Origin of the sequence: Alcaligenes sp. MMA (genome assembly GCF_020907215.1) — a bacterium.
Taxonomy (GTDB): Bacteria; Pseudomonadota; Gammaproteobacteria; order Burkholderiales; family Burkholderiaceae_B; genus Alcaligenes; species Alcaligenes aquatilis.
This window is the reverse complement of sequence record NZ_JAJJPP010000001.1, coordinates 402,599-459,173: the sequence shown is the minus strand read 5'-3', so window position 1 is coordinate 459,173 and position 56,575 is coordinate 402,599. Positions and strand designations below refer to the sequence as shown.

General features: G+C 55.9%; 55 protein-coding genes, 1 tRNA gene and 1 riboswitch (2 of these 57 cut by a window edge). Of the genes, 31 read left to right on the top strand and 25 right to left on the bottom strand.

The window, feature by feature from the left end; translation table 11 throughout:
* Positions 1-1,210: the 3' portion of a methyl-accepting chemotaxis protein gene (locus LNA76_RS02040; RefSeq protein ID WP_230017764.1), read on the top strand. Its footprint begins 485 nt before the window's first position; the window shows 1,210 of its 1,695 coding nt (coding positions 486-1,695); its start codon lies off the left edge, out of view; the stop codon is at positions 1,208-1,210.
* Positions 1,211-1,215: 5 nt separating this feature from the next.
* Here the strand turns inward: LNA76_RS02040 and LNA76_RS02035 are convergent, their stop codons facing one another.
* Entirely contained in the window at positions 1,216-1,791 is a 576-nt protein-coding gene (locus LNA76_RS02035) for a TMEM165/GDT1 family protein (protein WP_121739168.1), read from the bottom strand.
* Positions 1,792-1,969, bottom strand: a riboswitch (yybP-ykoY riboswitch).
* A gap of 90 nt (positions 1,970-2,059) precedes the next feature.
* Between LNA76_RS02035 and LNA76_RS02030 the strand changes: the two genes are divergently transcribed.
* Entirely contained in the window at positions 2,060-3,631 is a 1,572-nt protein-coding gene (locus tag LNA76_RS02030; protein WP_125276584.1) for a glycosyltransferase family 39 protein, read from the top strand.
* Here LNA76_RS02030 and LNA76_RS02025 read toward each other — a convergent pair.
* Positions 3,628-4,536 carry a LysR family transcriptional regulator gene (locus LNA76_RS02025; RefSeq protein ID WP_108727701.1) on the bottom strand — a complete coding sequence of 303 codons (909 nt, stop codon included), beginning with the start codon at positions 4,534-4,536 and terminating at the stop codon, positions 3,628-3,630. The genes LNA76_RS02030 and LNA76_RS02025 overlap by 4 nt on opposite strands.
* Positions 4,537-4,661: 125 nt before the next feature.
* Here LNA76_RS02025 and LNA76_RS02020 point away from each other — a divergent pair, with 125 nt between their 5' ends.
* Positions 4,662-5,288 (top strand): FMN-dependent NADH-azoreductase, encoded by a 627-nt coding sequence (locus LNA76_RS02020; protein WP_094197207.1) that lies wholly within the window; start codon positions 4,662-4,664, stop codon positions 5,286-5,288.
* Between the two features lie 442 nt (positions 5,289-5,730).
* Here LNA76_RS02020 and ribA read toward each other — a convergent pair whose 3' ends face one another.
* The gene (ribA, locus tag LNA76_RS02015; RefSeq protein WP_094197208.1) at positions 5,731-6,402 is read right to left on the bottom strand and encodes a GTP cyclohydrolase II; all 672 of its coding nucleotides are present in this window, start codon (positions 6,400-6,402) and stop codon (positions 5,731-5,733) included.
* A gap of 310 nt (positions 6,403-6,712) precedes the next feature.
* Here ribA and LNA76_RS02010 point away from each other — a divergent pair, with 310 nt between their 5' ends.
* Complete coding sequence (locus LNA76_RS02010) at positions 6,713-7,225, top strand: hypothetical protein (protein WP_094197209.1); 513 nt, start codon at positions 6,713-6,715, stop codon at positions 7,223-7,225.
* A 78-nt stretch (positions 7,226-7,303) separates the two neighbouring features.
* Positions 7,304-8,002 (top strand): cytochrome b/b6 domain-containing protein, encoded by a 699-nt coding sequence (locus tag LNA76_RS02005; protein WP_108727702.1) that lies wholly within the window; start codon positions 7,304-7,306, stop codon positions 8,000-8,002.
* 152 nt (positions 8,003-8,154) lie between these two features.
* Here LNA76_RS02005 and LNA76_RS02000 read toward each other — a convergent pair whose 3' ends face one another.
* Positions 8,155-9,801, bottom strand: a complete 1,647-nt coding sequence (locus tag LNA76_RS02000) for an ABC1 kinase family protein (protein WP_094197211.1) — start codon at positions 9,799-9,801, stop codon at positions 8,155-8,157.
* A gap of 264 nt (positions 9,802-10,065) precedes the next feature.
* On the opposite strand from LNA76_RS02000, the gene ypfJ reads away from it, so the two are divergent.
* From ypfJ to LNA76_RS01980, 5 genes are all read left to right on the top strand, one after another.
* Positions 10,066-10,917 (top strand): KPN_02809 family neutral zinc metallopeptidase, encoded by an 852-nt coding sequence (gene ypfJ / locus LNA76_RS01995; RefSeq protein WP_094197212.1) that lies wholly within the window; start codon positions 10,066-10,068, stop codon positions 10,915-10,917.
* A 75-nt stretch (positions 10,918-10,992) separates the two neighbouring features.
* A tRNA-Lys gene (locus tag LNA76_RS01990) sits at positions 10,993-11,068 on the top strand.
* A gap of 199 nt (positions 11,069-11,267) precedes the next feature.
* Positions 11,268-11,390, top strand: a complete 123-nt coding sequence (locus LNA76_RS17940; RefSeq protein ID WP_257502692.1) for a hypothetical protein — start codon at positions 11,268-11,270, stop codon at positions 11,388-11,390.
* Positions 11,391-11,956: 566 nt separating this feature from the next.
* On the top strand, positions 11,957-12,295 hold the full coding sequence (gene glnK / locus LNA76_RS01985) for a P-II family nitrogen regulator (RefSeq protein WP_009456229.1): 339 nt from the start codon (positions 11,957-11,959) through the stop codon (positions 12,293-12,295).
* A gap of 14 nt (positions 12,296-12,309) precedes the next feature.
* Complete coding sequence (locus tag LNA76_RS01980) at positions 12,310-13,551, top strand: ammonium transporter (RefSeq protein WP_094197213.1); 1,242 nt, start codon at positions 12,310-12,312, stop codon at positions 13,549-13,551.
* 119 nt (positions 13,552-13,670) lie between these two features.
* Here LNA76_RS01980 and LNA76_RS01975 read toward each other — a convergent pair whose 3' ends face one another.
* Both LNA76_RS01975 and purB read right to left on the bottom strand, forming a co-directional pair.
* Entirely contained in the window at positions 13,671-14,123 is a 453-nt protein-coding gene (locus LNA76_RS01975) for a c-type cytochrome (protein ID WP_125276580.1), read from the bottom strand.
* A gap of 98 nt (positions 14,124-14,221) precedes the next feature.
* Positions 14,222-15,598, bottom strand: coding sequence for an adenylosuccinate lyase (purB, locus tag LNA76_RS01970; RefSeq protein ID WP_230017763.1), 1,377 nt, complete (start codon positions 15,596-15,598; stop codon positions 14,222-14,224).
* A 235-nt stretch (positions 15,599-15,833) separates the two neighbouring features.
* Here purB and LNA76_RS01965 point away from each other — a divergent pair, with 235 nt between their 5' ends.
* The gene (locus tag LNA76_RS01965) at positions 15,834-16,445 is read left to right on the top strand and encodes a glutathione S-transferase family protein (RefSeq protein ID WP_094197216.1); all 612 of its coding nucleotides are present in this window, start codon (positions 15,834-15,836) and stop codon (positions 16,443-16,445) included.
* A gap of 59 nt (positions 16,446-16,504) precedes the next feature.
* On the opposite strand, the gene LNA76_RS01960 is transcribed toward LNA76_RS01965, so the two are convergent.
* Complete coding sequence (locus tag LNA76_RS01960) at positions 16,505-17,350, bottom strand: helix-turn-helix domain-containing protein (protein ID WP_230017762.1); 846 nt, start codon at positions 17,348-17,350, stop codon at positions 16,505-16,507.
* Between the two features lie 83 nt (positions 17,351-17,433).
* On the opposite strand from LNA76_RS01960, the gene LNA76_RS01955 reads away from it, so the two are divergent.
* A complete protein-coding gene (locus LNA76_RS01955; protein WP_230017761.1) occupies positions 17,434-18,528 on the top strand; it encodes an alpha/beta hydrolase in 1,095 nt (364 codons plus the stop codon).
* Here LNA76_RS01955 and LNA76_RS01950 read toward each other — a convergent pair.
* The 6 genes from LNA76_RS01950 to LNA76_RS01925 form a co-directional block, all read right to left on the bottom strand.
* Positions 18,515-19,327 (bottom strand): sulfite exporter TauE/SafE family protein, encoded by an 813-nt coding sequence (locus LNA76_RS01950; protein ID WP_230017759.1) that lies wholly within the window; start codon positions 19,325-19,327, stop codon positions 18,515-18,517. The genes LNA76_RS01955 and LNA76_RS01950 overlap by 14 nt on opposite strands.
* Before the next feature lie 9 nt (positions 19,328-19,336).
* Positions 19,337-20,452, bottom strand: a complete 1,116-nt coding sequence (gene mnmA, locus LNA76_RS01945; protein WP_230017757.1) for a tRNA 2-thiouridine(34) synthase MnmA — start codon at positions 20,450-20,452, stop codon at positions 19,337-19,339.
* A 211-nt stretch (positions 20,453-20,663) separates the two neighbouring features.
* Entirely contained in the window at positions 20,664-22,085 is a 1,422-nt protein-coding gene (locus tag LNA76_RS01940) for an FAD-binding oxidoreductase (RefSeq protein ID WP_230017755.1), read from the bottom strand.
* A 26-nt stretch (positions 22,086-22,111) separates the two neighbouring features.
* Positions 22,112-23,206, bottom strand: a complete 1,095-nt coding sequence (gene aroG, locus LNA76_RS01935) for a 3-deoxy-7-phosphoheptulonate synthase AroG (RefSeq protein ID WP_269467009.1) — start codon at positions 23,204-23,206, stop codon at positions 22,112-22,114.
* 485 nt (positions 23,207-23,691) lie between these two features.
* The gene (locus LNA76_RS01930) at positions 23,692-23,922 is read right to left on the bottom strand and encodes a YbdD/YjiX family protein (RefSeq protein ID WP_009456207.1); all 231 of its coding nucleotides are present in this window, start codon (positions 23,920-23,922) and stop codon (positions 23,692-23,694) included.
* Position 23,923: 1 nt separating this feature from the next.
* Positions 23,924-26,011, bottom strand: a complete 2,088-nt coding sequence (locus LNA76_RS01925; protein ID WP_094197224.1) for a carbon starvation CstA family protein — start codon at positions 26,009-26,011, stop codon at positions 23,924-23,926.
* A 518-nt stretch (positions 26,012-26,529) separates the two neighbouring features.
* Here LNA76_RS01925 and ehuB point away from each other — a divergent pair.
* From ehuB to ehuA, 4 genes are all read left to right on the top strand, one after another.
* Complete coding sequence (gene ehuB, locus LNA76_RS01920; protein WP_108727711.1) at positions 26,530-27,396, top strand: ectoine/hydroxyectoine ABC transporter substrate-binding protein EhuB; 867 nt, start codon at positions 26,530-26,532, stop codon at positions 27,394-27,396.
* Between the two features lie 102 nt (positions 27,397-27,498).
* The gene (gene ehuC, locus LNA76_RS01915; RefSeq protein ID WP_094197226.1) at positions 27,499-28,170 is read left to right on the top strand and encodes an ectoine/hydroxyectoine ABC transporter permease subunit EhuC; all 672 of its coding nucleotides are present in this window, start codon (positions 27,499-27,501) and stop codon (positions 28,168-28,170) included.
* Positions 28,171-28,172: 2 nt separating this feature from the next.
* A complete protein-coding gene (ehuD, locus tag LNA76_RS01910) occupies positions 28,173-28,865 on the top strand; it encodes an ectoine/hydroxyectoine ABC transporter permease subunit EhuD (RefSeq protein ID WP_230017753.1) in 693 nt (230 codons plus the stop codon).
* Positions 28,862-29,647: an ectoine/hydroxyectoine ABC transporter ATP-binding protein EhuA gene (gene ehuA, locus LNA76_RS01905; protein WP_094197227.1), complete on the top strand. Its 786-nt coding sequence runs from the start codon at positions 28,862-28,864 to the stop codon at positions 29,645-29,647. Before ehuD ends, ehuA begins: the two co-directional genes overlap by 4 nt.
* A 373-nt stretch (positions 29,648-30,020) precedes the next feature.
* Here the strand turns inward: ehuA and LNA76_RS01900 are convergent, their stop codons facing one another.
* The 6 genes from LNA76_RS01900 to LNA76_RS01875 all read right to left on the bottom strand — a co-directional run bounded on the left by LNA76_RS01900 (position 30,021) and on the right by LNA76_RS01875 (position 34,824).
* The gene (locus LNA76_RS01900) at positions 30,021-30,632 is read right to left on the bottom strand and encodes a DUF2239 family protein (RefSeq protein WP_108727713.1); all 612 of its coding nucleotides are present in this window, start codon (positions 30,630-30,632) and stop codon (positions 30,021-30,023) included.
* A gap of 371 nt (positions 30,633-31,003) precedes the next feature.
* Positions 31,004-31,927, bottom strand: coding sequence for an ectoine hydroxylase (thpD, locus tag LNA76_RS01895; protein WP_094197230.1), 924 nt, complete (start codon positions 31,925-31,927; stop codon positions 31,004-31,006).
* An 18-nt stretch (positions 31,928-31,945) separates the two neighbouring features.
* Positions 31,946-32,338 carry an ectoine synthase gene (locus tag LNA76_RS01890; RefSeq protein WP_094197231.1) on the bottom strand — a complete coding sequence of 131 codons (393 nt, stop codon included), beginning with the start codon at positions 32,336-32,338 and terminating at the stop codon, positions 31,946-31,948.
* Positions 32,338-33,645: a diaminobutyrate--2-oxoglutarate transaminase gene (ectB, locus tag LNA76_RS01885; protein ID WP_094197232.1), complete on the bottom strand. Its 1,308-nt coding sequence runs from the start codon at positions 33,643-33,645 to the stop codon at positions 32,338-32,340. Before ectB ends, LNA76_RS01890 begins: the two co-directional genes overlap by 1 nt.
* A gap of 97 nt (positions 33,646-33,742) precedes the next feature.
* The gene (gene ectA / locus LNA76_RS01880) at positions 33,743-34,300 is read right to left on the bottom strand and encodes a diaminobutyrate acetyltransferase (protein WP_376913960.1); all 558 of its coding nucleotides are present in this window, start codon (positions 34,298-34,300) and stop codon (positions 33,743-33,745) included.
* A complete protein-coding gene (locus LNA76_RS01875) occupies positions 34,297-34,824 on the bottom strand; it encodes a MarR family winged helix-turn-helix transcriptional regulator (RefSeq protein WP_042481944.1) in 528 nt (175 codons plus the stop codon). Before LNA76_RS01875 ends, ectA begins: the two co-directional genes overlap by 4 nt.
* Before the next feature lie 426 nt (positions 34,825-35,250).
* Between LNA76_RS01875 and yddG the strand changes: the two genes are divergently transcribed.
* Positions 35,251-36,162 (top strand): aromatic amino acid DMT transporter YddG, encoded by a 912-nt coding sequence (gene yddG / locus LNA76_RS01870; RefSeq protein ID WP_230017751.1) that lies wholly within the window; start codon positions 35,251-35,253, stop codon positions 36,160-36,162.
* A gap of 163 nt (positions 36,163-36,325) precedes the next feature.
* On the opposite strand, the gene tldD is transcribed toward yddG, so the two are convergent.
* Positions 36,326-37,786: a metalloprotease TldD gene (gene tldD / locus LNA76_RS01865; protein ID WP_094197236.1), complete on the bottom strand. Its 1,461-nt coding sequence runs from the start codon at positions 37,784-37,786 to the stop codon at positions 36,326-36,328.
* A 527-nt stretch (positions 37,787-38,313) separates the two neighbouring features.
* On the opposite strand from tldD, the gene LNA76_RS01860 reads away from it, so the two are divergent.
* Positions 38,314-38,661 carry an H-NS histone family protein gene (locus tag LNA76_RS01860; RefSeq protein ID WP_094197237.1) on the top strand — a complete coding sequence of 116 codons (348 nt, stop codon included), beginning with the start codon at positions 38,314-38,316 and terminating at the stop codon, positions 38,659-38,661.
* 93 nt (positions 38,662-38,754) lie between these two features.
* On the opposite strand, the gene LNA76_RS01855 is transcribed toward LNA76_RS01860, so the two are convergent.
* A complete protein-coding gene (locus LNA76_RS01855) occupies positions 38,755-39,402 on the bottom strand; it encodes a DUF4136 domain-containing protein (RefSeq protein ID WP_094197238.1) in 648 nt (215 codons plus the stop codon).
* A 163-nt stretch (positions 39,403-39,565) separates the two neighbouring features.
* On the opposite strand from LNA76_RS01855, the gene pepN reads away from it, so the two are divergent.
* Together pepN and LNA76_RS01845 are read left to right on the top strand one after the other, a co-directional pair.
* Entirely contained in the window at positions 39,566-42,244 is a 2,679-nt protein-coding gene (gene pepN, locus LNA76_RS01850; protein ID WP_230017749.1) for an aminopeptidase N, read from the top strand.
* On the top strand, positions 42,241-43,266 hold the full coding sequence (locus tag LNA76_RS01845) for a class 1 fructose-bisphosphatase (RefSeq protein ID WP_230017747.1): 1,026 nt from the start codon (positions 42,241-42,243) through the stop codon (positions 43,264-43,266). Before pepN ends, LNA76_RS01845 begins: the two co-directional genes overlap by 4 nt.
* Positions 43,267-43,524: 258 nt before the next feature.
* Here the strand turns inward: LNA76_RS01845 and LNA76_RS01840 are convergent, their stop codons facing one another.
* The gene (locus LNA76_RS01840; protein WP_162496897.1) at positions 43,525-44,511 is read right to left on the bottom strand and encodes a quinone oxidoreductase family protein; all 987 of its coding nucleotides are present in this window, start codon (positions 44,509-44,511) and stop codon (positions 43,525-43,527) included.
* Positions 44,512-44,660: 149 nt separating this feature from the next.
* On the opposite strand from LNA76_RS01840, the gene LNA76_RS01835 reads away from it, so the two are divergent.
* The gene (locus LNA76_RS01835) at positions 44,661-45,521 is read left to right on the top strand and encodes a DMT family transporter (protein WP_230017745.1); all 861 of its coding nucleotides are present in this window, start codon (positions 44,661-44,663) and stop codon (positions 45,519-45,521) included.
* Between the two features lie 4 nt (positions 45,522-45,525).
* On the opposite strand, the gene LNA76_RS01830 is transcribed toward LNA76_RS01835, so the two are convergent.
* From LNA76_RS01830 to LNA76_RS01820, 3 genes are all read right to left on the bottom strand, one after another.
* Positions 45,526-46,596: a tartrate dehydrogenase gene (locus LNA76_RS01830; RefSeq protein WP_230017743.1), complete on the bottom strand. Its 1,071-nt coding sequence runs from the start codon at positions 46,594-46,596 to the stop codon at positions 45,526-45,528.
* 129 nt (positions 46,597-46,725) lie between these two features.
* Entirely contained in the window at positions 46,726-47,664 is a 939-nt protein-coding gene (locus LNA76_RS01825) for a 2-hydroxyacid dehydrogenase (RefSeq protein ID WP_125276571.1), read from the bottom strand.
* Positions 47,664-49,166, bottom strand: coding sequence for a helicase HerA-like domain-containing protein (locus LNA76_RS01820; protein ID WP_108727719.1), 1,503 nt, complete (start codon positions 49,164-49,166; stop codon positions 47,664-47,666). The genes LNA76_RS01825 and LNA76_RS01820 overlap by 1 nt, the downstream gene beginning before the upstream one ends.
* Before the next feature lie 139 nt (positions 49,167-49,305).
* Here LNA76_RS01820 and LNA76_RS01815 point away from each other — a divergent pair, with 139 nt between their 5' ends.
* The 10 genes from LNA76_RS01815 to LNA76_RS01770 all read left to right on the top strand — a co-directional run.
* Positions 49,306-50,037 carry a YebC/PmpR family DNA-binding transcriptional regulator gene (locus LNA76_RS01815; RefSeq protein ID WP_026483044.1) on the top strand — a complete coding sequence of 244 codons (732 nt, stop codon included), beginning with the start codon at positions 49,306-49,308 and terminating at the stop codon, positions 50,035-50,037.
* A gap of 48 nt (positions 50,038-50,085) precedes the next feature.
* On the top strand, positions 50,086-51,375 hold the full coding sequence (gene purD / locus LNA76_RS01810; RefSeq protein WP_094197245.1) for a phosphoribosylamine--glycine ligase: 1,290 nt from the start codon (positions 50,086-50,088) through the stop codon (positions 51,373-51,375).
* 21 nt (positions 51,376-51,396) lie between these two features.
* Positions 51,397-52,302, top strand: a complete 906-nt coding sequence (gene hemF / locus LNA76_RS01805) for an oxygen-dependent coproporphyrinogen oxidase (RefSeq protein WP_230017740.1) — start codon at positions 51,397-51,399, stop codon at positions 52,300-52,302.
* Positions 52,293-52,910, top strand: a complete 618-nt coding sequence (gene nadD / locus LNA76_RS01800) for a nicotinate (nicotinamide) nucleotide adenylyltransferase (protein ID WP_230017738.1) — start codon at positions 52,293-52,295, stop codon at positions 52,908-52,910. Before hemF ends, nadD begins: the two co-directional genes overlap by 10 nt.
* Positions 52,911-52,918: 8 nt before the next feature.
* Entirely contained in the window at positions 52,919-53,323 is a 405-nt protein-coding gene (gene rsfS, locus LNA76_RS01795; RefSeq protein ID WP_094197247.1) for a ribosome silencing factor, read from the top strand.
* A 246-nt stretch (positions 53,324-53,569) separates the two neighbouring features.
* Positions 53,570-54,040, top strand: coding sequence for a 23S rRNA (pseudouridine(1915)-N(3))-methyltransferase RlmH (gene rlmH / locus LNA76_RS01790; protein WP_094197248.1), 471 nt, complete (start codon positions 53,570-53,572; stop codon positions 54,038-54,040).
* A gap of 23 nt (positions 54,041-54,063) precedes the next feature.
* On the top strand, positions 54,064-54,681 hold the full coding sequence (locus LNA76_RS01785; RefSeq protein ID WP_094197249.1) for a Maf family protein: 618 nt from the start codon (positions 54,064-54,066) through the stop codon (positions 54,679-54,681).
* A gap of 139 nt (positions 54,682-54,820) precedes the next feature.
* On the top strand, positions 54,821-55,594 hold the full coding sequence (gene dsbG / locus LNA76_RS01780) for a thiol:disulfide interchange protein DsbG (protein WP_108727724.1): 774 nt from the start codon (positions 54,821-54,823) through the stop codon (positions 55,592-55,594).
* Positions 55,595-55,615: 21 nt separating this feature from the next.
* Positions 55,616-55,918 carry a DsrE family protein gene (locus LNA76_RS01775; RefSeq protein WP_094197251.1) on the top strand — a complete coding sequence of 101 codons (303 nt, stop codon included), beginning with the start codon at positions 55,616-55,618 and terminating at the stop codon, positions 55,916-55,918.
* Between the two features lie 133 nt (positions 55,919-56,051).
* A protein-coding gene (locus LNA76_RS01770; RefSeq protein WP_094197252.1) for a MipA/OmpV family protein crosses the window boundary here: on the top strand, positions 56,052-56,575 show its 5' portion. It continues 250 nt past the right edge of the window; only the first 524 of its 774 coding nucleotides appear in the window; its start codon is at positions 56,052-56,054; the stop codon falls past the right edge of the window.

Here is a 56,575-nt window from a genome sequence, read left to right as displayed (position 1 = left end):
TTTATTTGGCCCCAGTTTACTGGCGGCTTTTCTGCGCAAAGGCATATTGAATCTGGGTATTACCGGCGGGATTATTGCCATGATTCTGAATACGGAAATGCCACAGCAAAGCATGACTCTGCTGGCCAGCTCCCTGGGCGTAGGCACGCTGATAATTTTGGGCTATCAAGCGATCTTGATGCGGCGTGTTTTGGGATCGTTTAAAACAGCCACGCACATCGCTCAACAAATTGCGGCGGGCAACCTGACAGTCAATACGCGTGGGCCTGCTGTCAAAAACCTGGAGACACTGGGTCAAAACCTGGACCTGATGCGCAAAAGCCTGATGAGCATCAGCACGGACGTGGACCAGAGCTGCAGAAACAATCAGCGGGTATCACGTAAGCTCTCTGACAATAGTGCCTTGCTGGAAGCTCGCACTCAAGAACAAGCATCCTCCATGCAAGAGACTACCGCCAGCATGAGCTCATTTGGACAAACCGTCTTGCAAACGGCAAACAATGCCAAGGCCAGCCATGAACTGGCCAGCCGCAGTGCTGATATTGCCAGTCGTGGCAATGAGGCGGTTCAGAAGGTCAGTTCGTCCATGCAACAGATTCTGGAAAGCTCGCAGCATATTGGCAATATCGTCTCGATGATCAACAACATCGCCTTTCAAACCAATATCCTGTCAATCAACGCGTCGATTGAATCAGCACGGGCTGGAGAAGCCGGTAAAGGTTTTGCGGTGGTCGCGTCTGCCGTGCGTTCGTTGGCCCAGCAAGCAGCCCAAGCGGCCGATGAAATCAAGCAACTGGTCACTCAAACCCAAACACTCAGTGCCGAAGGGGCGAATCATGCAGCGCATGCGGGCCAAACCATGCAGGAAATTCTGACGTCGGTCTCTGAAGTAGCGGGTTTGATGGGTGAAATTTCTACCGCTACCAGTGAACAAAGCATTGGTTTGAGCCAACTGACCCAAGCCCTGAAACAAGTGGATCAAATTACCACCGACAATGCCGCTCTGGTTCATGATTTGAGCGAAACCGCTCAAGAGTTGAATCAGAACGGTGCCCAGTTGCAAGAGGCGATCAGTGTCCTGAATCATGGAAAAAGCGCGCCTACCCACTCGCCTGTGCCTTTGACTCTGGCACCCATTGTGAATATGGATACCGCTCGTCGCAGGTCAACCCATCCGGGCCGACTACGGCAAGTGGTATCCAACCCCTAGCTATGCTAGAACCCCAGGCTTTGGGTGCCGCCCAACAGGGCCAGCACACCCAGCACAGCAAAGATACCGGCTGCAATCCGGTGGACCAACTGAATAGGCAAACGGCGGGCGATGCGCTCACCGAACAAAACGGCCGGAGCGTTGGCCAGCATCATGCCCAAAGTCGTACCTAGCACCACAAAACCGAATTCTTGATATTGAGCGGCTAAAGCGACCGTGGCGATTTGGGTTTTATCGCCCATTTCAGCCAGGAAAAAGGTGACCAGGGTGGTCCCGAACACACCAAAGCGAGTACGTGTGGTCTCGGCATCGTCGATCTTGTCGGGAATCAGAATCCAGATGGCCATGGCCAGAAAGGAAATACCCAGCACCCAACGCAGCACTTCAGGATCCAGCAATGCCGGAACCCAGGCACCAATGGCACCAGCCAGACCGTGATTGACTAAGGTTGCTATGAAAATAGCGAGAATAATGGGCCAAGGGCGTTTGTAGCGGGCTGCGAGAATAAAGGCGAGCAACTGGGTTTTGTCCCCAATTTCTGCTAGAGCAACCACACCCGTGGAGATAAACAACGCTTCCATAACAACTCCTGGCCGGATACGAGACGAATGACCACAAACCCTCCCGGCCAAACGCGAAGGTCTATGGTCAAAAGTCTTGCCAGGCTAAGTTGCTACCAGCGCCATGACCCTGTATAGGTCAAGTATGTTGACGCTGATCTTCGCTCATTCGAAGCGGCTACTCCCTAATGACGAAGCGCATCGTAGCCCAGATTAGTGCGCCTGTCCAATCGGTGATTTTCAACGCACTGGAAGTACACTTAATTATTTTTACGCTTTCGTCCTACGCATGATTGCCCAAACCCCAGCGTCTCCCCCATCCGACACCTACCAGCGCTATGTGCTGCTGTATCTGTTATTCATGGTTTTGTTGTGGTCCGTTTTGATGGCTATTAGCCACAAAGCGCCTGACCTGGACGGCATGGAAGAGCTGGTCTGGTCGGCCAGTTTTGAGCTGGGCTATCTGAAACATCCCCCCTTCCCCTCGTGGGTGATGGCCGCCTTGACCAGTATGCTCGGACGCCCGGCCTGGCTGACCTTTGCAGCAGGCATGACAGCCTCGGTGCTGGGACTATGGTTTATCTGGAAACTGGCCTGCGAGTTCCTGAATCCTGAGCGCGCCTTGATGGTCTTGCTGATCAGCTCTGTCTGTATTTACTTTTCCTTGCGCGGCACTATTTTTAATCACAACACGGCCCAGCTGTGGTCCGTAACCGCCGCGACCTGGTTTTTCTATCGTGCCAGCCGGGACCAGAAACCGGCAGACTGGTTGTGGCTGGGCGCAGTCGCGGCGCTGTCTACCGTCACCAAATACAGCGCCGTTATTCTGTTCACCGCCTTCTTTTTGTATTTCCTGCGCAGCGGCATGTGGCGTCAACGACAAACCTGGGTAGGCGTGGGTCTGGCCCTGCTTGCCTATGTACTGGTTTTGTCCCCCCACCTGTACTGGCTGGTAAAGCATGACTTCGCCCCCTTCCGATATATGGATGGCTCGCTGGAAACGCATACTCGTTGGCAGGCCTACAAAGAGCTACTAGCTTTTAGCCTGGACCAACTAGGGCGACTGAGCCCCATGATAGTGGCCATGATCGCGCTGGGTATCTGGAACCATCGGGACAAGAAAAAGCGGGCTCAGTCGGATACCGCCCTGCAAGACAAGCAGCGCTATGCCGATGCGATTTCCCGCAGCGATAAGCAGTTTGTGCTATGGGTGGGCCTGACCCCCATGATCAGCACAGTCTTGATTTCAGCCATTATGGGCACCCGTCTGGTGGCCTCTTGGGCCACGACGTTCTTTGTGCTGTATGGCTTTTTTGCCTTGTGGATCCTGCATGGCCAGGACAAGATTCAGTTGCGCCGTATCGCCATTATTGTGATCGTGCTGCAAATTCTGCTGGCATCGGGCTATGCCTTGGCCCGTGGTCCACTGGCCTGGTATACAGGCCGGGATTCTCGCTCCACCTTCCCCGGCCCCGAGGTGTCTGCCCAGATGCAGGCCATCTGGAAAGAGCACATGCCCGGCATCCCCCTAAAGGTCGTGGTAGCGGATACCTGGCTGGGTGGAAATATCGCTGTTCATGCAGGCCAGGACGTCATGGTCTTTATCGATGCCGATCCTGCCGCTTCGCCCTGGCTGAAACTGCCGCAGGATTTGCAATGCGGGGCCCTGATTGTTTACAGCATCCAGACCCGAGGCAAGCCGCCAAACTCCTTGCTTGAACTGTATGAACAAGCCCCCATCAAGGGGCTGGCCGAACAGCGCTGGTCCTCTGAACGCAGCCCCATGATTGATCTGAACTGGGCGATTTTGCCCGCGCAACGCAGTTGTCCCTTTACAGCCACTGCAGGCCACGACGGTTAAATCTGCGGGTGATGCACTGGCAGTTGCTCACCCAGGTAATCCAGAAAATGCCGCACCGCCGGGGCCATGCCTCGGCGGGAGGCAAATACGGCGTGAATGATCCCCGGCAAGGGGGCCCACTGCGGCAGGACCTGCACCAAACGTCCAGCTTTCAAGGCATCGCAGCACATATAGTCGGGCAAGATACCCACGCCTATGCCCTGCTCTACCCCCTCACGCAAGGTCAATAAATCCGAGGCCATATAGCGTGGCCTGTGCGTTACCGTCACGCTGGCTCCCTCGGGACCGTACAACTCCCATTCGTTTTGACCTTGCCGAGCCGACATGGCCACCGTGGGCAATTTAACCAAATCTGCCGGGCCTCGCACCGGATCAAACCGCGCCAGCAAGCTAGGCTGGGCGACCAGAATCGCTCCGGTTTCGCCCAGGCGTTTCACGATATAGCTGGCGCTATCGCTGAGGGTGCTGCGTACTCGCAAGGCCACATCAATTCCATCGGCCACCGGATCGACCACACGGTTGCTGACCTCCACCTCCAGCTCAACCTGGGGATAGCGGATCAGAAATTGGGCGAACACGGTCGACAAGACGGTATGTGCCAAGGTGACCGGACAACTGATACGCAAAAGACCACGCGGCTCTTGCTGCACTTGTGCAACAGCGGCATAAGCCGCTTCAGCCTCGTCGCGCATGGCCTGGCAATGACGCAGGAACACCTCCCCGGCCGGGGTCAGAGACAGGCTACGCGTGGTGCGTTGCAACAGGCGCACACCCACTTCGGCTTCAAGGCGGCTAAGACGCCGCGACACGCGCGATGGCGGCATACCCAGGTGCCGAGCGGCTGCGCTGAACCCGCCGCGCTGCACCACTTCGGTAAACAACACCATGTCATTTAAGTCATACATACAGGGATGCTTTCCAGAATTACAAACAAAATTAGAATAATCTTTCTCAGAAAAGCCGGCTTATCAAAGGTATGAGCATCAAACATAATGACACCATTCCTTCATCGCTTTGGACAACAGACATCATGAAACTGCTACACGTAGACTCCAGCATCACCGGCGCGAACTCCGTCTCCCGCGAACTTTCACAATTTGTGGTTGATCAACTGCGCCAGCAAAACGATCAAGTCCAAGTGGAGCATATCGATCTGGCCCTGAACCCGCCCCCTCACTTCTCGGCTGACTCCCTGGGCATGCGCCTGGGCCTGGACCCTGCCACCCTGACCGAACGTCAACGCGCCGAGAATGCGATCACCGAACAATACCTGAACCAGTTTCTGGCCTCGGACGTCATTGTGATTGGCGCCCCCTTCTACAACTTCACCATCCCTAGCCAGCTCAAAGCCTGGATGGACCGTCTGGCTCAAGCTGGTCGCACCTTCCGTTACACCAGCAATGGACCAGAAGGTCTGGCCGGCGACAAAACGGTATATCTGGTTCTGAGCCGTGGTGGCATCTACTCCGAATCGGAGCAAGGCCAGGCCATGGAGCACCAGGAAAGCTATCTGCGCGTGATGTTCGGCTTCATGGGCATAACAGACCTACGTATTGTGTACGCTGAAGGCCTGGGCAAAGCACCTGAGCTGCGCAACCAGATTGTAGAAAATGCCAAAGCCAGTGTCAGCGCCTTGCTGGAAAAGAGCACCGCCTAAAACAGACGCGGTCCGAGTCAATCAGGCCGCAACACTCGCGCCGTCACGCGGCCTCGCTCAGAATCTGGTGTTGTTTCAACTCCCAGGGCTGAGCACGCTACGCTCCTGCCAGACTGCGACCTCGGTCCAGTCTGGCTTTGTTTTTTGTCGCATCCGGCTTCTTGTTCCTGCCCGGCGACGGAAAAGGCCCCCTCGCTACGCCTTCGGCTTGCTGCCCCCCAAGGGGGAGCTTTTTGTTTTGGGGCGGCCCGACGACGGAAAGGGCCCCCTCGCTACGCCTTCGGCTTGCTGCCCCCCAAGGGGGGGCTTTTTGTCTTGGGACGGCCCGGCGACAAAAAAGGGCCTATGCATGGCCCTTTATCCTAAGCGTGCAAGTCCAGTCTTAGCCCAATGATCCTTGAACCCGTACAGGCGCTCACAGGGCGTCAGGCTGGCCCCGCGCTTATTCGTCTGTCTCCAGCCAATGCCCCAAACGCAAACGCTTGGTATTGAGGTAGGCCTCGTTAAAGGGATTACCTTCAATTTGATGCGGCACGCGTTCCACCACATCAATACCGATGTCCTGCAAGGTTTTTACCTTGCGCGGGTTATTGGTCATCAGACGTAGTTTCTGGATACCAACGTGCTCGAGCATATCCTTGCAAATATCGTAGCGACGCATATCGGCCGGAAAACCGAGCTTCTCGTTGGCCTCTACGGTGTCGGCTCCCTGATCTTGCAGCTTGTATGCACGAATCTTGTTCACCAGACCAATGCCTCGCCCTTCCTGGCGCAAATACATCAGGGCGCCACGGCCAGCCGTCGCAATACGTTCCAGCGCCAGTTGCAGTTGAGGGCCGCAATCACAGCGCAGGCTAAATAAGGCATCGCCTGTCAAACACTCGGAGTGCACACGGGCTAGGACGGGATGGCCATCGGCCACGTCCCCCAGGGTCAATAGGACGTGTTCTTTTTGATTGCTGCGCTCTACAAACACATGAATTTGAAAGACAGCCCAAGGCGTGGGCAAACGGCTGGAGCTGACATAGTCCAGTAAAACACCGGGTTTGGCCTGCTGGGCTGCAAGCGCGGAGCCCGATTCTGACGCCAGTGCGGCATCTGGGGTGGATTGCATAATGAGTCTCTGCTGCGGCGAAGAAATGCGGCTTGGCCCCATCCGGGGCGACTTGGCAATGATAGCCCAATTCAGCCGGTTTCTTTCAGTCTGGGACATGATGCTTTTCAGGGCTAATTACCGCTCTTTGCCCACGACACAGGAGTGAAATAATCACCTTATGTTCTTATCCTTATAGCGAAAAATTCTGCTATCCGGTATTCTACGCAACAAGAAAATACATAAAATGTTATGAAACTTACAAATACAGACGATCTATGGCACTTTGTGTTTTTCACTGAGTCCTGATCGTCCTCAGCCCTAATTGATCATGCCCGCCCTTAAGGTCTTTATCCGCTACGTTGTCATTGGGCTTGCTTTAGCCCTGCAACCGTTTGTCGCCCACGGCGCGGCAAGCCAGGCCTGGCCTCAACCGCCCTCGCAGCTCAGTCTGGATAGCCCCTACGGCACACTGCAGGTAAGCCAAAGCGATTATGTCTACGAAGCGCGGCTGCAACTGGACGCAAAGACCATAGAGCCAGAGCTAAAAGGGATGATCAATATCCCCTACGCTTTCAAGCAAGCCAACAATCAAACCGCCCTGATTTCAGTCGACAAGGGCCTGGGTGCTTGCTCGATCAATTACCATTGGGTCACCGTATCGTCCCAGGGCTATACCGTCTCGCCAGCCTTTGGCTCATGCAGCGCCAAAATCCGGGTCCGTCATCACGGCCGAACCCTGATTATGGAAACACCCAGCCAGGACAATCCGGCCATGATCGACGAATACCGATACGATGGGCGCAAAATCAGTTTACGCAAGCGCCGTCCACTTATGCAGTAAGGGGAACCTGCAAGGAGCAGCGGACTCAAACGGAACACTGACTATAATCAGGTGTTTACGTCTCTCCGGATTTTCCCTATGCAAACCTCCACAACCCGCCCTTTACTTGTCTGGGATTTACCCACCCGTTTGTTCCACTGGCTGTTTGTCATTAGCATTGTGGGCTGTTTTGTGACAATCAAAGTTGGCGGGCTATGGATGGACTGGCACGTACGCTTTGGTCTGCTGGCCTTGGGACTGTTGGCCTTTCGTCTGGTCTGGGGTTTGATCGGTGGCTACTACTCGCGCTTTAGCCACTTCTTCCCCAATCCGATACGCAGCCTGCGTTATTTGCGTGATAAACCTGCCGTCTACCCAGGCCACAATCCTGTCGGCGCCTGGTCGGTCTGGGTCATGCTGATTGTGTTTGGTTTTCAGGCCATCTCTGGTTTGTTTGCCAACGACGATATCTTTACCTCAGGCCCTCTGGCCTATCTCAGCAGCGATTGGTCCAAAACCCTGACGGGTCTGCACAAAGCCAACGAATGGATCATGCTGGCCATTATCGGCTTGCATATCCTGGCTATTTTCCTGTATCGCGTCCTGGGTGGTCAGAAATTAACCAGCGTCATGGTCAAGGGCAGCATGCCCGTACCCAGTGAACCTGCGCTACCTGCCAGCAAAGACAACTGGAAAACCCGTTTACTCGCTCTGCTCATTGCCGTACTGATTGCCTGGGGCGTGTACTGGATCACCGGCCTGGCACCGGTAGGCGGCGGCATGGACGACTTTATGTAAGCCTGACTTATCCCCAGAAGCTGTGAATAAACCTGGGGATAATGCGGGGATTGTTTGGGCTGAGCCGCATTTTTACTAGCCGTCTTTTAAACTGGATGGTGACTAGCCGCTTGAACACTCTCTGCACAAAGAGCGACGGCCTCACGATACTTTCAGCGCCGTCGCCAAAATCCCCACAAGACCAGAACCAGCCCCAGAACGGCGGCCAATAAACCGGCCCAGCTAAAAATAGTCAGGCCCAGCCAAGCGGGGCCGCGTGTAACCAGCACCGGCCCCAAAATCAATACAAAGGCCGCCGTCACAATCGCAATGGCCAAACGGGTAGCCGCCTTTTCCAGCGATGAGGCCAGACGCGGCATACCCTCGACTTGAATACGGGCAGAGATCTTGCCTTGCCGGACGCGATGCATCAGCAAACGCAGCAATTGAGGCGCATCCATCGCCAATTGACGGGACTCCAGCAAGCTGCGTTGCAAGTCTGCATAAACACGACGAGGGGAATACTGCTTACGCATCAAAGCCAGAATGACCGGTTGTGCAACCTCAACCACATCAAATTGCGGGTCCAGACGTTTCAATACGCCATCCGCGGTGATAAAAGCCTTGAACAGCAAAGCCAGATCCGGCGGCAAAATCAAATGGTTCTCACGCGCCAGCGCCATAAAATCCAGCAAAGCAACCGAAATGGACAAAAGCCCACTACTTTGTCGGGCAACATAGCGCTGGGCACTTTCTTCCAGCCGGCTCCAATCAAAATCTTCCGCACCCGACCAATCCAGCAAGGTGGTAGCCACCCCATCGGCCTGCCCGTCCACAATTGCGCGCAATAGAACCAGCAATTGCTGACGACGACGTTCCGTCAAATGACCGACCAGACCGAAATCAATAAAGGCGACCTGATTGCCCGGCAACGCCATCATATTGCCGGGGTGCGGGTCGGCATGAAATAGCCCATCCTCCAGAACCATATGCAAGAACGCCAAGGCTCCCCGGCGCGCCAGCAAGGGGCGATCCACTTCAATGGCTTGCAACTGCGCCTCTTGAATTGGTGAGACTCCGGGCACAAACTCCTGCACCATGACGGTGGCACTGGTCCACTCCATATAAACGCGCGGCACCACAATGTCTTTAAAGGGCTGCATATTCTCGCGCACAGCCACGGTATTGGCTGCTTCGCGCGTAAAGTCCAGCTCATCGGCAATGGCTTCGGCCAAGGCGCGCACAATATCGTAGGGGCGATACTCAGGCAACAAACCCTGCTGCTGCACCAAGCGGGCAATCTGTTTCAGCAAACGCAGATCAGCCTGGATCAAAGACTCAAGACCGGGGCGCTGCACCTTCACCACCACTTCAGTACCGTCCCGCAAACAGGCACGATACACCTGCGCCATAGAAGCCGAGGCCAGCACCTGGATATCAAAACGCGCAAAGGCTTGGTCTACGGTTTGCCCTAAAGCCAGTTCCAATTCGGGTCGAATAGTCTCCCAAGGCACCGGCGCGGCATGACCTTGCAGCTTTTCCAGTTCCTGGGTCCACTCCAGAGGCAGCAGGTCATTGCGTGTGGCCAGAATCTGACCGAGTTTGATAAAGGTAGGCCCCAGCTCCTCCAGGGCACGTCGCAAACGTTCAGGCGCCGAGCGTTCGGGCATTTCTGTCGCCACCGGGGTTTTGTTACCGGGCAGCAGCTCCGACAGACCCAGACGATGCATCACATCCCCGATTCCGTATCGAGCAATGACCGATCCGATGGCACGCACGCGCGCATGGTCGCGCAAGGCCAACAAGGTTCCTCCCAACATACTCGCTCTCCAGTAGGCTACGCCCTGAGAAAAGTAGCATACCGCAGCGTCCGGGTGACTTACTTATCCACTTATCCACATTTTCAGTGGGCAAGCGCGGGGATAGCCTTTGGACAAGTCGCATTACCCCAAGTAATTCAAAGACTTGTCATGATGGGGTAATTAAAGTCCCCCTCCCTTTAGAAGATGACAAGAATCGAAAATGCCCCTGCTTTGGCCCGCAAATCAGAGTACATTGACGTTTTCAAATTCAAGGAGAGCGTGATGCGTCTGGATAAATCTCGCTCCAGCCGTAATGTCGAGGACCGCCGTGCCAATGGGCCACGCCTGAGCGGCGGCAAGATCGGTTTGGGGACAATCGTGCTGGCCTTGGTAGCCCTGTACTTTGGGGTCGACCCCAATGTGGTGCTGAACCTGGCCGGTGGCCCCACCAGCGCCCCGCAATCTCAACCGATTGCCGCCTCGGATACACAGGGCCAAACCATCGCCAAAATCCTGGGTGAAACCGAGGATGTCTGGCGCGATATTTTTGCCAAGCAAACCAATGGCAGCTACCGCGATCCCGTACTGGTTCTGTATCGCGGCGCGACTCCCACGGCTTGTGGCGCAGGCCAATCGGCCATGGGCCCGTTTTACTGCCCGGCCGATCAAAAGCTCTATATAGACCTGGGCTTTTTCACCGAGATGGAGCAAAAGATGGGCGTCAAGGGAAACTTTGCCCCTGCCTACGTGATTGCGCATGAAGTGGGCCACCACGTTCAGAACCAATTGGGCATGATGCGCCGTGTGGATGAAGCCCGTCGCAGCGGCTCGGCCTCGCAAGCCCGTCAGGCGTCCGTACGTCTGGAACTGCAGGCAGACTGCTACGCCGGCATCTGGGCCAATCACGCCGATGCACAACGCCAGATCCTGGAGCCGGGCGATATCCGCTCTGCGCTCGACGCGGCTCAAGCCGTGGGCGATGACACCTTGCAAAAGCAGTCTCAAGGCTATGTGGTTCCAGACTCTTTTACCCATGGCAGCGCGCAACAACGCATGGCCTGGTTCATGCAAGGCTATCAAACCGGGCAACTGAACATGTGCGACACCTTCACTCGACCTGATCCCGCTTCCTGATAAACGTAAAATTATGTAACCCGTCCTTGCGCTACATAATTTCCGTTCTATAATCATTTTCTTCGCAGGAAACGGGGGTCGTTAGCTCAGTTGGTAGAGCACTGGACTCTTAATCCATTGGTCGACAGTTCGAGTCTGTCACGACCCACCAGATATCCTGCTGTTTGCGGTACACCATGCCGCAACACCGTAAATTAGCCCGCTGCTACAGCGGGCTTTTTTGCGTCTGGACGCATCGATCCAGCACATCGCTACCCCAATTTTGCGCAGCCATCTTCTGGTCATAGTTGTTTACTTCGCCCACTACAAAAACCCGCTAGGCTAACAGATCATCACATCAGGAGATTGTCATGCTGATTGCCATTGATCCGACCAAGGCCCCCGACACCACACCTCCGGGCAAAACGCCGAACCCCGAACCCGATCCGAAGAAAATCCCGGGCAATGAGCCGCCTAGCAAAGCCAGGAACTGACAGACCTCGCCCACTCAAACATCCTGCACCCCTGCCATGTAGGCGCAATCCAGGGCAGCGCAGAAAATGTCGCTGCCCTGCCAGCGCCTTGCCCCACATTTGAATCATGCTTTGGCAGCAGGAAAATGTTGCAAAGTTAAGACTATTTTAAAAAAAAATGCACACAATGCGCACTTGTTGCGTTGCAACATATATTATTTTTCCATAGTCGTTGTTCCTGCGGTGGTGAGATGAGCGGAGACAGGCGTCACAGAGCGCTGCTGTTATCTTGCTGCCCACCGACTAGGCAAGACCGGGGTCACGTGCCTAGCTAGCTTACTCGCCTTGCCGGAATTGTGTTGCTCTTCAACCTACAACACAGGTCCGCTTGCCTACCACTTGCGTTCGCGCTGTCGCACATCCTGCTGACAGCCGGAGAGTCGCTCAAACCGGCGCTGCCGGTTGCACTCAAGCCATCCACCAGGATTACCCATCCCGGTCGGCCCCCTCTCAACCGTCTCCTACCCCCCTCGGTGTTCCATTGCATCCGCAAGGCCAGCTTGCCTGTGTTTACTTCAGGAACACCTATGAAATTAATTACCGCCATCGTCAAACCCTTCAAGGTTGACGAGATACGCGAGGCCCTTTCCGATCTGGGCATACAGGGGATGACACTGACCGAGGTCAAAGGATTTGGTCGCCAGAAAGGCCACACTGAGCTTTACCGCGGTGCAGAATATGCAGTCGACTTCCTGCCCAAGATCCGCATTGAACTGGCTATTCCCGACGAGCAGTTGCAAAGCGTTCTGGAAGCCATTCAAAGCAGCGCCCGCACCGGTCGTATTGGTGACGGCAAGATCTTTGTCCAGCCGCTGGACCACGTCATCCGCATCCGCACCGGCGAATGCGATGAGCAAGCCCTGTAATCGGAGACTCCATCATGAACAACGCTGATCTCTCGTGGATGCTGGTCTCCACGCTTCTGGTACTAATGATGGCCGCGCCGGGCCTGGCCCTGTTTTACTCAGGGATGGTGCGTCAAAAAAATGCCTTGTCCATGTTGTCCCAAACCTTGCTGGTGTTCAGTTTGGGGGTGGTGCTGTGGTTTATCTATGGCTACTCGCTGGCTTTTACCGCTGGCAATCCCTTGATTGGTGGTTTCGACAAGGTCTTGTTCAATGGCATGTTTACTGCCGCTGACCAACAGTTCTCCATGTCGGGCACCCTGCCTGAACTGCTGTTTGCGTCTTTCCAGGCCACGTTTGCCGGTCTGACATGCGCCCTGGTTGTCGGCAGTCTGGCAGAACGTACCCGTCTGTCCGCCATTTTGGTCTTTACTGTGATCTGGTTCACCCTGGCCTATCTGCCTATCTGCCATATGGTCTGGTTTGCCGATGGACAGAACGGCGGTTTGCTCAACACCCGTGGCGCGCTGGACTTTGCGGGAGGAACGGTCGTACACATCAATGCTGGTATTGCGGGTCTGGTCGGAGCCTGGATGATTGGCCCACGCTTGAACTACCGTCGTGAAGCCATGCCACCTCATAACCTGCCCTTGACCTTTATTGGTGCGGCTCTGCTGTGGGTAGGCTGGTTCGGTTTCAACGCTGGCTCGGCTTTGTCTGCCAATGAAAATGCCACGCTCGCCTTCTTCAACACCATGTTGGCCGCTGCCATTGGCGTTGTGGCCTGGACGTTGGGCGAATGGATCAGCAAAGGTCATCCTTCCTTGCTGGGTGCTTGCTCGGGTGCCATTGCAGGTTTGGTCGGCATTACCCCAGCAGCCGGTTTTGTGGCTCCCTCCGGTGCACTGGCCATTGGCTTGATTACTTCCCTGGCTTGCTTGTGGGGCGTTAATGTTCTGAAGCGCTGGCTGCGTGCCGACGATACATTGGACGTGTTTGGCATTCACGGTTTGGGCGGAATTGTGGGCGCGTTGCTCACGGGTCTGTTCAACGCACCTGTTCTAGGTGGTCCCGGCACCGCTGCTGGCAACAGTATCTGGATGCAGTTGTGGATTCAGCTCGAAGGCGTCTTGCTGACTCTGGTCTGGTCCGGTGTGGCCGCCTGGATTGCCTTCAAGATTGCCAAAGTCGTCTGCGGTGGTTTACGTGTCGATGCTGACCATGAACGCGAAGGTCTGGATATCCGCACCCACGGTGAAACGGGCTATCAACACTGAGATCCCATCATGATTCTTGACTATCTTGCCCACAGGCAAACAGCCCCCTTCAAACACAGGTACAAACCTAAAAGAAAAAGCCCTCTCTCGAGGGCTTTTTTTATAAGCAAAACGGCTGCTTATTTTTCTTTGCGGTAAGCGTCGTGACAAGTCTTACAGGACTTGCCCACATTACCAAAAGCCACACGGAAGGCATCAAAGTCGCCTGAATCGGAAGCCACTTTCAGCTTGTCGATTGCCGTGGTGAAATCGTCTGTCGCTTGCTTGAAACCCTGAGCATCGCTCCAGGCTTCTGCTTTGGTCTCGCCGCCTTCAGTACCGGCACCAAACGCGCTCCAAGGCAAAGCAGCCAAAACAGTCAGCACTTCCACGTTCTTGGCGATCGCAGCCGCGTCGTAAGGAGCTTCCTTTTTAGCGACGGGAGCCATACGACCAAAATGCGAACCGATCAAGGCCATGCTGGCTTGACGGTAGTCCACCGCTTGCTCAGGCTTGGCGAATTGGGCTGTAGCTGGCGTGACAAACGCGGCGCACAAAGCGGCAGCGGCAGTCAAAAACGCAAGTTTTTTCATGGGAACTCCTGTGTGATGAAACATAAAACACTTCATAAAGCACTGGCTCAAGAAACCCGATCGGCGGTGCCCTTGTGCAAGAACACAGCCGTTTGGATTTAGATTGCCTGAGCCAACTGTACCGCGACGCCCAGATAGCTGCGTGGAGTTAGCTCAAGCAAATAGTTTTTAGCGTCTGCGGGCAGCTCCAGGCCACCAATAAACTCGCGCAACGCTTCCTCGGTAATACCACGGCCACGTGTCAGAGCTTTGAGTTGTTCGTAAGGCTGAGGCAAACCGTAGCGACGCATCACGGTTTGAACTGGTTCGGCCAGGATTTCCCAGCAAGCATCAATGTCCGCATCCACAGCGGCAGCATTCAGTTCCAGTTTGCCGATACCACGCAGGCAGGCGTCGTAGGCCACCACGCTGTAGCCCAGGGCCACGCCCAGATTACGCAGCACGGTCGAATCCGTCAGGTCTCGCTGCCAACGAGAGATAGGGAGCTTCTCGGACAGGTGACGCAGCATGGCATTGGCCAGGCCCAGATTGCCTTCCGAGTTTTCAAAGTCAATCGGGTTCACCTTGTGCGGCATGGTGGACGAACCGATCTCGCCTTCTTTCAGGCGCTGCTTGAAGTAGCCCAGGGAAATGTAGCCCCAAACGTCACGGTTGAAGTCCAGCAGGATGGTGTTGGCACGGGCGATCGCGTCAAACAGGGCAGCCATCCAATCATGCGGTTCGATCTGAATGGTGTAGACGTTTTGCGTCAGACCCAAACCACCCAGCACTTTCTTGCTGAATGCTGGCCAGTCAATTTCGGGGTAAGCCGAGAAGTGCGCATTGTAGTTACCGGTTGCGCCGTTCAATTTAGCCAGAGGCTGAACAGCGGCGATAGCGGTAATGGCGTTTTGCAAACGCGCGGCCACGTTGGCGAACTCTTTGCCCATGGTGCTGGGGCTGGCAGGCTGGCCGTGGGTGCGCGAGAGCAAAGGCTGCTCGGCATGCAGACGGGCCTGAGCCTTGATGGCATCGCACACTTCCTGCAACTGAGGCAGGATGACCTGCTCACGAGCACGCGTCAACATCAGGGCGTGCGAGGTGTTGTTGATGTCCTCGGAGGTGCAGGAGAAGTGAATGAACTCGGCCGCGGCGGACAGTTCGGCGTGGTCGGCCACTTTTTCTTTCAACCAGTATTCCACGGCTTTCACGTCGTGGTTAGTGGTGCGCTCAATGGCTTTGATGCGGGCAGCATCGTCTTCCGAGAAGTTCTGCACCAGGCTCTTGAGTACCTGGCGGGCTTCGGCAGAGAAAGTAGGCAGTTCAGGCAGACCCGCGTCGGACAGGCCGATCAGCCAGGCCACTTCGACCTCCACGCGATGCCACATGAATGCGGCTTCGGACAACAGGCCACGCAAGGGGGCGGTACGGCTGCCATAACGCCCGTCCAATGGCGACAAGGCATTCAGAGTGCTCAGGGTATCGGCTATGTGCATCGTTCTACAGAAAAGAAGGGGGAATAAAGTCAGCCCGCATTCTAACATTGCAGGCCGACACCCGTATGCCACGCGTTCAGCATGGGGGTAGAAAGCGACGGCAGTCCCAGGCTTTGACGAATAAACCACAGTTTTCCAACATTGTTTCCAGCGACAGGGCCAGGCCCGGCCTGCGGGGCGTTCGCCCATAGGTTCCTGCTATACTTTTTGAGCCTGCAACTTTTGATAGCTTTTTATGAAACTTATAGCTTCCCTCACCAGCCCATACGCGCGCAAAGTGCGTGTTGTCATGGCGGAAAAAAAGCTCGATTACGAGCTGATTCTGGAGGATGTGTGGGCCGATGACAGCGATATTCTGAAACACAATCCACTGGGCAAAGTTCCCTGTCTGATTATGGATGATCAGGCAAGCTTGTTTGACTCCCGCGTGATCGTCGAATATCTGGATACCCTCTCGCCCGTCGGCCGCCTGATCCCCCAAGCCGGACGTGATCGCGCTGCAGTCAAATGCTGGGAAGCCATTGCCGATGGCTTGCTTGACGCCTGCGTTGCCATCGTGGTGGAAAATCGCCGCCCCCAAGAGCTACGTCTGCCCGCCTGGATTGACCGCCAAAACAGCAAAATCACCGCTGCCCTGCAATCGATGAACAACACCCTGGGTGACCAGTCCTTTTGCATGGGCACCAGCTTTAGCCTGGCCGACATTGCCGTAGGCTGCGCACTGGGTTATCTGGACCTGCGCTTTCCTGAGCTGGACTGGCGCTCGCAGTACGGCAATCTGCAACGCCTGGATGAAAAACTCCAAGCGCGTCCCTCGTTTGCCAGCACCTTACCGCCTACGCAGTGAGCGTTGCGCCAGCAAGCAAGGGCCCATTCTTTTGAATGGGTTTTTTTATGTCTGCCACCTCAGGACTTACCCAGCAAACGATACATCCAGAAGGCCTCATCGGTCTTCATGCGCTGGGCAAACTGGGCCGGCGAAAAGCCGGAAATTCGTTTGACCTCTCTGCCAAAATGAGACTGGTCGCTATACCCGGCCTGCAGCGCCACATCGGACCAGACCGGATTTTCCTGCTGCTGCACCAGGGCAAAAGCACGCTCTGCACGCACATAAAGCTGTAGCTCACGCTGACTCTGCCCAGCCCAACGCTTGAATTGCCGTTGCATCTGACGCAAGCCCGTTCCCGTGCAAGTTGCTGCTATTTTCATCCCCAAAGCCGTCAACCAATGGTTCAAGGTAGCAGCACCGCCTGTTGCCAGACCGCCATGGGCGCAACGTTGGATTGCTGACTCCAGCTGCTGAAATAAAGGGCCATCTTCAGTGCCTACCTGTCCAAGGGCCTGACAACTAGAAGCAGGCAAAACCTGCTCCATAGGCAGTACCAGATCCATCAAGTCGCTGGCCTCTATACCAAACACACGCTTGAAGGCATCGGGGTAAAGTCCAATCGAAATCGCATGGACAGATCCCGGAGACCAGCTAATGGACGGCGTACGCGACGGCCCGGCAAACAACATGCTGGGAAGGGCCTCTGACAGTACCGGAGCCCCCCCATTCGCTGGCGTCTGAACCATGTGCAGTTGGCCATGAAAAACCCACGACAAAACCACCAGGGGCGAGGCTGGATAAAAATTCAAACGCTGCTCCGACGGCAGAGCCAAACCACGGGTATCACGCTCCACCCCCAGATGGATGCTGGCCGCGGTTTTTCGGCTGGGGCGATGCAAACGGGCACAAGGCAAAGCAGACATGGCAAGTCGTTTCCGTTCTATCCGGCCCAGACAAGACGGGCCACACTGAAAGTCCCTTTATCCTACTTCAGCCCCGCCCTCTTATGCCTAAAACTATTTTGCAAGGATCCTGGTCTCATCGTTGCCGAAGCGCCCTCACCCTCTGGGCCACCACCATAGACGTACTGGCCCGACGTATCATCGCCAAGCCGCTGGTGTCCGGCTGGTCTGTGCCTTTTGAAATCGCCACCCTGTTCTATCGCAAGCAGTTCAACCACGCCTTCCGCTTGCCAACCCTAGCTGAAGGCCGCGCCTATTTCGACAGCCTGTACACGATTGCCGAACCGGACTTGCCCGTCCAGATGCAGGCCAGCACGTCCCCAGAACCACGGGGAGACTGGTTCACTCCAGATCGCCCAAACAGCAGCAAAACCATCTTGTACTTTCATGGCGGCGGCTATGCGTTCTACCCAATCGTGTCGCGCCACTTCACTCGTCTGCTGGCCCACAAGCTGCAAATACCCATCTTCGCCGTGGACTATCGCCTGACCCCGGAACATCCTCACCCAGCCCAACAGGAAGATGCGCTAGAGGCCTACCGCTATCTGCTCAAACGTGGCATCCCCGCGCAGGATATTGTCCTGGCAGGCGACTCGGCAGGCGGACACCTGGTGCTGATGACCCTAGTCAGCCTGCGCCAGGCCGGACTGCCCCAACCTTCTCTGGCCTTGGCACTAAGCCCCTGGACGGATATAGGACGACGCGGCGCCAGCCAGTTTGGCTATGATCGCTACGATATGGTGCAGGGCTATCAAACACTGCAATACGGTCAATGGCTGAAGGGCAACGGCCTCTGGAGTGACGATCAACTCTCTCCCATTGCCCAGGATCTTCGCCATCTAGCCCCCATCTACATTCAGGCAGGCGGCAAGGAGATTCTGGTGGACATGATTCGCGATTTTGCCCAAGAGGCGCATAAGCAAGGAGCCGGCATTCGGCTGGATGTCTGGCCGGACATGACGCACGAGTTCCATGCCTATGGCCGCACACTGCCGCAAAGCGAGCAGGCGATTGCCGCGCTACGGACAGCGATTCAATGGACTAAAGGAGGCGTGTTTGAGCCGGCAGAAGAAACCGAATTGAATGGACTGGACTCTGCCTTTGGCAAAGCCCAGCGTAAAGACATCAAAGCTGTGTAATGGCCTGCGTAATCATATAGATCGCCAGCACAGTCAGCATGCTGGCAAAAATACGCTTAAGCGTCACCTGGTCAATTTTGTGGGCCAGGCTGGCGCCCAAGGGCGCGGTACAAATACTGGTGGCCGAAACAATCAACAAGGCAGGCCAGTAGATAAAGCCAATCATGCCAGGATGGCTGCCGAAAGTGGCCTGACCGGACCAGATATAGCCCACGCTATTGGCCAGCGCGATGAAAAAGCCCAGTGCAGCCGAAGTGGCGACGGCCTGTCGCACAGGCACATTGCCACGCAGCATGAAGGGGACGGACAAGAAGGCCCCGCCCGCACCCAACAGACCGGAGACGAAACCGATCAAGGCGCCCATGGCAGCGATCCAAAATGGGGCAGGCAAGGAGCGGCCTTGCACCGGGGCCGACTTGCGCGCCATTTTAGAGGCCGAATACAAGACGAACACACCGAACACAATCGCCAGCGCCGTGCTGTTGATCATGGCAAAAATCGCGCCGCCCGACAGCAGACCGCCCACGATCAAACCGGGCACCATCACCTTGACCACGTCCCAACGGATGGCGCCATGTTTATGATGCGCCCGTACGCTGGACAAGGAAGTAAACAGAATCGTGGCCATGGCCGTGGCAATGGACGCATGCACGGCCAGCTCTTGCGGCACACCAAACAAGGGCAGCAGGAAGGTCAGGAATGGCACCAGAATCATGCCCCCGCCAATCCCCAGCAAACCAGCGGCCAACCCTATACCGGCACCCAGCACCAGCAAACTGATGACAAGAATGGGATCCATGCCCGCCTCTTATTGAATAATGCCGCCGCCCAGGCAGCGGTCACCGTCGTACAAGACCACGGACTGACCGGGGGTTACAGCCCACTGAGGCTGATCAAAACGCAGAGACAGGCTGTCACCTTCAGCCGCCAGCACCGTGCAGGCGGCATCAGCCTGGCGATAGCGGGTCTTGGCATGAATCGGGCCCAACGCCGGCGGATGGCCTGCTACCCAGCTAGTCTGCTCAGCCTTCAATTCGGACTGCAACAGCCAGGGGTGATCGTGCCCTTGCACAACATACAAAGTGTTTGTAGCCAAGTCTTTACGGGCGGCATACCAGGCGTCGGCGGTACCGTCTTCGCGCTGCTTGCCCTTGACGCCACCAATGCCCAAACCCTTGCGCTGACCATAGGTGTGGAAAGCCAGGCCCACGTGCTGACCCAGCACCTGCCCTTCCGGTGTCTTGATCGGACCGGGTTGAGTAGGCAGATAGCGATTCAAAAATTCGCGGAAAGGACGCTCGCCAATAAAGCAAATGCCGGTTGAGTCTTTTTTAGCCGCATTGGGCAGCTTCAGTTCTTCGGCAATACGACGCACTTCCTGCTTGTTGATCTCACCCAAAGGAAACAAGGTGCGCGACAACTGCGCCTGATTCAGGCGGTGCAAAAAATAGCTTTGGTCTTTAGACGCATCCAAGCCTTTGAGCAACTGGTAGTCTGTACCGCCCCCGGTCATGGGCACACCACGCACGCGAGCGTAATGGCCAGTCGCAATCCAATCAGCGCCCAAGGTCATGGCATGGTCCAGAAAGGCCTTGAATTTAATTTCCGCATTACACAGAACATCGGGATTCGGGGTACGGCCCGCCGAGTATTCCCGCAAGAACTCCGCAAACACGCGGTCTTTATATTCTGCTGCGAAGTTGACCGCCTCAATCTCGACCCCGACCAGATCGGCCACGCTGGCCGCATCCAGCCAATCCTGGCGCGAGGAGCAGAATTCGGAATCGTCGTCGTCTTCCCAGTTCTTCATGAACAGGCCCACGACTTCATAGCCTTGCTCTTTAAGCAACCAGGCCGAGACAGAGGAGTCCACGCCGCCGGACATTCCGATAACGACGCGACCTTTTTTGGTGGAAATAGTCATTGCAGTGATGATGAGAGGTGTCGCAGCAGGCAGACCGATGGTCCGGCGCACACCTGACTAACTAAAAAAGGCATTGTACGCCTGCCCTGACGCATGTACAGGCCGACGCTGCCAGTGCCTGGGGTTTCTGGAAAACGGTACTACCCAAGACACGAAAGCCCAGACACAAGGTCCGGGCTTTCAGGCCGACTCAAGTGTGACTCAAGCGCGATCAGCCCAGAGGACGCGCAGGCAACATCTTGCCAGGGTTCATGATGTTATGAGGATCCAGCGCATGCTTGATGCTGCTCATCACATCCAGGGCATCCTGACCGTGCTCGGCCAGCATGAACTCCATCTTGTGCAGACCTACGCCGTGCTCACCCGTGCAGGTGCCTTGCATGGCAATGGCACGCTCCACCAGACGATGGTTCAGGCGCTCGGACTCGTCCCACTCTTCCTGGCTGTCGGCATCGAGCAGCATCAGGACGTGGAAGTTGCCATCGCCCACGTGGCCCACGATGGTGTACGGGAACGGAGCCTGATCCATATCGGCCGCGGTTTGCGCCACACATTCTGCCAGGGCGGAAATAGGCACACAAACGTCTGTGGTGCTGGAGCGGCAGCCAGGGCGCAGTTGCAAACCGGCAAAGTAGGCATTGTGTCGAGCCGTCCACAAACGCGAACGGTCCTCGGCCTTATCGGCCCATTCAAAGTCCATGCCGCCGTTCTCGCGGGTAATTTCCTGAACCACCTGAGCCTGCTCCTGCACACCGCTGGGGCTGCCGTGAAATTCAAACAGCAGCAGGGGCGACTCTTTCAGCGTTAGCTTGCTGTAGGCATTGGTGGCACGCACTGCTGCGGCATCCATGAACTCGACACGCGCAATTGGGATACCCATTTGAATGACCTCGATCACGCTTTGCACGGCAGAGCGCAGATCGGGGAAATTACAGATGGCGGCGGAAATGGCTTCGGGCTGCGGGTACAGGCGGACCGTCACTTCGGTAATGATGCCCAGCGTGCCTTCGCTACCAATGAACAAGCGAGTCAGGTCGTAACCGGCCGAGGATTTCTTGGCGCGATTAGCCGTATCGATAATGCGGCCGTCTGCCGTCACGACCTTCAGAGTCAGGACGTTTTCACGCATGGTGCCGTAGCGTACGGCATTGGTACCTGAAGCGCGGGTTGCAGCCATCCCACCCAGGCTGGCATCCGCACCGGGATCGATGGGGAAGAACAAACCTGTGTCACGGATATGCTCATTCAGGGCCATGCGTGTCACGCCAGCCTGCACTGTCGCGGTGAAGTCCTCGGCATTGATCGCCACGATCTCGTCCATGCCGGACAAGTCCAGACTGACGCCACCTTGAATCGCCAGAAAATGCCCTTCCAGCGAGGAACCAGCCCCGTAAGGAATCAGGGGCACATGGTGCTCATGGCAATGCCGCGCCACCCAGGCGACTTCTTCTGTGCCGCGAGCAAAAACAACCACATCAGGCAGCATGGGTGGATACGGCGATTCATCCCGTCCATGGTGTTCACGCACAGCGTGAGAAAGCGAGCACCGCTCTTGGAACTGAGCCTGCAAGGCTTCTACAAAACCTTCAGGTAAAGGGCGCCGCGCTAGATCGGCATGACCGGGAGCATTCATGAGCATTCCAAAAAGGCAAAACCCTATTATGAGTGGCTAAGTGCCCCCTCTTCAAGAGCGACTCGCGCCTGGCGACGCTGACGCACCGCTTGGGCCAGTTTTTCCAGAACCACCACGGTGTCATCCCAATCAATGCAACCGTCGGTGATGCTTTGGCCGTAGGTCAAGGGCTTGCCTTCCACCACGTCCTGACGACCGCCTACCAGATGGCTTTCGATCATCACGCCGCAAATACGCATATCGCCGCCAGAAATCTGACCAGCCACATCGGCCAGCACTTCGGGCTGACGGCGGTAGTCTTTATTGCTGTTGGCGTGGCTGGCATCAACCATGACACGTGGCACCATACCGGCCTTGATCATGGCCTGGCTGGTTGCCTCGACGTTTTCAGCATCGTAGTTCGGCGTCTTGCCACCGCGCAGAATCACGTGGCAATCGTTATTGCCCACGGTGGACACAATGGCGGAGTGACCACCCTTGGTGACCGACAGGAAATGGTGCGGCTGCGAAGCGGCCTTGATCGCGTCCAGAGCAATACGAATATTGCCATCCGTGCCATTTTTGAAACCCACGGGGCAGGACAATCCGGAGGACAGCTCGCGGTGAACCTGGCTTTCCGTCGTACGAGCACCAATGGCGCCCCAGGACACCAGATCGGCAATGTACTGGGGGGTAATCATGTCCAGGAACTCGCAGCCTGCAGGCAAATCCAACTGGTTGACGGCCAGCAGCAATTCACGCGCCGTACGCAAACCCTGATTGATGTTGAAACTGCCATCCATGAAGGGGTCGTTGATCAGCCCTTTCCAGCCTACTGTGGTACGTGGTTTTTCGAAGTACACACGCATCACAATTTCCAGCTCGGGCGCAAAACGCTTGCGCTCCACCGTCAAACGGCGGGCGTAGTCCATTGCAGCTTCAGTATCGTGAATGGAACAAGGGCCCACCACGACCACCAGACGATCATCGCGTTCGTGAAGAATCTTGTGAATGCTGCGACGTGCCTTGTGAACCGTGGTCGAGACAGCAGAGGTACACGGGAACTCGCGCATCACATGGGATGGGGGAGACAGCTCCTTAATTTCACGAATCCGTAAATCATCAGTATTGTGCGACACGATTGAACTCCAGTTGGTTTGCCAGGTCCGGGGGCAAACGAAAAAAAAGCCGCCCGGACAATGCTGGCGGCTTATTTCAGGATTTGGGTCTTACTTGTGTTTGGTGCAACCCGTCCTTTCCTCCACCAGCGGCATCGGAAAAGCATAAAAATAAAAGAAGAAAACGGGGGTTGCGAAAGTCATGGGAAAAATCCTAACACAGTTCCGGACGTGCCGCCAACAAAACCGGCAAGATTCACCCACAAAAACGCAGAATAACAAAATATTTATACCAACAAGCCGCTAAAAAACACCACCAAACGAAACGATCATTTCGTTTAGCATTTTTTATTGGCCCTTTTGTTTCGTGTTATCGCAAAAAATCACGATAAATCGTTTAGCTGGCTTGTTTGTCTTATTTTTACATCTGTATACAAAACTGATCGCTATCTGTCCTGCTCAGATGCGAAAGGGCCAAAACACAAGGTTCTGGCCCTTAGCTGCCTAATTTAGCAACACGCTATCCGTCCTTTTCCGCCATAACGCGCTTGCTGTCGCTCGCGGAAAAATTCGGCGTATTCCATCGGTTTCTGATCGGGGTGATTCACCCGCATATGATTCAAATAGGTTTCGTAATCAGGCACGCCCACCATCAGGCGCAAGGTTGTGGCCAGATAGCGCCCGGTACCCCGCCCTGCCTGGGCACTGCGCGAGATCGCTCCGGTCAATAAGCCTTTCATATCAAGCTCCTGCTGCCGCTTGAGCCGGCAATGGCTGGTAGGGGGTCTGGGCAGAATGCGGCTCTGTGCTGCGGCGCGCTTTCAACACGCAACGTATGCCAAAGAACACCATGCTCAAGACCACGAAAATGAACAGACCACACAAGGTGGAGTTCACGTAATCGTTGAAAATGACCTGCTGCATCTGCTCCAGTGATTTGGCCGGTGCCATGACGGTTTGTTCGGCCAGACCTTGCTGGTACACCTTGGCGTGGGCCAAAAAGCCGATCTTGGGATCGGGGTGGAACATTTTCTGAAAGCCAGCCACCAGTGTGCAAATCAGTAGCCAGAGAGTGGGAACCACGGTCACCCATGCGTAGCGGTCTTTCTTCATCTTAAAGAGCACCACCGTACCCAAGACCAGTGCCACTGCCGCCAGCATTTGGTTGGCAATACCGAACAAGGGCCACAAGGTATTGATGCCGCCTAACGGATCGACCACGCCCTGATACAGGAAGTAGCCCCACGCCGCCACGCACAAGGAAGTGGCAATCAAGTTGGCAACCAGAGACTCCGTACGCCGCAAGCCCGGAACAAAGGTGCCCATCAAATCTTGCAGCATAAAACGACCTGCACGCGTACCGGCGTCTACGGCCGTCAGAATGAACAAGGCTTCAAACAAAATGGCGAAGTGGTACCAGAAGCTCATCATCGCAGGCCCGCCGATAACGTTATGCAAGATGAAGGCCATACCTACGGCCAGAGTAGGAGCACCACCGGCACGAGAAATGATGCTGTTTTCACCCACGTCACTGGCCATTTGGGTCAGGTCAGCCGGTGTAATCAAAAAGCCCCAGCTGGACACCACTTGCGCGGCCTGTTCGGGCGTGGTGCCAATCAAGGCAGCCGGGCTATTCATGGCGTAGTAAATGCCAGGCTCGATAACGCAAGCGGCCACCAACGCCATGATGGCCACAAAGGACTCCATCAGCATGCCACCGTAACCGATGTAGCGCGCCTGGGTTTCGTTCTCGATCATCTTGGGCGTGGTGCCCGAGGAAATCAAGGCATGGAAACCGGACACGGCACCGCAAGCAATGGTAATGAACAAGAAGGGGAACAAGCTGCCGGACCAGACTGGACCGGTGCCATCAATAAACTGGGTGGTGGCGGGCATTTTCAGCTCGGGTGCAACGATCACAATCCCAATGGCCAGCCCCACAATGGTGCCAATTTTCAGGAAAGTGGACAGATAGTCACGCGGCGCCAGCAACAGCCACACGGGCAGCACGGCAGCGATAAAGCCGTAGATAATCAACGCCCAGGTCAGCTCTTCGCCATTCAGGGTAAAGAATGGCCCCCAAGTTGGATGTGCAGCTACGTCCTGACCATACACAATGGTGGCCAGCAGGAAGATCAGCCCAATCACCGAGACCTCGCCAATGCGGCCTGGCCTTAGGAAACGCAGATAAATCCCCATGAAGATAGCCAGCGGAATCGTTGCTGCCACCGTGAAGGTGCCCCACGGCGAGTTGATCAAGGCCTTGACCACAATCAGCGCCAGCACCGCCAGGATGATGACCATAATCAGAAAAGCGCCAAACAGCGCGATCACACCCGGCACCGTGCCCAGTTCGGACTTGATCAAATCCCCCAGCGAGCGCCCGTCACGGCGCATGGAGATGAACAGAACCGTGAAGTCCTGCACCGCCCCCGCAAACACCACGCCGGCCAGAATCCAGAGCATGCCGGGCAAATACCCCATTTGCGCTGCCAGCACCGGCCCCACCAATGGACCAGCACCTGCAATTGCAGCAAAATGGTGCCCAAAGAGCACATGTTTATTGGTCGGTACGTAGTCCAGACCATCGTTATGACGCCAGGCTGGCGTCATGCGGGTAGCGTCCAGCTCAAAGACCTTACGAGCAATGAAACGACTGTAGTAACGATAGGCAATTAAATAGACGCAGACTGCCGCGACGACGATCCATAGAGCATTGATGCTCTCCCCCCGGCTCAGTGCTACCGTCCCCAGGGAAAAGGCCCCCAGCATCGCAACCAGCACCCAAATCAGATGCTGTTTCATAAAACCGCCCTCTTCTGTGCGCATACAACCTCCACGATTTGCATTAAGTAAGTCTGTCACCCACTTTTTCTTCTGGCTGCACTTCTGATCTGAAGAAGTTGCCAGCTGCCGGTACAAGAGACGCTACACCGCGCGGGCTTAGCGTTCTTGCTGGGTCAGCACAGTTGCTTGATACCGTGCATTTCCCGCACCAGTAGTGTTGAAAGCGCGCCAAAGCGCACTTTCCAAAAAGGTGTCGGCGCGCCCGAAGGCGCGCCGAACTTATTCATGAATCAACCTGAGGTAGTCACAAGTCAGGCGCTTTTGAGAGGGCAAGCGCTCTTGAATCCTTGGGAGCATAGTGAAAACGCGCACTCAAGACACCGCGCATTTTCCCTAAGATCAACTACTTTGCTTATATAGAAATTCTAATCAGTTCTTTTGATCGATAGTTTCTATCCATTTAATTTGAGTACGAATGATTTTATGCGCTATGATTTCCCTGCAAATCTTTCGTAAAACAAATCATTTATAACGAAATGGTATAGGCGAAAAAAGGACTCATGATGAAACTACAATCCAAGCCCCTCTGCGCGCTGGCCTTTGCCCTGATGGGCACCATGGCCGCCGCTTCCAGCGCCCAAGCTGTCACGCTGGAACAAGTCAAAGAGCGCGGCGTGATTCGCGTCGCCGTTGCTAATGAAATTCCGTACGGATATATGGACATGTCCGGCAAAGCCCAAGGTGCCGGCCCTGAAGTGGCCCAGGCCATCATGGAGCGCCTGGGTGTCAAAGAAATCAAATGGGAAACCGCCAATTTCGGCTCCCTGATTCCCGGCCTGCAAGCCAAACGCTTTGATATGGTGGCTGCTGAAATGGCCATCCTGCCGCAACGCTGCAATACCGTGCTGTTCTCCGAGCCCAACAGCTCTTACGGCGAAGGCCTGCTGGTGGCCAAGGGCAATCCCAAGAACATCCACTCTTACGAAGACTTCGCCAAGACCGATCACAAGATTGCCATCATGGCGGGAGCCGATCAGCTAGAGATGATGCAGGCCCTGGGTGTGCCTGACGCGCGCATGGTCACCATTTCCAACAACGCCGATGCCATCTCGACCGTAGCCACAGGTCGTGCCGATGCCTATGCGGCTACCGGCCAGACTGCCAGCGACCTGGCCTCCAAAGGAGATGGCAAGGTGGAACTGGCTGCCGAATTCAAGGATCCCATCATCAATGGCAAGCCGGTCCGTAGCTGGGGCGGTTTTACCTTTGCCAAGGAGTCCGAGGACCTGCGTGATGCCGTCAACAAGGAACTGGCTGAGTTCAAAAAAACCGATGAATGGAAAGCCATCCTGAGCAAGCATGGCTTTACCGAAGAAGACGTCAAGCATTCGTTTGAGAAATCCACGGAACAGCTGTGTAAAGCCTGATCCTTCACCTGCGGGTAAGGCGGCCGCACGGGCCTGCGCGGCTCCTTGCAAGGGCCAACAGAGCATTCAACGTGCGTCGCCTGCCCTTGTCTGGAACCTGATATGGATTGGTTAAGTTACAGCTTGCCCCTGATGGAAGGGGCCTGGGTCACCATACAACTCACCCTGTATTCAACCGTGGTGGGAGCTATCGCCGCCTTTGCTCTGGGCATAGGCCGGCTGTCCCACTCGGTCGCCCTGCGCTCTTTGTCCATCACGATTATTGAAGTTTTTCGCGGCACCTCTTTATTGGTACAACTGTTCTGGCTGTACTTTGCCCTGCCGATTCTGGGCGAGTCCATGGGTCTGGACTGGCGTCTGGACCCGGTCGTGGCTGGCACCCTGGCCTTGGGCCTGAACATTGGCGCCTATGGTGCCGAAGTGGTACGTGGGGCAATTCAGGCCGTGCCACACTCCCAACTGGAAGCCGCCAAGGCCCTGGACTTTACGGAGCGCCAAACCCTGTGGCGCATCAGCCTGCCCCAGGCCATCCCCGAGATGATGCCCAGCTTCGGGAATCTGGCCGTGCAGAATCTGAAAGATACGGCCCTGGTCTCTTTGATCAGCTTGGGGGACTTGAGCTTTAGAGCTGAACAAATACGCAACTTCACCCAGGACAGCACCACCATCTACACCTTGCTCTTGCTGATGTACTTTGGCATGGCACTGGTACTGACCGTCCTGATGAAATTGCTGGAACGCGCAACCGGCCGCTGGCGCGCGCAAAGGAGCTGAACATGCTGTTTGGTATTGAATGGGACACCAGCAGCAACGGAGCATTTGCGCTGTCTATCCTGCCTATCTTACTCAAAGGCTTATGGGTCACCATCCAGGCCGCTGTGCTAGGCTTCGGTGTGGCCGCGGTGCTAGGACTGATTCTGGCCGGCCTGAAAAGCGTGCGTTTGCGCCTGATTTCCTGGCCCGCCTATGTACTGACCGAACTCCTGCGCGACACGCCTTTGCTGGTGCAACTGTTTTTCCTGTACTACGTGCTGCCGGACTACGGCATCGTGCTACCCGCCTTTCTGACCGGCGCGCTGGCGCTGGGGGTGCAATACAGCGCGTATCTGTCTGAAGTCTATCGAGCCGGTCTGGAGTCTGTTACTCACGGCCAGACTGAAGCCGCTCGCGCGCTGGATATTTCTCCGCTGCGCACCTTTATGGTCATCACCCTGCCCCAGGCTATCCCGCGCATCATCCCGGCCATGGGTAATTACCTGGTGTCCATCATGAAGGACGTGCCCGTGCTCTCTGTCGTATCGGTGCTGGAAGTCCTGAACGTGGCCAAGATTATTGGTGACCGCACTTTTAACTACATCATTCCCCTGTCCATGGTGGGCGGCCTGTACCTGCTGCTGACCCTCCTGGCTTCGGCTGGGGTACGAGCGCTGGACCAGCGCTTGCCCAAGCAAGGAATTCCCCTGCGATGACTGACACTACAAACCCCATCATTCAATTTGACAATGTCACCAAGAAATTCGGTGATGTCACTGTCCTGGATGCCTTGAACTTCCAGGTAGAGCCTGGTGAGAAAGTCACCATCATCGGCCCTTCCGGTTCTGGTAAATCCACGGTACTGCGTATCCTGATGACGCTGGAAACCATCGACGAAGGCGTCATCACGGTAGCAGGCAAACCTCTCTGGCACGAACGAGTTGATGACAAGTTGGTGCCCGCCAGCCAAAACCATTTGCGCGAAATGCGCAAGGAAATGGGCATGGTGTTCCAGCAGTTCAACCTGTTCCCGCACATGACGGTGATGCGCAACGTCACCGAAGCGCCCACCCATGTGCTGGGCCTGTCCAAAGAACAGGCGCGCGAGCGGGCCACCAAATATCTGGATCTGGTGGGTCTGATCGACCATGCGGACAAATTCCCCAGCCAGCTCTCTGGCGGGCAGCAACAGCGCGTCGGCATTGCTCGAGCCCTGGCCATGGAACCGAACATTCTGCTATTTGACGAGCCAACCTCGGCTCTAGACCCGGAACTGGTGGGCGAAGTGCTGGGCGTGATTCAAAAGCTGAGTCAGGAACAGGATCTGACAATTTTGCTGGTGACCCACGAAATGCAATTTGCCAAGGAAGTCTCAGACCGCGTCTGCTTCTTTGATAAAGGCGTGATCGTGGAATCCGGCCCGCCCGAACAAGTATTCTGCAACCCGCAGGAAGCACGAACTCAAGCGTTCTTGAGCAACTTTATTCAGGCGGCGTGAACGCTAACACTGCGTCACTTGAGCGTGGCTCTCCCCTGAACCGCGCTCAAACGGCTTTTTCCAAAAAAATAGTCAATCTCCTGCAAAGGCTCCGTAGAGGGAGCTCTCCAAACCTGCACGGCGACGGGCCAGCCCTCCCAGGTAATCCGCCTTATTAGCAAAAGCCAAAAACGAATCTGTGCTTTGTCGCTAAACCAGCATAGCCAGATCCCGTCGCCCCTGTTTCGGACCAATCAAGAATGGGCCGCCTGAACCCAAAAACTGGCCGCCGCTTGCGTGCGTCGCGCATGACAAAGGCACGACCTGATGCCTGAGTCGGCTCCAGATACACATGTGGCTGAGGCTTGGTGCTCATGCTCTCTGTCCCCAAGTCTTATTCAAGCAAGGATGTCGCCGGAGCTTCAGCCAGTTTGATAGCATGCTCACGCACATCTTCCGGCCAGGCTGCCAGCAGTTGTTTGAATCGCTCCCACTCATCGGCAAACAAGGCTCGCATGGCTTCTTCAAAGCCGGGCAAATCGCCACCGATTGCCGTCATGAAGTTATAGACCCGCTCTTGCGCCTGACGACGCTGATCTTTGGCGGCACTGGCTCGGCGGGCTTGTTCCACCAGTTTGCGTAGGGCAACCGATGCACCTCCAGGCTGGGTTGCCAGCCAATCCCAATGTCGTGGCAACAAGGTCACCTCGCGGGGGACGACGCCCAGCTTGGGGCGACCACGGCTTCGTGGGGCCTCTTCTTTTATCTGCTCAAGCTCAGGTTCAGGGACGTCCACAGACGCATAGCGTTGCGCCAGCTCTTCGTCCGTCCCGTGCGTATTCACATCCACGAAGCGGCCCGTCTCATCGTCAAAGATCAACACGGGATCGTTAACCTGGCTTTCCAGCACTTTTTTCACGGCCAGCACATTGACCAGCATGGAACCGTGCGCGATACGGCGGTGGCCCATAAAGCTGGTGTAAGTATGGGGATAAGTCGTTTTCATAGCAAAACCAATGCGTCAAGTAAGAAGGCCCTATTTTTACCCGGGTATTATTAATCAGTCAATATTATCCGGGTATAAATAAAAAAATGGGCCAATTAGGTGCATTGAAGCCACTGATCCTGGCCAGCAAGCATCTCAAATGATTCCGACCTAAGCCATGACCAAAGAACTGTCTGCGCTCACTGCTTTCCTGGGCCCAGACCCGTCAATGCGATCAAGACCAATAGTCTGCCCACAACTCGGTCCCAGAGACTGGCCGCCTCATCCCCTTATGCAAAGTCTTGAATACACAAAAAACGCCCCCTGGAAACAAATCCAGGGAGCGTTTTATCCGGCCAAATCCGCACGCAAGGTACAGACCTTCTTCGTGCTTAGGACTCCAGCAACGGCCCACTCAATGGCGTCAGGACAGGGAACTGTCCGCGAGTCGCCACATGAGCAGGACGGGGTGTCAGCCCCTGCTTGGGATCGCCCACGCAGTTCTCCATGCTGTTATAGACCGTAAACACATTGGCTCGTGGCCAAGGCGAGATATTGCTGGCCGAGCCATGCAAGGTATTGCAGTCAAAAAAGATCACCGAACCGGCCTTGGCCGTAATGGCCTCAATGCCGCCTTGATCCACCAGCAAACGCAGGCTGATCGGATCGGGCACGCCATACTCCTGCTTGCGCAAGGATTCCTTGTAATGGTTGTCCGGTGTCTGCCCCGTGCACGAGATGAACTGGCGGTGCGAGCCCGGCACCAGCATCAAGGGGCCATTGCACACATTATTGTCCGTCAGCAGCACCGAGCAACTTAATGCGCGCATCTGCGGCATGCCATCTTCGATATGCCAGGTCTCGAAGTCCGAGTGCCAGTAAAACTCCTTGCCGGTAAAGCCCGGTTTCAGGTTGGCACGGGACTGATGCACATACACCTCCGAGCCCAGAATCTGGCGAGCCACATCCAGCACACGTGGATCCCGCACCAGGCGGGCAATCAACTCGCTAAGTTCATGCACCCGGAAGATCGAGCGCACGGCCTGACTGCCTTTTTCCACCACGGCCTCTTCACGGGACAAGATGCCGGGATCCGCACTCATCGCCTCCACATTGCCCAGCAAGGCTTGCACTTCCTGCGCATTGAACAAATCGGGCAGCAGCAAAAAGCCGTTGTCCTCATACTCCCGCAGTTGGGACTTGTTCAAAGGCTGGCTACCTACCGGGTCCGGATACACCACCGGCTCCTGGCGGCTGACGATGGCCGCCGTTCGTTCTGTACGGGATGTGTACAGATCGCTCATGGTCACTGTCATCATGCTCTCCTTAGGTCTTCAGTCTTCCACGATGGCTGGGTAAACCCCTTTCTCATCGTGAACTTCCTGACCGGTCAAGGGCGGATTGAATACGCAGATCACTCGCAGCGGCTCTTTACCACCACGCAGATAGTGCTCGTCGTGCTGGTCCAAAGCGTAGACCACGCCTGGGCCCAACTCGTATTTCTTGCCGTCGGCAACGGTTTCGATTTCACCATCGCCCTCGATGCACCATACCGCTTCCAGGTGATTCTGGTAGTGGATGTGCGTCTCGGTGCCAGGAAAAATAACGGTTTCATGAAAGGAAAAACCCATGCCGTCTTTCTTGAGCAAAACACGGCGGCTGACCCAGGTATCTGTACGCACCTCGTCGCGGGTTCCAATCACATCCTGTACGTTCTTCACCAACATTAGCGTGCTCCTCCAATCTTCAGAATCTTGGCTTGGCTGCCACGCTTGGACAGGCACTGCGCCACGCTGCGTTCAATAATGTCCAGCCCTTGAGTCAGCTCTTCATTGCTGATCGTCAGCGCAGGCAGCAGCTTCAGAACTTCGTCATGGGCGCCCGACGTTTCAACCACCAAACCCTGCTTGAAAGCCTGTGCGGCAATTTCATTGGCCAGACCGGCACCGGGTGGGGTTACCAGACCTTGGATCAGGCCGCGACCACGTACACTCAAGCCACGATCGGGGTAGCTGTGCACCAGATTTTCCAGCCAATCGCGCACTTGGCGCTCTTTACCCTGGATCTCGGCTTCAAAGTCCTCGTTGGCCCAGTAACTTTCCAGGGCTTGAGCGGCGGTCACGAACGCCAGGTTATTGCCACGGAAGGTACCGTTATGGGCGCTGGGCTTCCACACATCCAGCTCAGGACGCAGCAAGACCAGGGACATGGGCAAGCCAAAGCCGGACAAGGATTTGGACAAGGTAATAATGTCAGGGCTGATACCGGCTTGCTCGAAACTGAAGAAACGGCCAGTACGCCCGCAGCCGACCTGAATGTCATCGACAATCAGCAACATATCGTGCTCGCGGCACAGACGTTGCAGCTCACGCAACCAACGCTGTGTGGCAACGTTCACGCCCCCTTCACCTTGCACGGTTTCCACGATGACCGCGGCAGGATGGTCCAAACCACTGCTGGGATCTTCCAGCAAACGTTCCAGATAAGCCATCGTATTGACGTCCGGGCCCAAGTACCCGTCATAGGGCATGAACGAGGTATTGCCAAGGGCGACACCTGCTGCACTACGAAACTTGGAATTCGCCGTCACTGCCAGGGAACCCGTGCTGACGCCGTGGAAACCGTGCGTAAAGGAAATCACATTCTGGCGACCCTTGACCTGGCGTGCCAGTTTTAACGCCGCCTCCACGGCATTGGTGCCCGTCGGCCCGGTAAACTGCAAGCGGTAGTTCCACCCGCGTGGTTTGAGCAGAATTTTATCCACCGTTTCAAGAAAATACTTCTTGGCGCTGGTGGCCATGTCCAAACCATGTACCAAGCCGTCGGTGTTCAGGTATTCAATCAGCTTTTCTTTCAAATGGGGGTTGTTGTGCCCGTAGTTGAGCGTACCGGCCCCACTGAAAAAATCGATGTATTGCCGACCTGACTCGTCCTCCAAAACCGAGCCTCGGGCTTTGTTGAAAATGACCGGGAAGGACCGGACGTAGCCCCGTACTTCAGACTCCATCCGGTCGAATATTTTTAAATCAGTCATATTTCCTCTCCTGGTTATAGAACGGCGTGTCTTTTGAGCCGACAAACAACAATCAGCGAACCAGACCGGCTCTACCGTTCTTTTGCGTAAAGTCCCCTTATCCAGAGTCCAAGGGGCCGATTCGTAATAGAGGTTCTGCCTCGTGAGCCTGATCGGCAAACAAGGCGGTATCAAAAAATTCCTGTTCCTGCATGGGCACACCCCAACGCCGTGCCATGGCCGCAAACAAGCCGCGCGACGCCCGGTTCCCGGGGCTGACCGTCGTTTCCAGATAGCGCAGGGAACGACCACGCAAACGCTCTCGTAAGTGCTCCAGCATGGCCTGCCCCAGACGACGCCCGCGGGCGCGCTCATGCACGGCAACTTGCCACACAAAGAGCACATCGGGACGGTCGGGGAGAAAGTAGGCAGAGATGAAACCGTCTATTTGTTCCCCACGCTGCGCAATAACGCAGGTCTGGGAAAAGTGCTCGCTGAGCAGCAAATAGAGATATTCAGAATTCAGATCCAAGGGCGGACTGTCGGCAATCAGTTGATGGATTGCAGCAGCATCGCGCAATTGAGGCGCTCGCAGGATCAGCGCCGGGTCACTGGGGGCAGGATCGGCGGCAGTCACACTGCCGGCCGAGCTGCCCGGACTGGGTCGATCCGTCAAACCACCAACCCGGATTCAGGGGGAACATCCCCTTCCGGGACCTCAAGAATAGGCGAGGCCGTCTCATCGGCCTCCAGCACAACATCCGGGTCAGCGTCGAGCAAGCGCACAATGCGCTCCAGGGACAAGGTCATGGTGGCCTGTTCCAGCTCGGGCAACTCTTTCAAAGCGTCCGACAGCTTCTTTTGCAAAGGGGATGGCGTATCGTGTGCCAAGGTCTTACCCTCTGGTGTCGCACTGACAAAAACAATGCGCCGATCTTCACGACCGCGCTCACGCAGCACCAGTTTCTTGTCTTCCAGACGATCCAGAATACCGACCACGGTGCTGGGGCTGACGTGCATTTCGCGACTGATGGCTGTAGCCGTCAGCGGGCCTTTTTCAATAATGGTGCGCAGGCAGATCAACTGAGGCGCGGTGATATTGCTGTACGCCGACAACTGCCTGGAATGCAGGGCAATCGAGCGCGTAATCTGGCGCAAAGCCCGCAAAATTCGTAAATCGTAGTGTTGATCTGTGGTCATTTAATTAGCCAAACAAAATAATTCAGCACGATTAATTCGTGTTGAAATGATATGCCTAGAAAAGATCTAAGTCAAACCGATTTACACTCAAAATCATACGGAGCGTAAACACGCAGAGCCGACTTAAAACCCCAAAAAGTAAGCACCCGCCCCCTATTGAGCGGGCCAGCAAAATGTGGAAAATACCCTGCCCTATCCCTTTATTCGCCCTGATCGCGCCAAGACGATACACAGCTTACAGTACACTGTCATGCGCCTTTACCGAGGCGGATCGGTCTGTCTTTAAGCAAGGCAGGGGCGCTGCATCAGAATCCTGCTTGCAAACTGCCACAGCCTGATACAGACCCAGCCCATTAACCCATCACCGTCTCGGCCAAGTAAAGCCACGACCTGCCCACGGTGCGCCTGGCAGACAGTAAAACCAGCATGAAGCAATCTGATAAGGCCACCCTGACCGGACTGATCGCCATTGTCCTTTGGAGCACGATTGTCGGTCTGATACGCAGCGTCAGCGACTATCTTGGCGTCACCGGTGGCGCTGCCCTGATTTACACCCTGGCTACCGTCTTTCTGCTGTTATCGGTGGGCTGGGTGCGCCTGCGAGACTTCCCGCGCCGCTACCTGCTTTGGGGCAGCATCCTGTTTGTCTGTTATGAGCTGTGCCTTGCCCTGTCGATTGGCTATGCTCATAACAGCCAGCAGGCTATTGAAGTGGGGATGGTCAATTATCTGTGGCCCACCTTCACTATCGTGGCCGCTATTTTGTTCAATAAGCAAAAAGCCAACTGGCTGATTGCGCCGGGCCTATTCTTGTCCATGATGGGTATCAGTTGGATTCTGGGCGGTGAACAAGGCTTGAGTCTGCACAACATCTGGCTGAATGTGCAGGACAATCCCTTGAGCTACGGCCTGGCCTTTAGCGGTGCACTGATCTGGGCCGGCTACAGCACCATGACCGCCCGCATCGCCCAGGGCAAAAATGGCATCACCTTGTTTTTCATGCTGACAGCAGCGGCCCTGTGGATGAAATACCTGATCCAAGGCGCGCCTGCCATCACGTTCACAGTGCCCGCTTTACTGTATTTGCTGCTGGCTGCCATTGCGATGGGCTTTGGTTATGCCGCCTGGAACGTGGGCATTTTGCATGGCAATGTCACCATACTGGCCGGCGCTTCTTACTTTATTCCGGTCATTTCAGCCGCCCTGTCCACCTTTTTGCTGCAAGCCCCCTTGACGCTGACTTTCTGGCAAGGCTCGGCCATGGTGTGTTCGGGGGCCCTGTTGTGTTGGTGGGCCATTCGCGTGCGCAAACCCAGGCCGGTGACACGCACTGTCTGAAAAACCATACTCATTAATCCCAACACCGTTGTGCCTGCCGCGCAAAAATCAAAACTAAAAGCAATGTGCTGCGCTGCAATAAAAGCGGCATCAAAAAAGACCGTCCCCGTTAATTCAACTTCGGGCGGTCTTTTTATTGGTTTTGATTAGCCAGCAAATTAAATCAGGCGGTTCCACCCACAGTCAGGTTTTCCATCCGCACGGTAGGAATCCCGACCCCAACCGGAACACTTTGACCTTCTTTACCGCAAGTACCCACTCCTGAATCCAACTGCATGTCATTACCGATCATACTGATTTGATTCATGGCATCGGGTCCGCTACCAATCAGGGTGGCCCCTTTAACGGGGTACATCAGTTTCCCATTTTCAATCACCCAGGCTTCCGAGGCGGAGAAAACAAACTTACCGCTAGTAATATCAACCTGGCCGCCACCGAAGTCTACGGCATATAAACCTTTTTTAACCGAGGCAATAATTTCCTGAGGATCCTTATCGCCGCCCAACATAAAGGTGTTGGTCATACGCGGCATGGGCAGGCTGGCGTAGGATTCACGGCGGCCATTACCCGTAATGGCCGTCCCCATCAGGCGCGCATTATGGGTATCTTGCAAGTAGCCTTTCAAAATACCGTCTTCAATCAAAACCGTACGTTGCGTGGTATTGCCCTCGTCATCCATATTTAAGGAACCACGGCGGTTTTCCAAGGTGCCATCATCAATGACGGTCACGCCTTTAGAGGCCACGCGCTGGCCAATACGGCCCGAGAACAAGCTGCTGCCTCGCCGGTTGAAATCGCCCTCCAAACCGTGGCCTACCGCTTCGTGCAGCATGACGCCTGGCCAGCCCGGCCCCAGAACCACCGTCATCTGCCCAGCGGGTGCCGGTTTGGCTTGTAGATTGGTCATGGCAGAACGCACAGCCTTGTCCACGTAACTGCGCAGCATATCGTCAGAGAAATAGGACAGGTCAACCCGCCCGCCACCGGCTGCCGAGCCGCGTTCACGACGGCCATTTTGTTCAACAATGACCGACAAGGACAAATGCACCAAGGGACGTACATCGGCTGCCAACCGGCCATCGCTACCAGCGACCAGCACCACATCGTATTCCGCCCCCAGACTGGCCATGACCTGCACCACGCGCGAATCTGCCGCACGCGCCAAAGCATCCAGCCTTCCCAGCAAAGCCACCTTCTCAGGGGCAGGCAAACTGGCGATAGGGTCCGTGCCGGTATACAAGGGGGGGCGCGGTGAATCGGTCGGCACCAAAATGCCGCTTTTACCCGAACCGCCCTGGCGTGCAATCGAACGCACCACACGGGCCGAGGACAGCAACGCCTCGGGACTGAGGGAGTCCGAATAGGCAAACGCGGTTTTCTCGCCGCTTAATGCACGCACACCCACGCCCTGCTCGATTGAAAAGCTGCCGCTTTTGACGATCCCCTCATCCAGCGCCCAGCCTTCGCTACGGGTGTACTGAAAATACAAATCGGCGTAGTCGGCCTGATGGGTGAAGATCTCACCGAGCGCGCCAGACAAATGACTTTCGTCCAGACCCCAGGGGTCAAGCAACAGTCCACGGGCACATTCCAGAGCATTGATAGCCGGATCAACTAACTTCATCGTTTATTCCTACTGACAGATCCCCGGCAAGCCCATGGCTGCAAGGGACGAAAATGGGTACCAATAGACGTGCTGACATCAACTTGGCTTCCGTCCATCTGAGCATTAAAACAGAATGTGCCACCGTATGCGATGCCCACGTACGGATCAGGCCATTTACGCCCCTCCCCCCCCCAAATCAGCCGATTGAAGCAATCGGTTCAAATATTCTACTTACGACATTTTCTGATACGGAATTAAAACTATTTAAAAACCCGTCTAATTAGAAATGAACCCATATGGTTTTGGTATAAACCCATTCGGTTTTATGATAACCCCTGATTAGATTAATTAATCAAGAGCCATAGAATCGTCTAATACCCTTAAATAATTACAAAAACCAAACACCTTTTTGATTAAGGGTTTATTTTTTATCCAAACCACTTATCTTTTCAAGAAAATCAAAGTACACTGCTTTCACATGATAAACATGAGCTTGTGCAGGCAGGGTTTATCAGATAACTACAAACATGAAACAGGAATCCTATATGTCAGTCGAAACTTACAGCTCCGCAAAGCAGAAGATCGAAAAAGAGATTCTGCGTCTGCAAAAGCAGATGAAATCCCTTAGAGTTAAACAGCGTCGTCCTGTCATTGCGTCTATCGTCAAGTCCATGCAAGACAACGAGATCACGATTGAAGAAGTTGCTGAAGCTCTGGAAAACTCTGCCCGTCGCGGCGCTGGCGCTAGCTCCAATGGTCCCAAAACCAGCCTGCCTCCCAAATACCGCCACCCCGGCACCCAAGACACCTGGACGGGCCGTGGTCGTCCACCACGCTGGATCATTGATGCAGAAGCCAATGGCCGCAGCCGTGAAGAGTTTCTTATCAAATAAGCTTGGAAACCAAACAAAAGAAAGGGACCGCTTTTCAAGCGGTCCCTTTCTTATTGATCTAAAACCCCTACATAATATCGGGGTTCTAGCGACTCAATCTCGAGGTAATGGATATCGGATATCAATCACTTGTCCATTATTACCGGGAAAACCATCAAATATGGCCTGGGACAAAAAAGGCATCTGCTGGTCCAGATTGTCAGAATGGCTATACGACACAGCGGTGGCGCGATACACTTCCGCGCCCGAGTTTTGATTATCCGTAATAATTACATTTAGATAATTTTTATACATAGTGACAGGAACATTCACTACATTCGGAGAATAAAAGAAACCGCCGCCCCAGCCATCATTTGGCGCATAATAGCCGCGACCAATTCCCCATGCGGATGGGCCATAAAAGCTATCTGCAAATTGCGGCACCCAGCTTTGCTCCTGCGGATTGCCATAATCCATTTGCACCACGAAACGCGCCGATTTCAGATCAGGGGCTTGCACCAGTCCTGTCACCCCAATAGAAGCCCGCACAGAATCAGCAAAAGACTGGTATTGCAAACTGCCGCTTTTGTCTGGCGAGGACTTGATGTAATACGTATCGCCACTGGTGGTGGTGGGCCATTGCTGATAACGCGTCAATTTGGCAGACCAGCTAGGCGCAGCGCAAGCCGTAGTCAACAACGCGAATGCCAGGCCCATCAGGCGTAGGGCGCGCCAGGAAGCCCCTTCAGAAAATAAGCTCATCGTTTCACCTTTGCTTGTTTTTCGCTTGCACGTTCAAGCCCGATTAATGGCAGCGCCACAGCGCTGGCGAACAATTAGTGTACTGCCTGTTTCTGGCGCTCAGTGTGGGCGTTCAAACAACATTACAATAGACCATCTTTTTCGATTGTCGGACCAGGATCACATGCGCACAGACACCTTACCCACGATCTCCCGCCACGATTACCAACCTTACCCCTATCAAATAGAAAAGGTACGGTTGGAATTTGATTTGGCGGCCGAGCAAACCTTGGTTCGTCTGGCTTTTCGAGCCAGCAGCCGGGATGGCCAGATCCGCCCCCTGGTGCTGGATGGCGAAGACATTGAACTCATTGAAATCAGTCTGAATGGCGTCGCCCTGAACGCCCAGGATTACCAGCTTGATGAGCAGGGCCTGACGCTCTCGCCGGCGGCCACAGAGTTTGACGTGGTACTGGTGAGCCGCTGCCGCCCCCAAGAGAACACCATGCTGATGGGCCTGTATATCTCGGGCCAGAACCTATTTACTCAATGCGAAGCCCAGGGCTTTCGCCGTATCACTTTCTTTCCGGACCGCCCCGATGTGATGTCCCGCTATGAAGTGGTGCTGCGTGGCGATGCCAAGCGCTACCCGTATCTGCTCTCCAATGGCAATTTGCTGGAAAGCACCACACTGGACGATGGCCGTACTCAAGCTATCTGGGAAGACCCCTTTCCAAAACCTTCTTATTTATTTGCGCTGGTGGCCGGCGATTTTGATGTACGCGAGCGTGAAATCAAAAAGGCCAATGGCCAGCCTGCCCTATTGCAGGTTTATTGCGATCGTGGTGACGGCGATAAAACAGAATGGGCCATGCAATGCCTGGAGCATTCAGTACGCTGGGATGAGCAACGCTTCGGCCTGGAACTGGATCTGGACCGCTTCATGATTGTGGCCGCTCGCGACTTCAATATGGGCGCGATGGAAAACAAGGGCCTGAACATTTTTAATTCCGCCTATGTGCTGGCCGATGCACAAAGCACCACCGATGCGTCCTTCAACGCCGTCGAAGCCGTTATTGGTCACGAATATTTCCACAACTGGACGGGCAACCGCGTGACGTGCCGCGACTGGTTCCAGCTCTCCTTGAAAGAAGGCCTGACGGTGTTCCGCGACCAGGAGTTCTCGGCAGACATGTTGGCGCAAGGACTGGACGGCCCTCAAGCTGCCAGCGCTCGTGCCGTCAAACGCATTGATGATGTCAGCGTCTTGCGCGCGGCCCAATTTCCTGAAGATGCCGGCCCGATGGCTCACCCTATCCGTCCCGAGAGCTATCAGGAAATCAGCAACTTTTATACCGCCACGATTTACGAGAAAGGCGCTGAAGTCATTCGCATGCAGCACACCTTGCTGGGCGAAGAAAACTTTCAGGCTGGCATTCGTGAATACTTCAAGCGCCATGACGGCCAAGCGGTCACGTGCGATGATTTCGTGGACAGCATGGACAGCGTGTATCGCCAAGTCAAGCCTGGCCGCAGCCTGGAACAGTTCCGACGCTGGTATCAGCAGGCCGGCACTCCCCGCGTTCAGGTCAGCCTGCAACACGACCCCGCCACCCAGACCGCTACGCTGACCCTGCGCCAAAGCAATGCCCCCGCTGGGATTGAAAACAAATCCACGCCCAAACCCCCCTTGCATATCCCCTTTACCCTGGGCATGCTGGATCAACAAGGCGCTCCCTTAACCCTGCACCTGGATGATCAGCAAGGCGATACGCTGGTGCTGGATTTCACTGAAGCGGAACAAAGCTGGACCTTCACGCAGATTCCCGACGCTCCGGTTCTGTCCCTGCTGCGCAATTTCTCTGCCCCCGTGCGGGTGGACTACTACCGTCCGGATTCCGAGCTGGCTTTGCTAGCCCGCCACGACACGGATCCATTTGCACGCTGGGAAGCGGCGCAGTTGCTGGCTACCCGTCTGATTTTGTCCTCGGCCTCGGGACGCACTCCTTCGGCCACACAATTGGCGACCGTAGTGCAAACCTGGCATGCGCTGGTACAAGACCCCGCCTTAAGCCCTGCTTACAAGGCCCGCATCCTGTCCCTTCCCAGCGAGCGTGAATTGCTGGAACAGACCCAGCCCATGACCCCGCGTGCCGTTGTTCAAGCCCGCCGTCAACTCCAACGTGAACTGGGTCTGGCCCTGACTCCCTACTGGCAAGAGCTGTACCAGTACCTGAGCCTGGAACAGGCTCCTTACAGCCCAGACGCCTTGCAGGCAGGCCAGCGCTCCTTGCGCAATCTGGCTCTGAATTATCTGCTGGTTGCCGGTGTGAGTACCGGCCCACGGTTGGCACGCAATCAATACGATCAGGCCACCAATATGACTGATCGCATGGGTGCCTTAAGTGCGCTGGTGAACTACGGCGACCAAGAAGATCGCCAAGACGGCCTGGATGACTTTTTCCAGCGCTGGCAAGACAATCCCCTGGTGCTGGACCGCTGGTTCAGCTTGCAGGCCACCGCCCCCAGCACACAAGTTGCCCAAGTGCGCGCCTTGATGCTGCATCCGGCCTTCTCGATGCGCAATCCCAACCGCGCTCGCTCTCTGATTTTCCAGTTTTGCATGAATAATATGCAGGCGGTACACACGCCCGAAGGCTATACCTTCTGGGCCGAGCAAGTCATTGCCCTGGACAAGCTCAACCCGGAAATCTCTGCCCGTCTGGCCCGTGTGTTTGATAACTGGGCCCGCTTTGAACCCGAAGCCCGCGACCTGCTCAAGGCAGCGCTGGAGCGTATTCAGGCCGAACCCGGCCTGTCGGGTAATGTGGCCGAAATCGTACATAAAGCATTAACTCTTTGACCTCGGAGTCTGTCTTGAAGAAAAACCTTACTCAGTATCTGGTGGAGCAACAGCGCCAGAAAAAAACGGTCACCGCCGATGTGCGCCTACTACTGGAGACCGTGGCTCGCGCGTGCAAGGCCATTGGCCATGCCGTCAGCAAAGGGGCGCTGGGCGGCGTTCTGGGTTCTCTGGACTCCGAGAACGTCCAGGGCGAAGTTCAGAAAAAACTGGACGTCCTGTCCAATGAAATTCTGCTGGAAGCCAATGAATGGGGCGGCAATCTGGCTGCCATGGCCTCCGAGGAAATGGACACCCTGCACCGTATCCCCGACTACTACCCCAAGGGCGAAAACCTGCTCTTGTTCGATCCGCTGGATGGCTCGTCCAATATTGACGTGAACGTGTCCATTGGCACGATCTTCTCGGTGCTGAGCGTACCGCCTGAAGCGCGTGACCGCATCATCGAAGAGCAGGACTTCCTGCAGCCCGGCGTGCGCCAGGTTGCGGCCGGTTATGCCATTTACGGCCCACAAACCATGCTGGTACTGACTGTGGGTGACGGCGTTGCCGCGTTCACGCTGGACAAGGAAATGGGCTCCTGGGTATTGACCACCGAGCGCGTCACCATCCCTGAGGACACCGCTGAATTTGCCATCAACATGTCTAATATGCGTCACTGGGAAGCCCCGGTAAAACGCTATATCGACGACTGTCTGGCAGGCCCAGAAGGCCCACTGGGTAAAAGCTACAATATGCGCTGGATCGCCTCCATGGTGGCCGATGTACACCGCATCCTGACCCGTGGCGGTATCTTCATGTATCCCCGTGATGCCCGCGCCTCCGGTCGCAAAGGCAAGCTGCGTTTGATGTACGAAGCCAACCCCATGAGCTTCCTGGTCGAGCAGGCTGGTGGCTTGTCGATTGACGGCACACAGCGCATTCTGGACGTGCAGCCCACAGAACTGCATCAGCGCATTGGCGTGATTCTGGGTTCGCGCAACGAGGTCGAGCGCGTGCGCCAATACCACGAGCAAGGGTGACTTCTATCCGCTGCTCGCCAGCGGACACCGTTGCTTTGCTGAAATGAAAATGGCCTCCAATCTGGAGGCCATTTTTTTAGAAGGCAAACTATTCAGGCTGACTGCTGAGCACGTCTTTTCAACTACCAGATAGGTAAATTGGGAAATGACGTAAAGCCAACAAGGGCAGATGAGTGGTTCATAAGCACACCTCTGGTCTCAAGCACAGCGCTGAACAAAGACTATCTGCTCATCACTCTCTACACCCGATAATCCGCTTTAATCCAGTGTCAAAACGGTAGACCCCGTCGTGCGACGACCCGCCAAAGCCTCATGCGCCTGGGCAACCTGATCCAGTGCAAAGCGTTGGCCAATCAGCGGCTTGATCTTGCCTTGCAAAACCAGCTCGAACATCTCATCTGCCGCGGCCTGCATGGTTTCCTGCGTCGGCACATAAGCCCCCAGCACAGGACGAGTCACATACAAGGAACCCTTGGCGGCCAGAGTCGCCAGATTCACACCGGTTACCGGGCCGGAGGCATTGCCAAAGCTGACCATCAAGCCACGCGGTTGCAAGCAATCCAGCGAACGCTCCCAGGTGTCTTTACCCACACCGTCATAAACGACCGGCACTTTTTGGCCATTGGTCAGTTCCAGTACACGCTGCACCACATCTTCATAGGAGTAATCAATCACTTCCCAAGCACCATTCGCTTTCGCCAGTGCTGCTTTTTCGGGGCCGGAAACCGTACCAATCAATTTCACACCCAAGGCACGCGCCCATTGGCAGGCATACAAACCCACGCCACCGGCAGCGGCATGGAACAGAATCGTCTGGCCTTCATGCACACGATAAGTCTGGCGCAGCAAGTACCAGCAAGTCAGACCTTTCAGCATCATGGCTGCGGCCTGTTCAAAAGAGACGGCATCGGGAATACGCACGACACGGTCGGCAGGTACATTACGTGCTTGGGCATACGCCCCCAGGGGACTTTGACCGTAAGCGACGCGATCACCCACTTTCAGGTGCGTGACACCCGAACCGACTGCTTCCACAATGCCAGACGCCTCAAACCCCAAACCATGGGGCAAGGGATGGCTGTAGAGGCCATTACGGAAATAAATATCGATAAAGTTCAAACCCACCGCCTTTTGCCGTATGGTGACTTCTTGTTCCTGCGGAGCAGGTAACTCTACCGAAGCCCACTGCAATACCTCCGGGCCTCCATTACGTTCAATCCGTATCGCCTTAACCATCTGCGTCATTGTTTTACTCCTTTGATGAGGGGGCCCGTTGCAATGTCTTAGAATGATGCCTTACACGTATTGCCTGCCCGACCCCGCTGCCCTATCGCTGGCTGATCTAAAGCACCAGAATAGCGTAAATTTCACTCTTTTTTCTCGGATCGCTTTCCATGACGCATGGACGTGCTCTGGCAGCCATTCATGTGGCCGCCGTTCTGTTCGGACTGACCGGTATTTTTGGTGAACTCATCCAGGTCGGCGCTATGCTGATCACCGCTGGCCGGGCCAGCTTTGCGGTCCTGGCCTTGTTTATCAGTATCCGCTCTCAAGGACGCGGTTTGGGGCAAGGCATGAAAGCTGCGGACTTTCGTACCCTTCTTATGGCCTCCATCATGCTGGCCATTCACTGGGCCACTTTTTTTGTGGCCGTCAAAGTAGGCGGCGTGGCCATTGCCACCTTGGGGTTTGCCAGCTTCCCGGCCTTCATTACCCTGTGCGAATGGGCCGTATTGCGAGAGCGCGTCACGGTATCGGAATGGATCATTCTGGCTTTGGTCACCGTCGGTTTGTTGCTGGTTACCCCCTCTTTCGACTTTCAGGATCAATCGACCATCGGCTTGGCCTGGGCCATTGCCTCCGGCTTTACCTTTGCCATGTTCACCCTGATCAACCGCCGCGCTGCCAAGCATTTGTCGGCACAGCAAGTGGCCTGGTGGGAGAACCTGTTTGTCGCCCTGATGTGCTGGCCTTTTGCCATACCGCTGCTGGGCGATAGCACATTATTAGACTGGTTCTGGATTGCCCTGCTGGGAGTGTTTTGTACAGCGCTGTCGCACTACCTGCTGGTCTCTGCACTCAGCGTTCTGAATGCGCGCAGCGCCGGGATTGTGATCGCCCTGGAGCCTGTCTACGCCATTGCCTTTGCGGCTCTGCTCTTCGCTCAATACCCCAGCAGCCGTGCGCTGCTGGGCGGTGCCATCATGATTGGCGCCATCACTTGGGCAGGCCTGCGCCCACCCAAGTCCAGCTAAGGGTTTAGGCCATCGCTTCCAAAGTCTGGGCGATGGCAGCACCGACTTCTGAGGTGCTCGCCTGGCCGCCCAGATCGGGCGTACGCGGACCATTAGCCAACACCTGCTCAATGGCTTGCACTACTTCGGCCGCTGCCTGTGGGTAGCCCAGAAAATCCAGCATCAAGGCACCACTCCAGATTTGACCGACCGGGTTGGCAATACCCTTGCCGTAGATATCCGGTGCCGAGCCATGCACGGGCTCGAACAAGGATGGAAACACACGTTCAGGGTTCAGGTTGGCCGACGGCGCAATACCGATGGTGCCGGTACATGCCGGCCCCAGATCGGACAAGATATCGCCAAACAGGTTGGAAGCCACCACCACATCGAACCAGTCCGGGTGCTGTACAAAGTGAGCACATAGAATGTCGATGTGATACTTGTCCCACTTCACATCCGGGTATTGCTCGCCCATGGCGGCCACGCGGGAATCCCACCAAGGCATGGAAATCGAAATACCGTTGGATTTGGTCGCGGCGGTGACGTGCTTGCCTCGTTTTTTAGCCAGTTCAAAAGCGAACTTCAAAACACGGTCTGTACCGGTGCGGGTAAAGACGCTTTCCTGAATGACCACTTCGCGCTGCGTGCCTTCAAACAGGATGCCGCCGCTATTGGAGTACTCGCCCTCGGTATTCTCGCGCACGATAAAGAAATCAATATCACCAGGTTCACGACCTGCCAGCGGCGAACGCACACCGGGCATCAAACGCACGGGACGCAAGTTGATGTACTGATCAAATTCACGACGGAATTTAAACAAGGACTCCCACAGAGAAACATGGTCAGGCACCAGATCAGGCCAGCCCATGGCACCAAAGAAAATGGCCTCGGTATCCATCAACTGGGCTTTCCAATCTGACGGCATCATGGTGCCGTGCTTCTGGTAGTAGTCCGAGCTCCAGTCCAGCACTTTCCAATCAAAATGGATGGCGTGACGACGAGCAGCCACTTCCAAAATACGCAGCCCTTCGGGCATGACTTCCTTGCCGATCCCGTCTCCCGCGATCACGGCAATGCGATGAACTTTACTCATTCCTCTATCCTTGTGGTTTTAGCTGGCCGCAATGGCCTTATTTTGAAAAAGCACTGCTTCGTTCACGAAACAGCAGGCAGCCTGTCAGCTTCCACCGTGCTGGCAGACTGGCCCTCAATTTGAAAACGCTTAATAACCCTGACTATGATCCACTCGTCCGGCCGCTGGTTTACCTTGCTGCAAAAGCTCGATACGTGAGCCAATTTGCTCCAGCGCCAGCTCTCGCACGGTGATGCCCGAAATATGCGGCGTAACCATCACAGAAGGAATGCCCCAATACGGATGATCCGCAGGCAGCGGCTCCTGGGTGAAGGCATCCAGCAAAGCGCCTGACAGATGACCGCTTTTGAGCGCGTCCAGCACATCCGCATCGACCAAATGTCCACCACGAGCCACGTTGATCAAAAAACCACCGGGCTGCAAATTGGACAACAGGTCGCGGTTGATCAGCCCTTCCGTTTGCGGCGTCAGTGGCAAAGCGTTGACCAGGATACGGCTGGCAGAGACGCACGCTTTCAGGCCCTCTTCACCCGCATAGCAAGGGAAGTCCGCTTCATGCAGACGACGCGACCAGCCACGCACGGGATAGCCCAGGCTGGCGATGACCTTGGCAATCTTGCTGCCAATTGCGCCCAGCCCCAAGACGGCTACCGGCCACTGCCGACGATCAATCGGGCGATAGGCTTTCCACTTGCCCTCGCGCGCCTGCTCTTCGTAGGGCTGAAAACGACCCACGGCACGCAGTACACCATACAAGGCATATTCGGCCATTTGCTCGGCCATGCCCGCGTCCTCCAGACGGTACAAAGGCATCTCGGCTGGGATACGGCCTGCCACCGCATCCACGCCCGCCCCCAGATTGAAAGTGGCGCGCAGCGTAGGTTCCTGCTTGAACAAGGCCGTATCCGGTTGCCACACCACGGCGTAGGTCGCCCCGGTGCTGGGCTGACCCGCTACGAACTCGTCAACTTTCCAATCAGGGTAGGCCTTGCGGAATTCGTCCGCCCAACGTGTGGTTTCTGATGGCCGTGCGGTGGCAATAATTAAATGCGGCAGTTGCAAGGGCATTAACGTTTTCCTCCAAATAAAGAGCCCAATACCCCACGCAGCACTTTAGTGGCAGCCCGTTTGGTCTCGGTTCTAATCATGCTTTGCACCAAACCGTCTTTCTTGCCACCGCGCGGCCCTGTTGATCCAAATAGAAAGTCATTGACCACGCCCATCAAGCCATCGTCCTTGTTTGCTGGTGCGCCGACCTGTGTGGCGCCTGCTGCACCATTGGCGGCAGCGTCCGCTGTTTTCTTGGCCAGCACCTCGTAGGCGGATTCGCGGTCAATAGCCTGGTCGTATTTCAAGCCGAACAAGGAGGCTTGTCGAACCGCCTGTCGCTCGGCATCAGTGGCCGGGCCAATCCGGCTACCTGGGGCCACCAGCCAGGCACGCTCGGTAGGCGTGGGAATGCCCTTGGCATCCAGCATGGACACCAAAGCCTCCCCCACCCCCAGCTCGGTAATCGCCGCTTCAATATCCAAACCGGGATTAGGGCGCATCGTTTGCGCTGCTGTCTTGACAGCTTTCTGATCACGCGGCGTAAAGGCGCGCAAAGCGTGCTGAACCCGATTACCCAACTGGCCCAGAACGGTATCAGGAATATCCAGCGGGTTTTGTGTCACGAAATAAATACCCACGCCTTTGGAGCGGATCAGACGCACGACCTGCTCGACTTTTTCCAGCAAAGCCTTGGGGGCACCTGTAAACAATAAGTGGGCTTCGTCAAAAAAGAAAACCAGACGCGGTTTGTCCAGATCGCCCACTTCCGGCAGGCGCTCGTACAGATCAGCCAGCATCCACAACAGAAATACCGCGTACAAACGAGGCGATTGCATCAGCTTGTCAGCGGCCAGCACATTGATCATGCCGCGCCCGGCAGAGTCGGTACGAATCCAATCCATCACATCCAGGGCGGGTTCCCCAAAGAAGCGATCCGCCCCTTGGGTTTCCAGGCGCAGCAAGGCGCGTTGAATGGCCCCTACACTCGCGGCAGCAATATTGCCGTACTGATTACGCAGCTCGGCAGCACGATCCGATATGTCTTGCAGCAAGGCACGCAAATCCTTCAAGTCCAGAATCAGTTGTCCCTCATCATCAGCCACCCGGAACAGAATGTTCAATATTCCTTCCTGGGTGTCATTGAGCTCCAGAATCTGGGCCAACAGCAAAGGCCCCATGTCGGAGATGGTGGCCCGCACTGGATGGCCCTGCTCGCCAAAAATGTCCCAGAAAGCAACCGGATTGGCGCCCCAGGCCGGTTCAGGCAGCCCCAGCTTTTGCAGACGCTCCTGCAATTTGGGATTGGGCTGGGCAGCCTGAGAAATTCCGCTCAAGTCTCCCTTGGCATCGGCCAGAAAAACCGGGGTTCCCTGCCGGGAAAAAGCCTCGGCCAGTACTTGCAAGGTGACAGTTTTGCCTGTCCCTGTCGCCCCCGTAATACAACCATGCCGGTTGGCCAGAGCAGGCAACAGGTAAATGGGAGTATTGCTGTTTTGAGCAAGCAAAATTGGATCGGCCATGATTGTTTGTTCTCTTCCGGATAGAATGCCAAGTGCCTAGATTCTAGCGACTTTCGCCCAAGCTCGGGCCTTGTCGCACAGACAGGTTAAAATAGATCTGTTTTTCTTTGAACGTAGTCTACTGAATTGGTAATACTTTATGGCCGGACATAGTAAATGGGCGAATATTCAGCACCGTAAAGGTCGTCAGGACGCAAAACGGGGCAAACTTTGGACCAAGATCATTCGTGAGGTCACCGTGGCCGCGCGTGCCGGCGGCCCTGACCCCGAGTCCAACCCACGTTTGCGCATGGCCTGGGACAAGGCAACTGCGGCCAATATGCCCAAAGACAACATTCTGCGCGCCATCCAGCGCGGCGCAGGCGGGGCAGACGACGCCAACTACGAAGAAATTCGCTACGAAGGCTATGGCATTAACGGTGCTGCCGTGATTGTGGACTGCATGACTGACAACCGTCAGCGCACGGTCTCGGATGTGCGTCACGCCTTTACCAAAAATGGCGGCAATCTGGGTCTGGACGGCTCGGTCGTGTTTCAATTTCGCCACTGCGGTCAGTTTCTGTTCGCCCCAGGCACCTCGGAAGACACGATTATGGAGATCGGCCTGGAGGCCGGTGCCGACGACATCGTGACGGATGAAGAAGGCCTGATCGAAGTGCTATGCGCTCCCACGGACTACCCAGCTGTGCAAGCAGCGTTCCAGGCAGCCGGTCTGACCCCCGAAGTAGAGGGTGTCGTCATGAAAGCCCTGAACGAGACCGAACTGAGCGGCGATGATGCCGTCAAAATGCAAAAACTTCTGGACGCACTGGAAGGCCTGGACGATGTCCAAGAGGTCTACACCACCGCTGTCATGGACGAAGCCGAATAACCTGATTCCTGAAAACTCCTCTTTGCGGGCCCTGCCCGACTCATCACTATGAAGCTACTTGTTGTCGGCAGCGGCGGCCGTGAACACGCCTTGGCATGGCGCCTGGCCCAATCTGCACGCGTACAGACTGTCTACGTTGCCCCGGGCAATGGCGGTACCGCACGTGCCGAACGTATTGAAAACCTGGCGATCACCGATATCCAGGAACTGATTGCCTTTGTGAAGCAAGAAAAAATTGCCTTCACCGTCGTTGGCCCGGAAGCGCCTCTGGCCGCTGGCATTGTGGACGCCTTCCGTGCGGCCGGCCTGAAAATCTTTGGTCCCACCCAGGCTGCTGCGCAGCTCGAAAGCTCCAAGGACTACGCCAAGGCTTTCATGGTGCGCCACAACATTCCAACAGCCGCCTACGCAACCTTTACCGACCCGGACGCCGCCAAGGATTACATCCGCCAGCAAGGCGCACCCATTGTGGTCAAGGCCGACGGCCTGGCCGCTGGCAAAGGTGTGATCGTGGCTACCACGCTGGAAGAAGCACTGAGCGCCATTGACGATATTCTGGGCGATGGCCGCTTTGGTGCTGCCGGTGCCCGCGTGGTCGTGGAAGAGTGCCTGACCGGCGAGGAAGCCAGCTTCATCGTGATGTGCGACGGCAAGCATGTACTGCCGATGGCCACCAGTCAGGATCACAAACGTCTGAAAGACGGCGATCAAGGCCCGAACACGGGTGGCATGGGCGCTTACTCCCCTGCCCCTATCGTCAGTCCTACGCTGCACAACCGCATCATGCGCGAAGTCATTCACCCCACCATGCAAGGCATGGCCAAGGAAGGCTTGCCCTACTCCGGTTTTCTGTACGCTGGCGTGATGATTGACGATGGTCCGGACGCAACCCGTCCGATCAAAGTGCTGGAATTCAACTGCCGCATGGGCGACCCTGAAACCCAGCCCATCATGATGCGCATCAAAAGCGATCTGACCGAAACCTTCGAGCTGGCTCTGGCTGGCAAGCTGGACGAGGCCACTATCGAATGGGATCGTCGTACCGCGATTGGCGTAGTACTGGCTGCGGCCAACTACCCCGAAGAGCCTCGTACCGGTGATGCCATCACCCAGTTTGCGAAAGACACCGACGAGTGCATCACCTTCCATGCGGGCACTCAAATGAAAGACGGTACCGTCGTCACCTCTGGTGGTCGCGTACTGTGCGTGACCGCCATGGCCGACTCCATCCGTCGCGCTCAGGAAGCCGCTTACGAGGCCATTTCCCAAACGCATTTCGACGGCAAGCAATTTCGCACCGATATTGGCTGGCGCGCCCTGCCCAGCAACGAATCCTGATTGTCGCAGCAAGGTCTTTTCATGTCTTTACCCATTGATACCGTCCAGGCTTATTTCCGTCAGTTGCAAAGCCACATCGTGGACACTCTGGAGCAACTGGATGGTACGCCCTTCGAGTCGGACCAGTGGGATCGTCCAGAAGGCGGTGGCGGTCTGTCCCGCCTGCTGGAGAACGGCCCCGTGTTCGAGCGGGCTGCCGTTTTGTTCAGCCATGTCAAAGGCCACACCCTGCCTCCTTCGGCCAGCGCCCACCGCCCTGAATTGGCCGGACGCCCCTGGGAGGCCATGGGTGTTTCGCTGGTGATACACCCGCGTAATCCCTTTGTGCCCACCACGCACATGAACGTGCGCATGTTTGTGGCCCAGGCCCAGACAGCGGATCAAGACGATGTATTCTGGTTTGGCGGCGGTATGGACTTGACGCCCTACTACCTGCACGAAAACGATGCCCGCCATTTCCATCAGGTGTGCCACGATGCCCTGGCACCGCACGGTGCGGATTACTACCCGCGCTACAAGCGCTGGTGCGACGAGTATTTCTATCTGAAGCACCGCAACGAAACCCGTGGTATTGGCGGCATTTTCTACGACGATTTGAACGAGTCCGGCTTTGAAGCCAGCTTTGCCCTGACCCGCTCCGTGGGCAACTCCTTTACCGATGCCTACGTGCCCATCGTGCGTGCCCGCATGGATCAGGAATACACCCAGGAAAATCGGGACTTCCAGGCCATTCGTCGTGGCCGCTATGTCGAATTCAATCTGGTCTTTGACCGCGGCACCCTGTTTGGTCTGCAATCGGGGGGGCGTACGGAATCCATCCTGCTGTCCATGCCTCCCCAGGCAAACTGGCGCTACAACTGGTCGCCCGAACCTGGCACACCGGAAGCGGCGTTGGCGCAATACCTGGTGCCTCGCGAATGGATTTAAAGCGAGTCGGGCTCTTGGGTGGCAGTTTCGACCCCATCCATAAAGCCCATATAGCACTGGCTCTTGCTGCATTCGAGCAATTGCAGCTGGATCAGGTTCAACTGCTGCCCGCTGCCCAGCCCTGGCAACGCGACGCCCTGGGTGCCAGCACCCGGGACCGTCTGGCCATGGCCGAGCTGGCCACCCAAAGCCACCACGGGCTGCAAGTGAACCCCGTAGAGATCGAACGCGGCGGCCCCACCTACACCATAGACACGGTGCGCAGCTTGCCTGCCGGGTCGCGGTACTACTGGATTTTAGGCAGCGACCAACTGCATAATTTCTGCAGCTGGAACGACTGGCAGGAAATTCTTGAATACGTCGAGCTGGCGGTGGCCCAGCGCCCCGGCAGTCCTGTGGAAACGCCCGCAGCCTTGCAACAGGAGCTGAGTCGACTTCAGCGCCGTTTACATCAGATCGACTTTCTGCCCATGGACATCTCGGCCACCCAAATTCGGGAGCGAGTGCAGCGCGGTGACAACATCACCGCCCTGGTCCCGGAAGAAGTCGCTCAATACATTGACAAAAAACGGCTCTATCTTTCCCACCCACAGGTGCGCCCTGTATAGTTCTTTTTATGAATATAGAAACACTTCAACGACTCGTCATCGATGCCCTCGAAGACGTCAAAGCTCAAGACATCAAGGTCTTTAGCACTACCCACATGACCGGCCTGTTCGATCGTGTGGTCATCGCCAGTGGTACGTCCAACCGGCAAACCCGCGCTCTGGCCCAGAACGTGTTTGATAAAGCACGTCAAAACAAAGTCGACGTTCTGGCCCATGAAGGCGAGGACACCGGCGAATGGGTATTGCTGGATTTGGGTGACATTGTGGTGCATTGCATGCAGCCCGCCATCCGCCAGTATTACAACCTGGAAGAACTTTGGGGCGAGCGCCCTGTCGAAGTGGAACTGCTGCCACAATCGCGCCAGGTTCCACCCACTGGCTTTTTCGCCAGCGCCGACGAAGACGAAGACTAAGCTCTTGCTCCTGCCTGTCGGCAACACCCAGGCCGCAGCTTATGATGCGGCCTTTTTTTTACCGCCGGGCCACCCCAAGACTCGGCACCCCCGGTAAAAAACGCCCCCCATCGGGGATGAGCCCGGACACACAGAAGCCCATTGGGAACGGCTGTGTATCAGGCAAATCCGAGCGGCATACAGGCCGCGAGGGGGAGCGCAAGCCGAAGGCGCAACGTGGGGGCTTTTTTTCTTGTACGACATTTCATGAAACTCATTGTCATTGCCGTCGGTCAGCGTATGCCCGACTGGGTAGAACAAGGCTGGCAGGAATATGCTCGCCGACTGCCCCAGGACTGCGCCATAGAACTGCGTGAAATCAAGGCTGAGCCCCGTACCAGCGGCAAAACACCTGCCCAGATGATGCAGGCTGAAGCCAAACGTATTGAAGCAGCCATCCCCGCCCAGGCAATGCGTATTGCTCTGGACGAACGCGGCAAGGACCTGACCACCGTCAAGCTAGCCCAGGAACTGGAACGTTGGCGCAGCAGTGGTCAGGATATTGCGATTCTGGTCGGAGGCCCGGACGGGCTGGACGCAACCTTGAAGCAAAGTTGCCACGGCATGCTGCGCCTGTCCTCCCTGACGCTGCCCCACCCTCTGGTACGCATTTTTCTGGCCGAACAACTGTATCGCGCCTGGTCCGTCATGACCGGGCATCCTTATCACCGCGCCTGAATCTTCTTTAGCTCTGATTTTCTATGCCTTTTCAGCCCATCTACTTGGCCTCTGCCAGCCCGCGCCGCCACGACCTGCTCAACAGCATCCAGATTACTCATGAGGTCCTGAATGTACCCAGCCCTCCAGGCGAGGATGAACCCCGTCTGGAACAAGAGGCCGTGCTGGACTATGTTCGGCGTACCGCCCGCGACAAACTGCTGCGCGCGCTGGAATGGCGTGTACAGAACAGCAGCCTGGATCAAGAACGCGCTATTTTAAGTGCCGACACCACGGTCTGCATGGGCGAAGACATTTTTGGCAAACCTGCGGATCTGGACGACGCCGCACGTATCTTGCGCGAGCTCTCGGGCCGCCGTCACAAAGTGATGACAGCCTTGTCCCTGGGCGTAGGTGGAGTGGAATTTGAAAGCATCAGCATTAGCGAAGTCAGCTTCAAAACCCTGAACGAACAAGAAATTGCAGAATACTGTGCCAGCGGTGAACCTATGGGCAAAGCCGGAGCCTATGGCATTCAAGGCCTGGGTGGCGCATTTATCAGCCATTTGAGTGGCAGCTATACCGGCGTGATGGGTTTGCCTGTACACGAAACCTATCGCTTACTGGAATTGGCTAACCTGAAAATCCGCGCCCTCGGTTGAACCAAAGAAACGACCGAATCAGAACAGGCATGGGGAACTATCCAGGCAAGGCCCAGTCCCATCCTTTTATTCCGTTTTGATCTTAGTATATATTTTCTTGGTATATACACTCACCGACTGTTTTGCAGGAATAACTACCATGTCGCTTTCTTCTTTTTCGATTCGTCTTGCCCTGGCCGGTTTGCTGTGTGCAAGCACGGCCGCGCAAGCCGCCGACCGTCCCGCTGCACTGAAAGCCCTGGAAGAACAAGGGCTGTCCATTGTGGGCGAGTTTGATGCCCCCGGCGGCCTGAAAGCCTGGGGTGCCTATAGCGGAAATCGGGCTCTGGCTATCTACAACTTGCCCGATGGGCAGCATATGATGGTCGGCACCATGATCGATGCCAAAGGCGAAGAGGTACGTCCTGCAGGCCTGGACGAGCTGGTGCAACCGGCTATCGCCAAAGACATGCTGGGCAAGCTGGAAAAGTCCCGCTGGATCAAAGATGGCGACGATAAGGCCTCACGCGTGGTCTACGTCTTTACCGATCCCAACTGCCCTTACTGCATGCAGTTCTGGCAAATGGCCCGCCCCTGGGTTGAGTCCGGCAAGGTGCAACTGCGTCACATCATGGTGGGCATTCTGGCTCCCAGCAGCAGTCTGAAATCGGCCGCCATCCTGGCCGCCAAAGACCCAACCAAGGCCTTGAACGAGCACTCCCTGGCCATGCTGAAAGACCGCAGCGCCGGTGTGAAAGGGCTGGACAGCATACCCAGCGACATCGAGGCCGACCTGACCCGCAATGAAGATCTGATGATGGGCTGGGACTTGCGTGCCACCCCCGCCATGGTCTGGCAAGATGAGCAGGGTCGCATTCAAATGCAGACCGGCGCTTCGCCCGACATTGCCGAACGCGTTTTTGGCCCACGCTAATATCAAGCAGGATGTTTATTCATGAGTACTCGTGTTCTTTTGCATGCTCCTACTGTCGATGCCCTGGAGCGTGCCCGCAGCAATGCGCGCAACTTGCTCAAGGACATCCCGGATGCTCAGATTCGTATCATCGCCAATGCCCAGGCCGTTAAAGCCTGCGTAGAAGGCGCTGAACACGATTGCGACACCTACACTTACCTGTGTCCCAACACACTGCGCAATCAGGATCTCAATGCACCAGAACGCTTCCAGACGCTGGAGCACGGGGCTATCACCGCGCTGGTGAAACTGCAGGCAGACAACTGGATTTACATTCGGGCCTGAGCAGATGTAGGCCTGGCACAACAGACCATACAGGCCGGTCATTATTTTGCCTAAGCCTGTTCAAACCTTGATACGATAGCTAGGCCCGCGACAAGCGGGCCTGTTTTTACCCCGTATCACAAGGAAATCTGCTATGTCCACCCTCGCCCGTTCTGCTCTGCGCCCCTTCCTGCTACTGGCTGCTTTATGTGCTTTAGGAACCAGTCAGGCACTGGCGCAGCAAACCACGGTGGGTGTCGGCGTGGGTTTCGCCCCAAAATACGAAGGGGCCGACAGTTACGGTGGCCGTTTCTACCCTCTGCTGTCGCACCGTAACGGCCACTTTTTCCTGGCCCCAAAAGCAGGCATGCCTGCCATCGGCCTGCAAACCAATCTGACAGACAACTGGACTATCGGCACCTACGCCGCCCTGGCCCGCGCACGTAAATCCGGTGATGCCGACCGCCTGTACGGTACGGACGATATTGATCGTCACGGCAATCTGGGTGTATTTACTGCTTACCGACTAGGCAATGCCAAGATCGAAGGCAGTTACTACCAGGCACTGAAAAGCGGCTACGGCGCCACTGCCGTTCTAGATCTGAGTTACCGCCTCTGGAACGATCAGGACAGCAGCTTCTCGCTGGGTGCGGAATTGAAATGGTCCAACGAAAAAGC

What these genes read in the sequence shown, in the direction of transcription:
- LNA76_RS02035 (WP_121739168.1), bottom strand. Translation starts at nt 1,791, where the DNA reads ATGGAAGCGTTGTTTATCTCCACGGGTGTGGTTGCTCTAGCAGAAATT.
- LNA76_RS02030 (WP_125276584.1), top strand. Translation starts at nt 2,060, where the DNA reads ATGATTGCCCAAACCCCAGCGTCTCCCCCATCCGACACCTACCAGCGC.
- LNA76_RS02025 (WP_108727701.1), bottom strand. Translation starts at nt 4,536, where the DNA reads ATGTATGACTTAAATGACATGGTGTTGTTTACCGAAGTGGTGCAGCGC.
- LNA76_RS02020 (WP_094197207.1), top strand. Translation starts at nt 4,662, where the DNA reads ATGAAACTGCTACACGTAGACTCCAGCATCACCGGCGCGAACTCCGTC.
- ribA (WP_094197208.1), bottom strand. Translation starts at nt 6,402, where the DNA reads ATGCAATCCACCCCAGATGCCGCACTGGCGTCAGAATCGGGCTCCGCG.
- LNA76_RS02010 (WP_094197209.1), top strand. Translation starts at nt 6,713, where the DNA reads ATGCCCGCCCTTAAGGTCTTTATCCGCTACGTTGTCATTGGGCTTGCT.
- LNA76_RS02005 (WP_108727702.1), top strand. Translation starts at nt 7,304, where the DNA reads ATGCAAACCTCCACAACCCGCCCTTTACTTGTCTGGGATTTACCCACC.
- LNA76_RS02000 (WP_094197211.1), bottom strand. Translation starts at nt 9,801, where the DNA reads ATGTTGGGAGGAACCTTGTTGGCCTTGCGCGACCATGCGCGCGTGCGT.
- ypfJ (WP_094197212.1), top strand. Translation starts at nt 10,066, where the DNA reads ATGCGTCTGGATAAATCTCGCTCCAGCCGTAATGTCGAGGACCGCCGT.
- LNA76_RS17940 (WP_257502692.1), top strand. Translation starts at nt 11,268, where the DNA reads ATGCTGATTGCCATTGATCCGACCAAGGCCCCCGACACCACACCTCCG.
- glnK (WP_009456229.1), top strand. Translation starts at nt 11,957, where the DNA reads ATGAAATTAATTACCGCCATCGTCAAACCCTTCAAGGTTGACGAGATA.
- LNA76_RS01980 (WP_094197213.1), top strand. Translation starts at nt 12,310, where the DNA reads ATGAACAACGCTGATCTCTCGTGGATGCTGGTCTCCACGCTTCTGGTA.
- LNA76_RS01975 (WP_125276580.1), bottom strand. Translation starts at nt 14,123, where the DNA reads ATGAAAAAACTTGCGTTTTTGACTGCCGCTGCCGCTTTGTGCGCCGCG.
- purB (WP_230017763.1), bottom strand. Translation starts at nt 15,598, where the DNA reads ATGCACATAGCCGATACCCTGAGCACTCTGAATGCCTTGTCGCCATTG.
- LNA76_RS01965 (WP_094197216.1), top strand. Translation starts at nt 15,834, where the DNA reads ATGAAACTTATAGCTTCCCTCACCAGCCCATACGCGCGCAAAGTGCGT.
- LNA76_RS01960 (WP_230017762.1), bottom strand. Translation starts at nt 17,350, where the DNA reads ATGTCTGCTTTGCCTTGTGCCCGTTTGCATCGCCCCAGCCGAAAAACC.
- LNA76_RS01955 (WP_230017761.1), top strand. Translation starts at nt 17,434, where the DNA reads ATGCCTAAAACTATTTTGCAAGGATCCTGGTCTCATCGTTGCCGAAGC.
- LNA76_RS01950 (WP_230017759.1), bottom strand. Translation starts at nt 19,327, where the DNA reads ATGGATCCCATTCTTGTCATCAGTTTGCTGGTGCTGGGTGCCGGTATA.
- mnmA (WP_230017757.1), bottom strand. Translation starts at nt 20,452, where the DNA reads ATGACTATTTCCACCAAAAAAGGTCGCGTCGTTATCGGAATGTCCGGC.
- LNA76_RS01940 (WP_230017755.1), bottom strand. Translation starts at nt 22,085, where the DNA reads ATGAATGCTCCCGGTCATGCCGATCTAGCGCGGCGCCCTTTACCTGAA.
- LNA76_RS01930 (WP_009456207.1), bottom strand. Translation starts at nt 23,922, where the DNA reads ATGAAAGGCTTATTGACCGGAGCGATCTCGCGCAGTGCCCAGGCAGGG.
- LNA76_RS01925 (WP_094197224.1), bottom strand. Translation starts at nt 26,011, where the DNA reads ATGCGCACAGAAGAGGGCGGTTTTATGAAACAGCATCTGATTTGGGTG.
- ehuB (WP_108727711.1), top strand. Translation starts at nt 26,530, where the DNA reads ATGATGAAACTACAATCCAAGCCCCTCTGCGCGCTGGCCTTTGCCCTG.
- ehuC (WP_094197226.1), top strand. Translation starts at nt 27,499, where the DNA reads ATGGATTGGTTAAGTTACAGCTTGCCCCTGATGGAAGGGGCCTGGGTC.
- ehuD (WP_230017753.1), top strand. Translation starts at nt 28,173, where the DNA reads ATGCTGTTTGGTATTGAATGGGACACCAGCAGCAACGGAGCATTTGCG.
- ehuA (WP_094197227.1), top strand. Translation starts at nt 28,862, where the DNA reads ATGACTGACACTACAAACCCCATCATTCAATTTGACAATGTCACCAAG.
- LNA76_RS01900 (WP_108727713.1), bottom strand. Translation starts at nt 30,632, where the DNA reads ATGAAAACGACTTATCCCCATACTTACACCAGCTTTATGGGCCACCGC.
- thpD (WP_094197230.1), bottom strand. Translation starts at nt 31,927, where the DNA reads ATGACAGTGACCATGAGCGATCTGTACACATCCCGTACAGAACGAACG.
- LNA76_RS01890 (WP_094197231.1), bottom strand. Translation starts at nt 32,338, where the DNA reads ATGTTGGTGAAGAACGTACAGGATGTGATTGGAACCCGCGACGAGGTG.
- ectB (WP_094197232.1), bottom strand. Translation starts at nt 33,645, where the DNA reads ATGACTGATTTAAAAATATTCGACCGGATGGAGTCTGAAGTACGGGGC.
- LNA76_RS01875 (WP_042481944.1), bottom strand. Translation starts at nt 34,824, where the DNA reads ATGACCACAGATCAACACTACGATTTACGAATTTTGCGGGCTTTGCGC.
- yddG (WP_230017751.1), top strand. Translation starts at nt 35,251, where the DNA reads ATGAAGCAATCTGATAAGGCCACCCTGACCGGACTGATCGCCATTGTC.
- tldD (WP_094197236.1), bottom strand. Translation starts at nt 37,786, where the DNA reads ATGAAGTTAGTTGATCCGGCTATCAATGCTCTGGAATGTGCCCGTGGA.
- LNA76_RS01860 (WP_094197237.1), top strand. Translation starts at nt 38,314, where the DNA reads ATGTCAGTCGAAACTTACAGCTCCGCAAAGCAGAAGATCGAAAAAGAG.
- LNA76_RS01855 (WP_094197238.1), bottom strand. Translation starts at nt 39,402, where the DNA reads ATGAGCTTATTTTCTGAAGGGGCTTCCTGGCGCGCCCTACGCCTGATG.
- pepN (WP_230017749.1), top strand. Translation starts at nt 39,566, where the DNA reads ATGCGCACAGACACCTTACCCACGATCTCCCGCCACGATTACCAACCT.
- LNA76_RS01840 (WP_162496897.1), bottom strand. Translation starts at nt 44,511, where the DNA reads ATGACGCAGATGGTTAAGGCGATACGGATTGAACGTAATGGAGGCCCG.
- LNA76_RS01835 (WP_230017745.1), top strand. Translation starts at nt 44,661, where the DNA reads ATGACGCATGGACGTGCTCTGGCAGCCATTCATGTGGCCGCCGTTCTG.
- LNA76_RS01830 (WP_230017743.1), bottom strand. Translation starts at nt 46,596, where the DNA reads ATGAGTAAAGTTCATCGCATTGCCGTGATCGCGGGAGACGGGATCGGC.
- LNA76_RS01825 (WP_125276571.1), bottom strand. Translation starts at nt 47,664, where the DNA reads ATGCCCTTGCAACTGCCGCATTTAATTATTGCCACCGCACGGCCATCA.
- LNA76_RS01820 (WP_108727719.1), bottom strand. Translation starts at nt 49,166, where the DNA reads ATGGCCGATCCAATTTTGCTTGCTCAAAACAGCAATACTCCCATTTAC.
- LNA76_RS01815 (WP_026483044.1), top strand. Translation starts at nt 49,306, where the DNA reads ATGGCCGGACATAGTAAATGGGCGAATATTCAGCACCGTAAAGGTCGT.
- purD (WP_094197245.1), top strand. Translation starts at nt 50,086, where the DNA reads ATGAAGCTACTTGTTGTCGGCAGCGGCGGCCGTGAACACGCCTTGGCA.
- hemF (WP_230017740.1), top strand. Translation starts at nt 51,397, where the DNA reads ATGTCTTTACCCATTGATACCGTCCAGGCTTATTTCCGTCAGTTGCAA.
- nadD (WP_230017738.1), top strand. Translation starts at nt 52,293, where the DNA reads ATGGATTTAAAGCGAGTCGGGCTCTTGGGTGGCAGTTTCGACCCCATC.
- rsfS (WP_094197247.1), top strand. Translation starts at nt 52,919, where the DNA reads ATGAATATAGAAACACTTCAACGACTCGTCATCGATGCCCTCGAAGAC.
- rlmH (WP_094197248.1), top strand. Translation starts at nt 53,570, where the DNA reads ATGAAACTCATTGTCATTGCCGTCGGTCAGCGTATGCCCGACTGGGTA.
- LNA76_RS01785 (WP_094197249.1), top strand. Translation starts at nt 54,064, where the DNA reads ATGCCTTTTCAGCCCATCTACTTGGCCTCTGCCAGCCCGCGCCGCCAC.
- dsbG (WP_108727724.1), top strand. Translation starts at nt 54,821, where the DNA reads ATGTCGCTTTCTTCTTTTTCGATTCGTCTTGCCCTGGCCGGTTTGCTG.
- LNA76_RS01775 (WP_094197251.1), top strand. Translation starts at nt 55,616, where the DNA reads ATGAGTACTCGTGTTCTTTTGCATGCTCCTACTGTCGATGCCCTGGAG.